Raw genomic sequence first — 57671 nt, 5'->3', positions numbered from 1 at the left:
CAATACCTTAGCTGCAGACCCTAAGTACCTGAACATGGTACGTAAAGACGTACTGAACCGTCTGATCGATGACGTGCTGCTTGATAAATATGCGAAAAAACTGAACCTGCGTGTCAGTGATGATCAAATCAAGCAAAGCATCGTCAACATGCCTGAATTCCAAAAAGACGGCCGTTTTGATAATGCCCAGTATCTGGAGCTGATCCAACGTGCTGGCTTTACGCCGGACTCTTTTAGCCAATACATGCGTCAGCAAATGGTGCGCCAGCAACTGCTGTCAGCCTTTACTGCGACTGACTTTGTGCTGCCAAAAGAGAGCGAGCAAACATTCGCCCTGCTGACACAAGAGCGTAAGGTGCGTCTGGCTACCTTGGCGGTTAAGCCACTGGAAGCCAAGCAAACTGTGACTGAGCAGGAAGAGAAAGCCTATTACGATGCGAATCCAACCAGCTTCATGTCACCGGAGCAGGTCAAAGTTCGTTATGTAGAGCTGAATGCGAAAGCGCTGCAAGACGCGGTGAAAATCGATGATGCCGCGATTGCTCAGTACTATCAGGACAACAAATCTCACTTCAGCCAGCCTGAGCGTCGTAAGCTGAGCCACATTCTGGTTAGCAACGAGAAAGCCGCGCAGGAAATCGAAACCGAGCTTAAGCAAGGTGCTGACTTTGCGACGTTGGCCAAAACCAAGTCCGAAGACAAGTTCTCTGGCCGTAACGGTGGCGATCTGGGCTGGATTGAAAAAGGCGTGATGGCGCCAGAGTTTGAGCAAACTGCTTTTGCCTTAGCGGCAAAAGGCGATATCTCTGGGATCGTGAAAACACAGTTTGGTTATCATGTCATTCGTTTGGATGATATCCAGCCAGCGCAGGTTCGCCCACTGTCTGAAGTGCGTGATGAAGTGGCTAAGCAGCTGCGTCAAACCAAAGCGACTGACGAGTTTTATGCTCTGCAGCAAAAAGCCAGCGACAAAGCATTCGAAAATCCGGACTCACTGGATGACGTCGCCAGCGCAACTGGCCTGAAGATTCAGGAAACCGGTTTGTTCAGCCAGCAGGATGTGCCTGCCGCACTGAACTTCCCTGCACTGACGAAAGCTATCTTCAGTGATGATCTGATTGCCGGTAACAGCAACTCTGACGTGATCTCTGTCGACGACAGCCACGCTTTTGTGGTGCGTGTGGTTGAGCACAAAGAGGAAGCGCGTAAGCCGTTTGAACAAGTTAGCGCTGAAATTGCTCAGCTGCTGAAGTTCCAGAAGGCGCAAGTGGCTGCTCGTAAGCAAGCTGAACAGCTGCTGACTGAACTGCGTGCGGGTAAAGGTGACGAAGCGCTGAAAGCCGCTGGTGTGACTTTCGCCGCTGAAGAGACTTTGCAGCGTAATTCACCAGACCAGCAACTGGTTAACACTGTGTTTGGCTTAGCAAAACCAGCCGAAGGCAAGCCGGCGTATGGCATCAGTGAAAACGGCGAAGGGGATGTAGTTCTGGTTGAACTGCTGGGTGTGCAGAGCACGCCAAATCCTGAGCTGGAGAAAATTTTCGCTCAGCAGCAGCTGAATGCCGATATGACTGTGACCTTCGAAGCGATGCTGGCTAGCCTGCGCGCTGATGCTGACATCAAATACGGTAACATGGCAGAAACCGAGTAATATTCCGCGTTGACTGCAACAGGATGTAACCACAAAGAGCCGCTTTTGCGGCTCTTTGCTTTTTCTGTGTGCGCGAATTGTTCGGGTGAATCTATTTGCATACCGTATGACGCACCAAGACAATTTCAAGTCACCGACATCTTCAGTACATAGAAAGGAATGGACTCACGTGTTCAATGCAAGGAAACCTGCCTTTGCCGTCGTAGCACTATTGCTGCTCACCGGTTTGCCACCATTCACGTTCAGTGCGCAAAGCGCGGAGCGCTATATTATTAACGGCGTGCCGATTGAAAATGTGGCCGCGGAGCCGGCTACGGCTGGCGTTGCATCTACGGTTGAAAATTCAGCGCATTCTGCTGCGAGCGCGAAGACAAAACCGGCGATGTCGTCAGTTAATATCAATACTGCCTCGGTGGATGAGTTAGATCAGGGGCTATCTGGTATTGGTCGGCGTAAGGCGGAGGCAATTGTTGAATATCGCACGCGCCATGGCGCGTTTTCTGATGTGCGACAGTTGTTGGAAGTGAAAGGTATCGGCGAAGGGATTTTGAAAAAGAACCGTGAGCGGATCAGCCTGTAAATCGCGCGGTGGCTGTCGCTTACTGTTTGCGTAGATGCTGCTTCGTTTTTGCTTAATTGCGCAGTGAGTTCGTTTGAGTCGGTAGTTGGCATAGCATGCCGTAAAGCACACCGCAAAGCGCCCCAGAAAAATGGGCTAGATGAGCGACGCGCGCTTGTATCAAGTGCGAGGTAAACGCATCGTGCTGGCTATCTGGCCATAATAGCAATGCCAGTAGTCCTCCGGCCAGCCAACTGGGCAGGATGGCAACACCAGGGCTGCGCCAACTGGCCACACTTAGCCACGCTACTATTCCGTACAGCACGCCAGATAATCCGCGATAACTCCCAAGGCCGCTAGCCGGTAATGTCAGCCCGATAGCCACACAGCACAGCAGATAAAGCGTAATGGCTTGCCGAGCGCGCAGTAAAGGATAGGCCGCCCAGACGAGCAGCCATAACCCCAGCAGATTCATCAGTAAGTGCGTTAGATTAGTGTGTACGAGGTGCGCAGTAAAAGGCCGCCACCAAGCTTGCAGATTTACTGCATCAGATGCTTGCCATTGCAAAACTTGCCCAATGGCAGGGGACACGGTTTGCAAAGCGATCAGTAGCACGCTACCGAGCAACAAATACCCGTATAGAGCACGATGGGATGACTTTAGCATCCTTCTGGATAAGAAGCGCATGAGCGTGCGTGCTGTTCCGGTCGTCGTGCTAACCGTGGGGGCTTGATGCGGACGGTGGTTATGTGCCAATCGATGCAATCCTTGCGACGAAGTTTATTTATTTGTCACTTTAAATTATTCACTGGCGTCTCGGTCTTTGAGATTAGCACGTATACTTGGAGAAGTCCGTGGCGGTTATGACGCTACGTTATAGCTTGCCAATAGTCGTACAAGCCTGACCATTCTATAGAATAATATGGCGAATGGTTTTGTAATAACGTGTTGTTTTTCAATTAAATTACTGAATTTACCGCTGGAAACAGAAAAGCAGGGTGCTTGTTACCAGATAGAGGTAGCGCCAATGGGGATACCTGTGGCACAGTTTCGATGTACGAGAATCTTGGTTATTTAAGCCGCTATCTAAGCGGTTACCTATGCCGTAAGCTGGCCGCACTAACCGAGATCACTCGAACCTGAATCGCCTCTGCATCGCCGTTATTCTGCGGTCACTAACAGCCAGAATGATTCAGCCACCTGTGCACCAAATTGAGTCAATTAATCTCACTGAGACTGAATGCGAGGAGTCTGCGTTATGGGAGCCGTGCAATTAGCCTTTAACCGGGTAAAAAATGCATTTGATATGAATCCGAATCCGGATTATTCGATGCGCAAGCACTGGCTGCAGCAGCTACGCAAGGCGTTGCGTCAACACGAGCAAGCCTTAATCAGTGCCATGTCGCAGGATTTCGGTGGGCGCTCGGAAATGGAGTGTCGGATGGCCGATCTGATGCCGAGCTACTCACTGCTGCGTTACAGTCAGCGTAATTTATCGCGCTGGATGCGACCTGAAAAACGCCACGTAGATTTGAGTTTTTGGCCGGCACGGGCGTGGGTGGAATATCAGCCGCTCGGTGTGGTAGGGATCATTGTGCCGTGGAACTATCCGGTCAATCTGGCTTTGCTACCGTTGATCACGGCATTGGCGGCGGGTAACCGCGTTTTGCTGAAACTTTCTGAGTTGACCCCGCAAACCAACCAAGCGCTACGACAGATGCTGAGTGATGCTTTTGCCGATGAAGAGGTGGGTGTTGTGGAAGGCGGGCCTGACATTGCCGCCGAATTTGCTGCGCTGCCGTTTAACCATCTGCTATTCACCGGCTCTACGGCGGTGGGGCGTAAAGTAATGCAAAGTGCCGCGGCCAATTTGACGCCAGTAACTTTAGAGTTGGGCGGTAAGAGTCCGGTGTTGATTGCTCCGGACATTGATATTGCGCGAATTGCCCCCTCCATTGTGTTTGGCAAGGCGCTAAATGCCGGCCAGACCTGTGTGGCGCCGGATTATGTGTTGTGCCCAGAAGAGCGGCAAGATACCTTGATTGCTGAGATGCAGGCTGCGTTTGCCCGCCAGTATCCTGATGCGCTAAAAAATGAGGCTTACACTTCGGTGATCAGTGACGCGCACTTTCAGCGTCTGATGCACTTGCTCAATGATGCCCAGTCGCTGGGCGCGCAAATCATTCCGTTGCAAACGCCAGCGATCGATCCTGTAACGCGGCGGATGGTGCCTCACCTGATCACCCATGTGACCGAAGACATGCAGGTCATGCAGGAGGAGATTTTTGGGCCGCTATTGCCCATTAAAACCTATGACGTGATAGGGATTGCCCTGCGCTATATCCATCATCGCCCACGTCCACTGGCGCTGTATCTCATGACCGATGAGCCATTTTTGACTGAGATGGTGATCAAGACGGCACATGCCGGAGGGATGTGTATCAATGAGACGGTATTCCATGCTGCCATTGATAGCTTGCCGTTTGGCGGCCTGGGTGCATCGGGAATGGGGCAATACCATGGACCTGAGGGTTTTCGCACCTTCTCGAAACCGAAATCGGTGCTGTCATACGGAAAGATGAATTTCAACTCATTGATTCATCCCCCGTATCGCTGGTGGCATCGGCTATTGCTGCGTTGGTTGTCACGCCGCTAACTGAGTGGATAAATAAGATAAAACGCGAAATTAACTGACTGGCGTTGAGTGCCGATAGGCCGCCAGTCAGTGATGTTCAGCGCGGTAATGTTGAGCTCAGTGGCGTTGCGCGTGATGCGAAGAAAAGTTTACGCGCGCAGACCGGTTTTTTGCAGCATGCTACGGGTGATCGCGTCTTTATCAGCCAAATAGGTGTGTAAACCACGTGCGCGCAGGTGACAAGCCGGACATTCACCACAGCCATCGCCCTGTACGGCGTTGTAGCAGGTCAATGTTTCATGGCGTACTGTCTCCAGCGCACCGTAATAATCGGCCAACGCCCACGTCTCGGCTTTATCCAGCCACATGAGTGGCGTATCGAAACGAATATCGCGCGCCATGCCAAGGTTTACCGCATGATGCAGCGCTTTGACAAACTCATCACGACAATCTGGATAGCCAGAAAAGTCTGTCTCACACACGCCAGTGATAATGCTTTCGGCGCCAATTTGATAGGCATAGATTGCAGCCAGTGTCAGGAACAGAATATTGCGCCCTGGCACAAAGGTGTTAGGCACGCCGTCACTGCATTCGGTGGGAACCGGAATGTTGTCGCGGGTTAGGCTACTGATCGCCAGTTCGTTCAGTAAGGTGACATCCATGACTTTGTGGGCGGCGACGCCCAGCTTTTGCGCTAACTTACGCGCGACATCGATTTCAGCGCGGTGGCGCTGGCCGTAATCGAAGGTAATGCAGTGCACATGCTCATATTGAGTCAGCGCCTGAACCAGACAGGTGGTAGAATCCTGTCCGCCACTGAAAATGACGACGGTTGTGGACATAGTATCGGTTTCTCAATTGCAACAAGTTAATGTAAGGATAGAGAATTTCCACCGGCTGTGCACCGCTTAAATCGTGTCATGGTTTTTAATACCGTATTATGCTTGTTAGTGTTAACTGATAACTCTGAGTAAGGTTTCTTATGTTGAACAAACCTGTCGGGCCGGACATTACGCGTACCGTGTTCAGTGTGCTGTTTATCGGCATTCTGCTGATTGCGGCATTCTGGGTCGTGAATCCGTTTTTACCGGCATTGGTGTGGGCCACGATGATCGTGATTTCCACCTGGCCTATTTTGCTGTTATTACAGCGGATTTTGTGGGGTAAACGCTCGCTGGCGACCTTTGTGATGGTAGCCGCGCTGTTGCTGCTGTTTGTGATCCCGATTTTGTTCACCATCAGTACCGTCATTGATAACGTGCCGGCGCTGATTGACTGGAGTCGCAAGCTGCCGACCATGGATATTCCGGTGCTGGCGCACCTGGATTCGATCCCGTGGATTGGCCCGAAACTGGCCGATTTCTGGACGCAAATTCAAAATAGTGGTGGTCGGACGCTGGCCAGCAAACTCACTCCATATGTCGGTAAATCGCTGGGCTGGCTGGCTTCGCAAGCCGGTAATCTCGGAATGCTGATCGTGCATTTCATTGTCACCGTGGTGATCTGTGGTTTGCTGTATAGCTCTGGGGAGATGGCGGCGCAGGGTATTCGTCGCTTTACCCGTCGTTTAGCCGGTGAGCGTGGTGATACTGCGGTGATTCTGGCTTCACAAGCGATCCGTGCGGTAGCGCTGGGCGTGGTGGTGACTGCGCTGGTGCAATCCGGTTTGGCTGGTGTAGGGCTGTTTATCGCTGGTGTGCCTTATGCCATGGTGTTCACGGTGTTGATGTTCTTGCTGGGGATTGCTCAGTTAGGGCCTGCACTGGTGCTATTTCCTGCGGTGGCGTGGATTTATTGGACCGGTGATAACACCTGGGGCACCTTCTTGCTGGTGTGGTCATTGCTAGTGGGCAGCATGGATAACTTCATGCGCCCGATGCTGATTAAGCGTGGCGCAGATTTACCGCTGATGCTGATCTTGACCGGTGTGATCGGTGGTTTGTTGGCGTTTGGCATCATTGGTCTGTTTATCGGTCCGGTGGTACTGGCGGTAGCTTACACTCTGCTGGTGGCATGGATTCGAGAAGCGGATAGTGAACCGGCAGCGCCGATCACCGATAACAGCGCGGATAGTCAAAGCTCGCCAAATGCTGAGCCCAAATGATCGCTGATTTTAAGACGGCTGGTCTGTGGTGGTTTTGTTTGATGGCGGGTTGGTTTAACTCGGTTAAATAAAAAGCAATATCCAGATAAAAGGCCAAAATAAAACAGGCTCCGATGACAACGATACAGACTAACTGTACGTGCTATCGGAGCCTGTTTTTTTATGTGCCGATTTACTGGCTAGGCAAGAAACGCGACAAGAACGGAAGTACGCATAACGTATGCTACTGCTCTAATACCTCTCTTAGCTGGCCTGTTATCGGTTTTAAGCCTGCGGCTGCGTACCGGTAATGCTGTGCAGCGTGTGTAAATCTGCGCTCAAATCACCGATGTGTTCAGACAGCCACTGCGGGTTGTAGTAGGTATCTAGATAACGTTCGCCACTGTCACACAGCAGGGTCACGATCGATCCTTGTTCACCGCGCTGGTGCATACGCTGCGCCAGTTGCAGTGCGCCCCACAAGTTGGTGCCGGTTGAAGCGCCCGCTTTGCGGCCTAAAATGGTTTCAAGCCAGTGAATGGTGGCGATACTGGCTGAGTCGGGCACTTGCATCATTTCATCAATCACATCACAAATGAACGATGGCTCAGCGCGTGGGCGACCAATCCCTTCAATCTTACTGCCGCAGGTGCACGTCAGGCTGCGGTCATTTTGCATATAGCAATCGAAGAACACCGAGTTTTGTGGGTCTACCACCAGTAACTCGGTGGGATGGCATTTGTAACGCAGATAGCGGCCAATGGTGGCAGAGGTGCCGCCGGTACCTGCACTCATCACCACATAACGCGGCACTGGATGCGGCTCTAGCGCCATCTGATTGAAAATGCTGTTGGCGATGTTGTTATTACCGCGCCAGTCGGTAGCACGCTCGGCATAGGTGAACTGATCCATGTAATGGCCGTTCAGCTCACAGGCCAGACGTTCCGACTCGGCATAGATTTGCGATGAATTATCCACGAAATGGCAGCGGCCACCGTAAAACTCAATTTGGGCAATCTTGCGCTTGGCGGTGCTGCGCGGCATCACCGCAATAAAGGGTAAGCCCAACAGGCGAGCAAAATAGGCTTCTGAAACCGCGGTGCTGCCGGAAGAGGCTTCGATAATGGTGGTGCCTTCTTGGATCCAGCCATTACACAGTCCATACAGGAACAACGAACGTGCCAGACGGTGTTTCAGGCTACCTGTTGGATGGGTACTCTCATCTTTAAGGTAAATATCTATGCCCGGTAATCCCGGCAGCGGCAGCTTAATCAGGTGGGTGTCAGCAGAGCGCTGGAAATCGGCTTCGATGGCCTGAATGGCCCGGTTAGTCCATGTACGGCGTGGCATGCTCATCATCCTGTCAGTGGTGATCTTATGACTTAATCCTAGCTTGAGTGTTGGGGAAAAACCTTGCCATAATTACCGCACAAAACCGAATTGGGAGAATAATTTTCTATATGAAGCGGGAATTGGATAAAACTGACCGCGCGCTGCTGGCAATGCTGCAGCAGGATTGCACCTTGTCTCTACAAGTCTTGGCCGAAGCGGTGAACCTCAGCACCACGCCCTGTTGGAAGCGGTTGAAGCGCTTAGAAGAAGAGGGGGTGATCCGCGCCAGTGTCGCGTTGCTGGATGCGGAAAAAATCGGCGTCGGTATGAGCGCATTTGTGCTGTTAAAGACCCAAGATCACTCTCGTGAGTGGTATCAAGCATTTGTTGCCCACGTTACCGAATTTCCCGAAGTCATGGAGTTTTACCGCATGGCCGGGGAGTACGATTATCTGCTGCGAGTACAGGTTTCTGGCATGAAAGCGTTCGATGAGTTTTATAAAAAACTGGTCAACAATGTGCGCGGTTTGAGCGAAGTCACCTCTAGTTTTGCCATGGAGCAGATCAAATACAGCACCGCGCTGCCGTTATAATGTCGGCCTCTCTTGCCGCCGACTCGCGAATAATCGAGAAAACTGTGCACGCGTGGACATCAGGCCGTGAGTTAAGCCCCATCTGTTTAGAACGTAGTCTTGTAACGAGTCGTGTATGGCCGGTGCTTTGTGGTCAAAATGGCAACTTGTCGTTTACATCTGCTGTCACAGCGCGGCAAATTTTTATTAAAACCAGCAACCAGACAATCATTTTGGAATGTAGGTAACTTTTTTTTGGATGTGCGAGTTTTTGTCAATTATAAGTCATAACTTGCTGATAAAAAATAAACAACAAGTCAGCCATGGCGCTGATACATCCAGAGAAGAGTGTTTAACCAAGGAAGAGGTTACTATGTCGAAAGAGATTGTGGTGTTGTCTGCTGTGCGTACTCCGATGGGTGGTTTTCAGGGCAGTCTGTCCGGATTTACTGCACCACAATTGGGGGCGGAAGTGGTGAAAGCGGCCATTGAGCGTGCAGGCATTCAACCGGCGCAGGTGGATGAAGTGTTGTTAGGTTGCGTTTTGCCTGCGGGATTGGGCCAAGCACCTGCGCGTCAGGCGGCATTAGCGGCCGGAGTACCGGATAGCGTGCCTTGCACCACGGTGAACAAAGTGTGTGGCTCCGGCATGAAAACCTTGATGCAAGGGGCTGCCGCGCTCAAACTCGGGGAGGCCGATGTTGTGGTGGCTGGTGGAATGGAGAGCATGTCACAAGCCCCGTACCTGATGCCAGCGGCCCGTACCGGTTTGCGAATGGGGCATGGCGCGGTGAAAGATCACATGTTTACCGATGGGCTGGAAGATGCCTACAGCGGCAAGCTGATGGGCGTTCTGGCGCAGCAAATGGCCGATAAGCGTGGCGTGACGCGCGAGGCGATGGATAACTTTGCTATCAACTCACTGGCTAAAGCCAATGCGGCCATTGCGCAGGGGGCATTTGAAGCAGAGATTGTGCCGGTCACCGTGGTAACCCGTAGCGGTAATACGCAAGTGTGTATCGATGAGCAGCCAGGCAATGCCAAACCGGAGAAAATTCCGGGTCTGCGTCCGGCCTTTGCTAAAGACGGCACCATTACCGCGGCTAACTCCAGTTCAATTTCTGATGGTGCGGCAGCTTTAGTGCTGAGTACCGCTGATTATGCCGCGCAAAATGGCTGTAAGCCGCTGGCGCGCATTGTCTCTTATGCTTCCCATGCGCAGGCGCCAGAAGAGTTTACCGTGGCACCGGTGGGCGCGATCCGTAAAGCCATTGATCTGGCTGGCTGGACGCCAGACGATATCGACTTGTTCGAGGTCAACGAAGCCTTTGCGATGGTGACCTTGCTGGCGATTGAAGATGTCGGTTTAGACAGCAATAAAGTCAACGTACATGGCGGAGCGTGTGCTCTTGGTCATCCCTTGGGCGCCAGTGGGGCGCGGGTGGTGGTGAGCTTGATCCATGCCCTGCGTCGCTACGGGAAAAAGCGTGGATTGGCCGCACTGTGCATCGGTGGCGGTGAAGGTGTGGCTATGACCGTCGAGCTGATTGATTAAACCATTTTATCTCTGTAATTTGAGATAGTTGGCAGAAATAAAAAAGGTCTCCGTTGGAGGCCTTTTCTGTTTATCTGACGATGGCGTCGGGCGCGGTGGTACGCTATCCTACGGTTTTATTCCGTTAATTTTCCCATCCCATGAAACTGTTATTTGCCTCTGATCTGCATGGCTCACTCAGCGCGACTGAGCAGGTTTTGCAGCGTTTTGACCAACATCAGGCGGACTGGCTCATTTTGCTGGGCGATCTGATGTATCACGGACCTCGTAATCCGTTACCGGATAATTATGCGCCGGCGCAGGTCGCTGAGCGGCTGAACGCCTACAAGGATAGAATTATTGCGGTACGCGGGAATTGTGAAAGCGAAGTGGATCAGATGCTGTTGCAGTTTCCGGTGTTGGCGGACTATCAACAGATTTTGCTACCGGAGCGCCGCTTTTTCCTGACGCATGGCCACAAGTATAACCGCAGCACGTTGCCACCGTTAGCTGGTGGTGATGTGTTGGCCTATGGTCATACCCATATTCCGTTGGCGGAACAGCAAGACGCAAATTGGATCTTTAACCCAGGTTCAGCCAGCTTGCCTAAAGGCGGCTTCCCGGCCAGTTATGGTCTGTATGCCGACCACACGTTGCAGGTTCTCGAATTGGAAACACAAGCCCCGCTGTTGTCAGTGACTCTGGGCGATTGAGCAGCATCATTCAAGGATTAAGCCTGATGGATACACATGTTCAAGAATGGGTAGACGTGGTTGACGCGGATAACAAAGTGATCGATACCGTTTCGCGTCAACAGGTTAGAGAGGAAAACCTCTGTCACCGCGCGACCTATATTATTGTGCACGACGGCATGGGGCATATTCTGGTGCAGCGCCGTACTGACAGCAAAGACTTCTATCCGGGATGGTTGGATGTGGCCGCTGGTGGGGTGGTCTCCGCCGGTGAAAGCCTGACCGAGGGGGCGAAGCGCGAAGCGGAAGAAGAGCTGGGTATTGCCGGCATTCCATTCCTTGATCACGGCAGCTTCTACTATGAGTCAGAGGATTGCAAAGTGTGGGGTGGGTTGTTCAGCTGTATCAGCCGTGGGCCATTTGCGTTGCAAGAGTCAGAGATCACCGAAGTGATGTGGATGTCGCTGGATGAGATTAATCAGCGTCGCCGCGAAATCACCCCAGATACCCGTGTGGCGCTGGATCTGTGGTTAAACCGCAATGGAACAGACGATATTTGAGTTTGGGCTGCGATATCGGCATAGGTACAGACAGTAAGAAATAAAAAAACCGGCGCAGAGGCCGGTTTTTTTGTGCTCTTAGCTAACAGTAAAAGTTAATGCTAACTGGTTAACAGTAAACATCTCTTAACGTCAGTCTATTGAGCGAGCGAAAGCAGTCAACACACGCGGCACCGAGCGATGCCGCGTTATCGAATTACTGCTGAGTCGCTTGAATAGCAGTCAGAGCGATGGTGTAGACAATATCGTCAACCAGAGCACCACGAGACAGGTCGTTAACCGGCTTACGCATGCCTTGCAGCATTGGGCCGATAGAAACCAGATCCGCAGAACGCTGTACCGCTTTGTATGTGGTGTTACCGGTGTTCAGATCTGGGAACACGAATACAGTCGCTTTACCCGCTACTTTAGAGTTTGGCGCTTTAGACTTCGCAACGTCAGCCATGATCGCGGCATCGTACTGCAGAGGACCGTCGATCATCAGATCAGGACGTTTTTCCTGTGCGATACGGGTCGCTTCACGAACTTTCTCTACATCGCTACCTGCACCTGAAGTACCGGTAGAGTAAGAGATCATTGCAACGCGTGGCTCGATACCGAAAGCGATAGCCGATTCAGCGGACTGAATTGCGATCTCAGCCAGTTGCTCAGCAGTTGGATCCGGGTTGATCGCACAGTCACCGTAAACCAGAACCTGATCCGGCAGCAGCATGAAGAACACGGAAGATACCAGAGAGGCATTCGGTGCAGTTTTGATCAGCTGCAACGGTGGACGAATGGTGTTGGCGGTAGTGTGAACTGCGCCAGATACCAGACCGTCAACTTCGTTTGCTTCCAGCATCATGGTGCCCAGAACAACGGTGTCTTGCAGTTGCTCACGCGCAACCACTTCAGTCATGCCCTTGTTCTTACGCAGCTCAACCAGACGTGGAACGTAAGTTTCAATCACGTCAGCTGGGTTGATGATCTGGATACCTTTGCCCAGAACAACGCCCTGAGAAGCTGCAACGCGTTGAATGTCTTCTGGGTTACCCAGCAGGATACATTCCGCGATACCGCGCTCAGCACACAGTGCTGCTGCTTTGATAGTACGTGGCTCATCACCTTCTGGCAGCACGATGCGCTTGCCGGCTTTACGTGCCAGCTCGGTCAGCTGGTAACGGAATGCTGGTGGAGACAGACGACGTGAGCGAGTCGACGCGGCAGTCATGGATTCGATCCACTGGCTGTCGATGTGAGAGGCAACGAAGTCCTGTACTTTTTCGATACGAGCTTTGTCGTCTACTGGTACTTCCAGGCTGAAGCTTTGCAGGTTCAGGGAAGTCTGCCAGGTGTTGGTGTTCACGCCGAATACTGGCATACCAGTTTCGAAAGCGCGGGCACACAGTTCGCGAACTTGTGGTTCGATAGCGTAGCCGCCAGTCAGCAGCAGGGCACCGATTTCCACACCGTTCATGGCAGCCAGAGAGGCAGCAACCATAACGTCTGGACGGTCAGCAGAGGTCACCAGCAGAGAGCCTGGACGGAAGTGCTCAACCATGTGCGGGATGCTACGCGCACAGAAAGTCACATTCTTGATGCGACGAGTGTTGATGTCACCTTCGTTGATGATTTCTGCATTCAGGTGCTTCGCCATGTCGATAGCACGTGTTGCGATCAGATCAAAGTTCCAAGGCACGCAACCCAGAATGCGCAGTGGGCTGTTGGAGAACAGCTGCAGCACTTCTACGTTAACAGACTTCGCTTTGTTGCTGTCATCAAAGATTTCAGACAGATCCGGACGGGTACGGCCCATCTCGTCAACCGGTGCATTCAGCTTGTTAACAATCACGCCGGCGATGGATTTGTTCTTCAGACCACCAAAGTTGGAGCAGGCTACTTCCAGACGCTCTTTCAGCTCTTCTGGGGTATCAGTGCCTGGTGCTACAACGAAGACGATTTCTGCGTCCAGCGCTTTAGCAATGTCAAAGTTCACATTGTTAGCGAAAGACTGCTTGCGGGTTGGTACCAGACCTTCGATCAGAACGGTGTCTGCATCTTTGGTTTCTTCCGCGAAACGAGCAACGATTTGCTCCAGCAGAACATCAGTCTGGCCGCTACCGATCAGGTTCTCAGCAAAGCTCAGGGTGAACGGCTCCAGCGTTTTCACAGAGCTGTTAGCACGGATGCTGCTGGTAGTCAGATCAGGACCGTTGCCGCCGTGGCGTGGCTGGCAGATTGGTTTGAAGAAGTTGACGTTAACGCCTTTGCGCTCCATCGCACGTACAACACCCAGACTGACGCTTGTCAGGCCGACACCGGTGCCGATTGGAACTAACATGATGGTACGGGACACGGGCTAAACCTCTTTCGGTTATGCTTGAATACAAAAAAGCACCGCCAGCGAGGCTGACGGTGCGGGAGTTGTTGATTAGGCAGTCAGACGTGCAGCGTCTTGTGCAATCACCAGCTCTTCGTTGGTTGGGATAACCAGCGCAGGACGGCTGTTGGCAGTCGCGATGTTACCGGACTTACCGAAGCGTGCTTTCAGGTTACCTTCTGCATCCATTTCGAAGCCCAGAACAGCCAGCTTCTTCATGGTCAGTTCACGAACCAGTGCAGAGTTCTCACCGATACCACCGGTGAATACGATAGCGTCCAGACGGCCATCCATCGCTGCAGCGTAAGAAGAAACATACTTCGCCAGACGGTAGCAGAATACGTCCATTGCACGCTTCGCGTTTTCAGCGGTCGCGTAGTTGTCTTCAACGTAACGGCAGTCGTTGGTCACTTCGGTCAGACCCAGCAGGCCAGACTTCTTGGTCAGCAGTTCGTTGATTTCAGCAACAGACATGCCCATTGCGTCGTGCAGGTGGAAGATCACCGCTGGATCCAGGTCACCGGAACGGGTACCCATTACCAGACCTTCCAGTGGAGTCAGACCCATAGAGGTGTCTACGCACTCACCGTTACGAATAGCTGCAACAGAAGCACCGTTACCCAGGTGGCAAGTGATCACGTTCAGCTCTTCTACTGGCTTGTTCAGCATCTTCGCTGCTTCACGGCTTACGTAGAAGTGGCTGGTACCGTGGGCACCGTAACGACGGATGTGCTGCTCTTTATACAGGTTATATGGCAGCGCATACAGGTATGCTTCTTGTGGCATAGTCTGGTGGAACGCAGTGTCGAATACCGCTACGTTTTTGTCCGCCAGTTGAGGGAATTCTTTCAGCGCTTCTTCGATACCGATCAGGTGCGCAGGGTTGTGCAGAGGTGCGAATGGGATCGCAGCCTTGATACCTTCGATAACTTCTGGAGTGATAACTGCAGAAGAGGTGAAGCTTTCGCCACCGTGAACGATACGGTGACCGATGGCGGTCAGGTTCGCAGACAGCTCCGGCTTTTGCGGCAGAATGGTGTTTACGATGTAGCTCAGAGCTTCAGCGTGTGCAGCACCGGCGCCCAATTCGGCTTCGTGCTTAGCACCATCCATTTTCCACTTGATACGGGCTTCCGGCAGGTTAAAACACTCGGCCAGACCGGACAGATATTCGTCACCTGTTGCTGCATCAATGATGGCGAACTTCAGTGAGGAACTACCGCAGTTTAAAACCAGAACCAGCTTGCTCGACATGAGAAAGTACCTATACGTCTAAACGGATTATCATTACATAAACAGATCAGGCATATGTGCGTAATCGTCGTGTAATATCGGAAGGAATGTGTATGCTTAAACAAACAACATTTTTACCGATAAATTCAGCAACAGAAAGTAGATGACACTTTCTTTATATACGACTATGGTTGAGTTGATCTGTTCCTGCTTGTGTGAGCGCATAGGATACCGAGTGTTGGCTCAGATCACAAAATAAATTGAATAAAGAAGCTTAATTTTAATCAATTTTTATTTAAAAATTTTAATGCTTGTGACTTTTGTTGAATCGGAGGGCTTATGAACGAGGTGAATCCAGGTTGGATGCAGCTGCTCCGGGACGGGCAAACGTACATGAAGTTGTGGCCAGCTGAGAAGCGATTGGGGCTGATTTTCCCTGAGCCACGCATCATCAAAACCACGCGCTTTGCTCAGCGTGCTATGCCGGCGCTGGCAGTATTCAGTGTGGCATGGCAGATGTCGTTAGGCGGCGGGAACAACATGGCGATGGCCGTGATTGTGGGGCTTTTTGCACTGAGCCTGCCGATTCAAGGGCTATGGTGGCTGGGAAAACGTGCGCATACGCCGTTGCCGCCAGCGTTAACCAGCTGGTATCGCGACATCTATGACAAGATGCGCTCGGGCGGTATGGCCTTGATGCCAGCAGTGGCTAAGCCGCGCTACCAAGAGCTGGCCGATCTCTTAAACCGCGCTTTTAAAAAGCCGGAGTGGCAAATTCTGCTCGATGAGCTGTAACCTTGCCGGATGTGAGCCAGATATGAGCCAAACATGAGCAAGCGGCGTGCTGAATAGCTGTGCTAAGTCATTGATAAGCAGTAAATAAGTACGTACTAATCCGTAGGGGGAGTACGTGCGAGTATTGGGCTGCTGGATTGATGACTTAGCTGCTGGCTTAGCTGATTACTTAAATGCGGATTATGTAGATGTCGTGGCGTTCAGCACGGCAACTTTGCCGCGCTATGCCGTTTTGTTCTGTTTTCTGCTTATTTTATGTCTATTTTATGTGCACTGATATGACGTTTTGCATAGTTATGCGCTTCGCGCTGCATGTTCCTTGTCTCTTCGCTTCCCTGTAGGTCTTTTTACGGCGTGAATACATATTGGTGTTTTCTGTTGTGTTGCTTATGATTAATAGCTGTAACGTGTCAGCTGTTATTTATTGCATCGAAATGCCCGATAAATGACCTTACGTTCAAGAATTGCGTTGCGAAAATAAACGAGTTGTTTCTATTTTCATCATTATTTTTATTGCGACTTTGTCAGAACAGAATGACTTATCTGACATATTGATCTGCGCGAGGGAATGTTATTTTCGCGCAGAGAATGAAAAGATGGTTTAAATCAAAAAAATATTTTCGCTAGCGTGTTACTTTTTATTTCAAAGATATTTCTTCACTGCTGTTTTGTTGAATCGATACAGCTATTAGGAAATCTCTTTTAATCGCGAAATAAATTGCGGAACGTGCGGAGAATCACACGATGGAAATGACCAACGCGCAGCGTCTTATTATCTCCAACCAATATCACTTGATGGCGATGCTGGATCCGGCACAGGCCGATCGTTATCGTCGTCTACAAACCATTGTTGAATGTGGCTACGGTTTACAGTTGCGAGAGCTGGACCGTCACTTCGGTGAGATCAGTGAAGATGATTGCCGTACCATCATCGATGTGATGGAGATGTACCATGCGCTGCAGGTGTCGTTTAACAATCTGGCGGATGCCAGTACCATCGACCGCCGTCGCCTCAATTTCTTAGGGTTTGACGCAGCATCCGAGTCACATCTGCTGGGCTATGTGCGTTTCCTGACCGAGACCGAAGGGCGCTATCCGCAGTTTGATGCCTGCGAGCATTGCTTTAATGCCCAGATGCCAATGTGGGCGAAGTACCAGCGCATGTTGCAAGTTTGGCATGCGTGCCCACGTCAGTATCACTTAAGTGCGGCGGAGATTACGCAGATTGTGAATGCGTAAGTGATGCTTAGTAAGTAATCGATGTGTCTAAAAAAGCCGGTATCGTTTGATACCGGCTTTTTTGTCGCCGTTACACGCTCGCGCCGTGGTGTAGCAGGGCAGCGCTCGTGTGTTTGATTCGGTTAACGCAGCGGGTTAGTAGGCAACCTTGTGACCGTAGCTTTCCAGAATGCCTTTGATGCGCTCCATCACTTCTTTCTTCGGTGGTTTTACGCCATCGAGCTTGTATTCTTCGCCCATGGCTTCCCACTTGTGTTTGCCCAGCTCGTGGTATGGCAGCAGCTCAATCTTCTCGATATTGTGCATATCTTTAGTGAACTCGCCTAACTGGTGGGCGGAGGCGTCATCATCGGTGTAACCCGGCACAATCACATAACGGATCCACGTTGGTTGATTGCGCTTGGCCAGATAGCGGGCAAAGTCCAACACGCGCTTGTTGGAGACACCAACCAGATTCTGGTGTACATCGTCATTCATCTGCTTGAGATCCAGCATCACCAGATTGCTGGCATCCAGCAGTTCATCGATCACCGGCTCCATCTTGCGCACAAAACCATTGGTATCGAGGCAGGTGTGGATCCCTTCTGCCTGACAGGCACGGAACAGATCGCGCACGAACTCAGCCTGCAAAATGGCTTCACCGCCGGACGCCGTGATACCACCGCCGGAAGCTTTCATGAAATGCCGGTAGGAGCGTAAATCATTCATGATTTCTTCTACGGTCACTTCCTTGCCGCCGTGGGTATCCCAGGTATCGCGGTTGTGGCAATACAGGCAGCGCATCAGGCAGCCTTGCATGAACACGATAAAACGGATACCCGGACCGTCAACGGTGCCGCAGGATTCGAAAGAGTGGATACGTCCTTTAACTGACATAGACAGGATATACTCCGTGTTAGGCTGATCAATAGCAGCCTGTACTGTAAAAAAGGTTTGCGCCGCCGTGACACAAAGCGCGCGGGTCTAATCCGTTGCAACACAAACTTAGATAAAACAATTCGTTGTATTGCTTCGCGTTGTCTCACACTGCGAAACCTAATAGGGAACCGCAAAGTGTCTGGCTGGGGTAACCGGTGCTGATGCGACTGTTACTGTGACAGGCTGCAACAGCGTTACCATTTCCGGTGGATGCTGGCCGGATTCAGCTCATCATTAGATTTTCTCATTATCCCATTTCGGCAGCGAAATTGAACCGCCTAATCGTGGATAATCTGGTACAAAATGTGCGGATTTTATGCGTTTGTTTCTGTTTCGTACTGTCGACAGGCTCAGTATAGCGGTTTGCTTCTCGGTAGTGTCTTTTTGCTGCTGTAGTAAGTTGCTGCCGCAGTCAGTTGCTACAAAAGTAAGCCAGCTACATATTGCACCAGAAACAAAAAAAGGCCCCTTACGGGGCCTTTAATTTATTCGCTTAACGCGTTACTCGTTTTCGTCAGTGTCTGGATTACAGAGACTGAGTGAAAGTACGGGTGATAACGTCTTGCTGTTGTTCTTTGGTCAGTGAGTTGAAACGCACTGCGTAACCAGATACACGGATGGTCAGCTGAGGATATTTCTCAGGATTTTCCATCGCGTCCAGCAGCATTTCGCGGTTCATTACGTTCACGTTCAGGTGCTGACCACCTTCGATGGACGCTTCGTGGTGGAAGTAACCATCCATCAGACCAACCAGGTTACGCTTCTGCGCTTCCATGTCTTTACCCAGTGCATTTGGCACGATAGAGAAGGTATAAGAGATACCGTCTTTCGCGTGAGCAAATGGCAGTTTGGCAACAGAGGTCAGGGATGCAACAGCACCTTTCTCGTCACGGCCGTGCATTGGGTTAGCACCTGGACCGAACGGAGCGCCAGCACGACGGCCGTCTGGAGTGTTACCAGTCTTCTTACCGTAAACTACGTTAGAAGTGATGGTCAGAACGGACTGAGTTGGGATCGCGTTGCGGTAAGTACGCAGTGCGCGGATCTTGTTCATGAAACGTTCAACCAGGTCACAAGCGATGTCATCTACACGCGCATCGTTGTTACCGAACTTCGGATAGTCGCCTTCGATTTCGAAGTCGATAGCGATACCGTCTTCATCACGTACTGGCTTAACTTTAGCGTACTTGATAGCAGACAGGGAGTCAGCCGCTACAGACAGACCTGCGATACCACACGCCATGGTGCGTACTACGTCACGGTCGTGCAGCGCCATCAGAGAGGCTTCGTAGCTGTACTTGTCGTGCATGTAGTGGATCACGTTCAGCGCGGTCACGTACTGCTTAGCCAGCCAGTCCATGAAGTGGTCCAGACGATCCATAACTTTGTCGTAATCCAGAACGGCGTCAGTCATTGGCGCTTCTTTTGGACCCACTTGCATCTTCAGTTTTTCGTCCACACCGCCGTTGATTGCGTACAGCATGGTCTTAGCCAGGTTCGCACGGGCACCGAAGAACTGCATTTGCTTACCAACGATCATTGGAGATACGCAGCATGCGATCGCGTAGTCGTCGGAGTTGAAGTCTGGACGCATCAGGTCGTCGTTTTCGTACTGCAGGGAAGAAGTATCGATAGATACTTTCGCCGCATAACGCTTGAAGCCTTCTGGCAGAGCTTCAGACCACAGGATGGTCATGTTTGGCTCTGGAGATGGACCCATGGTGTACAGGGTGTTCAGGAAACGGAAGCTGTTCTTGGTAACCAGAGTACGACCGTCCAGACCCATACCGGCCAGAGATTCGGTTGCCCAGATTGGGTCGCCAGAGAACAGGGTATCGTATTCTGGAGTACGCAGGAAACGTACCATACGCAGTTTCATAACGAAATGGTCAACCATTTCTTGCGCTTCTTGTTCAGTGATCAGACCGGCTTTCAGGTCACGCTCAATGAAGATGTCCAGGAAAGTAGAGGTACGACCCAGAGACATTGCCGCGCCGTTCTGAGACTTAACTGCAGCCAGGTAGCCGAAGTAAGTCCACTGAATCGCTTCTTTAGCGTTCTTAGCAGGACCGGAGATGTCGAAACCGTACTTAGCAGCCATCTCTTTGATCTGGCCCAGAGCGCGGTGTTGTTCTGCGATTTCTTCACGCAGCTGGATGGTCATTTCCAGATCTTCGCCGTTTTCCAGACGAGATTGCAGGGAACCGAACTGTGCGAACTTGTCCGCCATCAGGAAGTCGATACCGTACAGCGCGATACGACGGTAGTCACCGATGATACGGCCACGGCCGTAGGCATCAGGCAGACCAGTCAGAACGCCAGACTTACGGCAACGCAGGATGTCCGGAGTATAAACGTCGAACACGCCTTGGTTGTGAGTCTTACGGTATTCGGTGAAGATCTTCTTAACCATTGGGTCCAGTTCACGACCGTAAACTTTGCAGGAACCCTCAACCATCTTGATGCCGCCGAATGGGATCAGCGCACGCTTCAGAGGCGCGTCAGTCTGCAGACCAACGATAGTTTCCAGAGACTGGTCGATATAACCGGCATCGTGAGAAGTAATGGTAGACGGCAGGTCAGTATCAAAGTCAACCGGCGCGTGAGTGCGGTTTTCTTCTTTGATGCCTTCCATGACGGAATCCCACAGCTTGGTGGTAGCTTCAGTTGCACCAGCCAGGAACGCTTCGTCACCTTCATACGGAGTGTAGTTCTTCTGGATGAAGTCACGAACGTCGACAGCGTGTTGCCATTCGCCGGAGGCAAAGCCTTCCCAAGCGTTAGCGAAGTTTGGATTTAATTCGGCCATTATGCACCTACCTTAATTCTGTGGTGTTTCTTGCGAAAGCGCAGTACGCAGCGATGCCGGTAAAACCTTCTCACCGCGCAGAAAAATAACCCAGTTCATCATTCCGACCAGCAGGGCACCACCGATGATGTTACCGATAGTGACAGGGATCAGATTATTGAAGACAAAGTGAGATACGGTCAGATCCGCAAACTGAGCAGGATCCACGTTCATTGCTGTCCAGAATTCTGGGCTGGCAAAAGAGTGAATCACGATACCCATTGGGATCATAAACATGTTAGCGATGCTGTGTTCAAAACCGCTAGCCACGAACATGGCAACCGGCAACAGCATAGCCAGAATCTTATCGGTAACCGAGCGACCTGCATAGGTCATCCATACGGCCAGACAAACCATCAGGTTCGCCAGCACACCCAGCGCAACGGCCTGAGTGAAGGAGTGATGCAGCTTATGCTGGGCTGTTTTGAGTACGGTCAGACCCCACTGGCCGTCAGCCGCCATGTGCTGACCCGCCAGCCAAATCAGGCCGACAAAGAAGATAGCGCCAACGAAGTTGCCGACATACACCACGACCCAGTTACGGAACATCTGTTTCCAGGTAATGCGGTTACTGGCTTTGGCGACAAGGGTCAGCACCGTTGAGGTGAACAACTCACCGCCACACAGTACGACCAGAATCAGCCCCAGAGCAAAGGCTAAACCACCCACCATTTTGGCCAGACCCCAAGCAACTGAGCCGGTGCCGGTCATGACGGTAGTGTAGAAGACAAATGCGATGGAGATGAAAACGCCTGCCATGATTGCGAGCAGGAAAGATTGGTTTTGATTTTTCGTCGCTTTATAGACACCAACGTTTTCGGCTGTTTTAGCCATCGTTGCAGGTGGCAAAGCATCAACATGAGATGAGTTTTCTGTTTTCACACACGGTTACTCAGTGACATGAAATTGGCGAAAGCATACTAGCAAATTAAGCGATAGCTAAACTTGATCTAGATCATAATGGTGAAATTATATAACACAATTTACAGGGTTATTAACATGGGTTTTTGTTTATCTATATGAAAAACATAAAGAAAATATTTTTGAAAGTTTATTCTAAAAATTGAATGTAACTAAATTACGAAATTAAACAACAATGCGCTTAATAACTGAGCGTCATAAAAAGTGTTTTCCAATCAGACTGTTGCCGCATTTATGAGACATAATCCGCGCCATTATTTGCTGATTGGCAAGGAAAGCATACTGGCAGTGCAGCATAGCTTATTTTAGCACTTTGGTAACATTCCTGCATGGCATTGCGGCAAATATAGGCATAAATACAGTCGAAATAGTGCGAACGGGCAGTGGCAGGCTCATTGTGGGTGGATAGAAAACGGAAAAACAGGGAAAGCCGAAAAATAGCAAGTTCAAAAAAGCAGGAAAGACAGATGGCGCTGAGAGGGCCGAGAACTAAATCGTTAGCCAATACTGTAAGTGGTAACGAAAATCGGCACCGCAGGCTGGCCTTGAGGCGTTCCACGGTGCCGATGTGGCATGATTGCTTTATTTGCGTTGCGCTACATGTTTACAGAAGCGGCAGTTAACTCAATTAGCTCCAGAAGGTGCGCTTAGCCGTTTGCAGCTTCTGATACGCTTCCAGCAGCGCTTGGTGCGCCGGGAAGGCTTCCAGAGTGCTGTCGGCGGCATTCAGACCGTAGAAACGCTGTTCACCACGCACGCCTTGCCACGCGGCTTCAACGGTTTCGGCGCCGTACATGCGTTCGAAGGCGGGACGATACTGCTCAGGGTGGCGCTCTTCATCCAAGAACAGCTCTAACGAGGCTTTCAGGCAGCGATAGTAGTTAGCGCGCTCAGATGGGAACACCGACGCGTTGAACTCCATCGTCCAATCTACCCACTCCAGAGCCACATCCAGTTCACCAGCGGCCATCGCCAGCATCGACTTCAGCTCGCCCACACGCAGGGTATGCCACGGGCTGTTAGAGCCCGGCACAAAGCCCAGCAGTTCACGTACGCGGGTGAAATCATCCATCCCTTCATCATCCAACTGGTTATAGAAGGCCATGTAGTCTTCTTTTTCCCACTCGGAATCTGGCAGGCTCAGGATAATGTCACGCAGGTGCATGCCCATGTTGTTGTTGGCCAGCAGCAGATCGTCAACCGGATAGATTTCAGACATGCCCGGTACCAGAATACGGCAGGCGTACACGCCTAAGTGCTCGTAATCGGCGATGTACACTTCCGCGCCTTCATCGGCAAAGATGCTCATCAAGCCGGCGAACTCTTGCTCGGTATCATCACCGAAGTTCCAGTCCGCAAACTCGTAGTCAGCTTCGGTCTTGAACAGATCCCACGAGATCAAACCGCTCGAATCAATGAAGTGAGTTTCTAAGTTGGCGTGCTCGGCCACTTCGTCGTTGTCGAATGACGGTGGTAAGAACACATCCAAATCTTTCAGGCTGCGGCCTTGCAGCAGCTCGGTTACAGTACGCTCCAGCGCCACACCAAACATTGGGTGGGCACCGAAAGAGGCGAAGCAAGAGCCATTTTCTGGGTTAAACAGCACCACGCAGATTACCGGATACTGACCGCCCAGTGAGGCATCGTAAGCGAAAATTGGGTAGCCGGCGGTTTCCAGCGTAGCAATCGCTTCTTGTACGTGCGGGTAGCGCGCCATCACTTCTTCTGGGATCAGCGGCAGGCTGATGGCTTCAGAGATGATGCGGTTTTTGATGTAGCGCTCGAACACTTCAGACAAGCCTTGTACACGCGCTTCATAGCGGGTGTTACCGGCGGACATACCGTTCGACACGTACAGGTTGGCGATGATGTTCATAGGGATGTACACCACTTCGCCATCAGACTGACGGGTAAACGGCAGGGCGCAGATCCCACGCTCTTCATTGCCCGATTGCAGATCAATCAGGCCAGATGCGCACAGGTCGCCTTCGGGATCATAGAAATCACGCAGGCCTTCATCCAGCATACCTTCCGGCAGGCTGTCGTCATCAGGCAGCGGGAACCATTTTTCATCAGGGTAATGCACAAAATCGCCGTCGGCGATGTCTTGGCCCAGATAGAAGTCGGCAAAGAAATAGTTGGTGGACAGACGTTCAAAATATTCACCCAGCGCGGAAGCCAGTGCCGCTTTTTTGGTGGCACCTTTACCGTTGGTGAAACATTGCGGACAGTCTTTGTCACGAATGTGAACGGACCAGACGTTAGGCACAGGGTTCAGCCATGAGGCTTCCTCGATATTAAATCCCAATGCTTTCAGTTTGGACTGGAAACGCTCGATAGAATCTTCTAGGGCTGCGTCTTTGCCCGGAATGAAAGTTTGCATGTGCACAGAGTCCGTTTAGTTTAGTCAGTACACCGGTCATCACAGCGCCGGTCGTTATTGTCATGCATTCGCTCTGCCAGCGACAGGTTGAACGCACGTCTTACTTGGTCAGCGTACCAACTGCTGGTAATAACTGCTATCGCAGTTGGCGGCACCTTCCACAGCATAGTTATAAAAATCACCGTTTACCGCTAGATAGTCATTCAGCGCTGAGTAGGCCAGTTGACGCTCTGGGGTGTTGGCAATCCATTGTTCCAGCTCTTTGAGCGAAAATCCCGGCGTCACATTCTGGAATGTGGCACACGCAGCAGCGCGTGAGATCTCTTCGCCGGTAACGCTAATATCTTTTTTATCCATCAGCTCCTGATGGTAGGTCAGCATGCTGGTGGTGATGGCATTTGTCAGTTGCAACAGCGCCGCTCGCTTGCTGGGCGCATTCGGATATCGGGCGGCAATTTTACGCTGAACGTCATCTCGAACGCCATCGCCATCGAGATCGACTCCAACTAAAGAAACCATGCCCGCCATCCCCGGATCTGGGGGTAAGCTCGGTTCGAGCGCAGCAAAGGCTTGCGCACGTTGTTTGGTGTTGACCGTGTCATCCGCAACTTGCTGCAGGCCGGTATTGGCTAGCGCCGTGCCCGTCCAACAGCTGACCAGTACTGCACAGGTCAGGATCGTTTTACGCATACACACATCTTCCTTCTGATAAGGCGCTAAGCTAACCACTGTTGACGGTTATTTTTATGTGCGGCAAGTAACACTCTCAGATTTTTATGCTGCATTCGTCCCTCTTTTTTCACGATTAATCACATTTTTATCGGCCGTGCTCGGCATAATGAGCGGCGGTCGATAACTAAATGGATGTAACACGATGACTATCAGTAAAACTTTTCAAAAAACACTGAGTGCTTCTGTTGTCGCTTTGTGGTTTTCCGGTGCTGCATTTGCTGCTGATTTACCTAATATCACGATTCTGGCTACAGGCGGAACCATTGCCGGTGCCAGTACCACCAATTCTGCGACTGACTCCAGCTATACCGCCGGTAAAGTCGGGGTGGATGCCCTGATTGCTGCGGTGCCAGAGATGAAATCAGTCGCTGATGTGTCCGGTGAGCAGGTAGTGAAAATCGGCTCTCAGGATATGAATGACGAAGTCTGGCTGAAGCTGGCCAAGCGTGTCAATGAGCTGCTGGCGAAGGACGACGTGGATGGCATCGTGATTACTCACGGTACGGATACCATGGAAGAGACCGCGTATTTCCTGGACTTGGTCGTGAAGAGCGACAAGCCTGTGGTACTGGTAGGCGCGATGCGTCCTTCTACTGCGATGAGCGCAGACGGTCCATTCAACCTGTATAACGCGGTGGTAACGGCAGCTGATGCCAACTCGAAAGGCCGTGGCGTGATGGTTGCCATGAACGACACCGTACTGGGTGCCCGTGACGTGGTGAAGATGAACACCACCGAAGTGAACACCTTCCAAGCGCCAAACTATGGCCCACTGGGTTACATCCATAACGGTAAGATTGATTACCAGCGTACCCCTACTCGTAAGCACACCAGCGAAAGCCAGTTCGATGTGAGCAAGCTGGATAAGCTGCCGAAAGTGGGTATCGTGTACGGTTACTCCAACATGGCGGTAGAGCCAGTGAAAGCGCTGGTGGATGCGAAGTATGACGGTATCGTGACTGCTGGTGTGGGTAACGGTAACCTGTACAACACCACCTTTGATGTGCTGGAAAAAGCGGCTAAAAACGGTACCGCAGTTGTGCGTTCATCCCGTGTGCCTACAGGCTCCACAACGCTGGATGCGGAAATCGATGATGCCAAGTACGGCTTTGTGGCAGCTGGCCCGTTGAACCCGCAAAAAGCGCGTGTTCTGCTGCAGCTGGCGCTGACGCAAACGCAAGACCCAGCTAAGATTCAGGAAATCTTCCTGACTTACTAATGGCCTTGATGCCTGAGACATAAAAAATCCGGCCACTGCGCCGGATTTTTTGTTGTTAGCGTGTGGTGATAAACACCGTTTACTGCTTGTAAATCCAGTATTGGTCGTTCAACCGCTCGACTTTCCCTTGCCACTGACACAGCTCAGTAAGTTGGGTCTCTTTATATAAAATGGCCGGCTGCTGACCGTAACCGAACATCAGGTTATAGGTCTGCTTGCGCGTGCCGTCTTCGGCTTGAAACAGAATATCGCCCACCCACTGGTATTGTTTGAACTGCGGGTACATCGCGCCCCAACCGGGCATGGTGGTTTCGTCTTCTAAGACGCCGGTAACATGCACAATGTCTTTACTGGCTAACGCGGGGCACATCTCTTTGAGTTTGCGCCACGCACTGACCACGTTTTGCATTTGTGTTTCGGTGAGGGTGGGTTGATCCAACGTCACTTTCAGCACTTTTTCTTTCTCTTTACAGCCGGTCAGGGCCAGTAACAGCATCAGGGCAGCGATTGGTTTCATGGTGATTCCTGTTCTTTTTTGTATTTTTTGCCTTCACTCGGCGTGATTACAGCGTGCCTTGTTCATCGTGACTGATTTCATCTAAAGAAAGATGAAAGCTCGGTACAAACACGTTCATGAAGTAATCCATCTCTTCACTGTGGCGGTCACGCAAGGTTTTCTTCAGCCGTTTTTTGGCCAGTTTAAATTCGTTATTCCCTGCCGAGAGCTCTTCGATGCACTTGAGATAGGCACACAGGGCGTCGGCTTGTTTGACGATGTGTTGCTCCTCAGGTTGCAGCGCATCGGAGTCAATCAGCATTCGGTAGTCGTCTTGAAACTCGGGAGGCAACATACCGACCAGTTTTTGCTCGGCGATTTTTTCAATTTTTTTGTATTCGCGGGCAATTTCTGGGTTGTAGTACTTGATAGGGGTGGGCAAATCACCGGTTAACACTTCGCCAGCATCGTGGAACATGGCAATCAGGGCGATGCGCTCAGGGTTAACATTCCCTGCGAATTTTTTGTTTTTAATCAGTGCCAATGCGTGAGCCACAAAGGCGACTTGCAAGCTGTGCTCGGAGATATTTTCCGTTTGCACATTGCGCATTAACGGCCAGCGGTTGATCAGTTTCATCCGCGACAGGTAGGCGAAAAAGTGGCTGTGGTTCATTCCATTACTCCTTAACCGATGCCAGAACAATATTGTGCGGCAAAGGGCGCGAAGAAGCAAAAGCGGCGCTGGTATCAGATTCAGCTGTAAAAAGGCCAAGAAAAAGCACTCCGGTGAGGGAGTGCTTGGGCAGGCATGTATGCCGGATGAGTGTGACAGGGGAAAATTAACGGTGCCGCTTATTAATGGTACTTATTGGTGGTACGTGGAGAAGAAACGCCCCAGTTTACCGATTGCCATCTCCAACTCATCCACACGTGGCAGCGTGACGATCCGGAAATGATCGGGATGCGGCCAATTAAAGCCGGTTCCCTGAACCAGCAGCACTTTTTCTTGTAGCAGCAGGTCGAGCACCATTTTTTGATCGTTACGGATATTGAATTTCTTCTGATCCAGTTTCGGGAACATATACAGCGCGCCCATCGGCTTGACGCAGGAGATCCCTGGGATCTCGTTGATCAGCTCCCACGCGCGGTTACGTTGCTCGTACAGGCGACCACCCGGATGGATAAATTCGTTGATGCTCTGATAACCACCAATAGCGGTTTGAATAGCGTGTTGCATCGGCACGTTCGCACACAAGCGCATCGAGGCCAGCATCTCTAAGCCTTCGATATAGCTCTTAGCGTGCTTTTTCGGGCCGTGCAGTACCATCCAACCTTGGCGAAAACCGGCCACGCGGTAGGTTTTGGACAATCCGTTAAAGGTAACGGTCAGCAGATCCGGCGCTAAGGCTGCGATCGAGTGGTGCACCGCGTGGTCGTACAGGATCTTGTCGTAAATTTCATCGGCAAAGATCACGAGGTTATGTTGGCGCGCAATTTCCACGACCTCGAGCAGCAATTCTTTGCTGTAAACCGCACCGGTAGGGTTATTGGGGTTGATGATCACAATCCCCTTGGTGCGCGGGGTGATTTTACGTTTGATATCGTCTAAATCAGGGAACCAGCCGGCTTCTTCATCGCACATGTAGTGCACGGCAGAGCCGCCGGACAGGGAAACTGCCGCTGTCCACAGCGGATAATCAGGCGCTGGCACCAGAATTTCGTCGCCATTATTCAGCAAGGCCTGCATCGCCATCACAATCAGCTCGGAAACCCCGTTACCGATATAGATGTCTTCCACGGTGGCGTCCATCATGTTGCGCTTTTGATAGTGCTGCATAATGGCTTTACGAGCGGAATATAATCCTTTGGAGTCTGAGTAGCCTTGCGCGGTAGGCAGATTGCGAATCACATCGACCAAAATTTCATCGGGCGCTTCAAAACCAAAAGGCGCGGGGTTGCCGATATTCAGCTTGAGAATTTTGTTGCCTTCTTCTTCTAAGCGTTTGGCTTCTTTTAATACCGGGCCGCGGATGTCATAGCAAACGTTATCGAGTTTTGTAGACTTATTGAGAGTATGCATAGTAAGGCGCGCCACTGTTTTAAATATAAAGAGAGATACTCCAGCACTTTACTCTGTGGGCGGCAGCGGCGAAAGCTAACTGGTTGATTTCAGAGCAACGCTCTGTATGTGGCTCCGCTAGCGGCGCATAGATAACTATTAAGTGTTACTAATTGGTATTTTATTGTGCTAAATGGCAATAAAATAGATTAAAATTATGACTTTGAATAAGTCTGTGTGACCACGGTCGTTGAAACTGGCCGTTTGGCGTTACAATATGGCTGTTTTGTGATGACTCTCCATGGATCAAAATGAAAATCAGGAGAGCGAAAATAACCAGAGTAAGTGGATTGCTTACGCGTGAGGTTACTTTGAACCTGCTTGATGAACTGATGCCCAGACTGCGTCAGCTGTTTTGTGGCCCGGCGGATAACGCCGTACCGGATGTCACCCATTCCGATTCTTCCTCTGCGGCGTTACCGGATTCTCCCGGTATCCGGCAATTTACGTTCTCCATGCTACGCCGAGATGCTGGCAAATTACTTGACTGGTTGTCAGCTCAGCCGCTGTTTCCCAAATTTTACTGGTTGCACCGTGATGGCTCTGAAGAGGTCGCCGCGCTGGGGCAAGTTCGCGTGTTTAATCGCCCTGATGCGGTCAGTGAGTTCTTACAGGCGCAGAACGAACCGCTGCGCGTGTGGGGCGGTACAGCATTTGATGGCTTGCAAGCGCGTAGCCACGGCTGTTTGAGCGGCTGGTTTTTCTTGCCGCGCTTTGAACTGCGCCAGACCACCAAAGGGGCGTGGTTAACCATTAACCTGCATAGCCACACTTCGCTGCGAGAAGATGGCCTGCAAGCGTGGCAACAGCTGTGTCAGCTGGTGGCGTCAAGTGCGCTGAATTTGCCGGATGTGACGGTGGAGCAAGCGCGCCATGCGCCCGATAAAGCGGGCTGGTTTGCGCTGATCCGCAAATCTCTGGCGGCTATTGAGGCGCGTGAATTTGATAAAGTGGTGTTAGCGCGTAAAACCACGCTGACGCTGGATAAGCCAGTGGCGCCGGCTGAATTGCTGGCCGCCAGTCGCCGTGTGAATCACCGCTGTTTCCATTTTATGTTGGCGCTGGATGATAGCCACGGTTTTGTTGGCTCCAGCCCCGAGCGTTTGTTCCGCCGCAGTGGTCAGACGCTGTACACCGAAGCGCTGGCTGGGACGGTGTCGCGTACTGGGGATGATATTCAGGATCATCAGCTGGCTCAGTGGCTGCTTTCTGATAAGAAAAATCAGCACGAAAATCTACTGGTAGTGGAAGATATCTGTTCACGTTTAAGCGGACATGTGGATAATCTAGATGTTTTGCCTGCAGAGGTGTTGGCACTGCGTAAAGTGCAGCATCTGCGGCGACGGATCACCGCCCAATTACGGCAAGCCGATGATGCCCAGTGTTTGACTTGGTTGCATCCAACCGCCGCGGTCGCGGGATTACCGCGTGAGCCGGCGCGGCGCTTTATTCACGAACATGAGCCTTTTGAGCGCGGCTGGTATGCCGGCTCTGTTGGGCACATTTCCCGTGAGCGCGCGGAGTTTACCGTGGCTATCCGTTCGGCGTTGATCCAACAAAACCAAGTTCATTTATTTGCCGGGGCTGGAATTGTCCCCGGCTCTGACCCAGAAGCTGAGTGGCAGGAGATTGAGCGCAAAGCCGCCGGCCTGCGCACTTTGCTGGAGCCCGACTATGTCAACAAGTGCCTTTAATCGTCGCTGGGCGGGGGTAGTGCTGGAAGCGATTACCCGTCACGGGGTTCGCCATGTCTGTATTGCCCCCGGTTCCCGCTCAACACCGCTGACGCTGGAAGCGGCCGCGCATGCCAAATTGACCTGCCACACCCATTTTGATGAGCGTGGTTTAGGACATATGGCGCTCGGTATGGCAAAGGCGTTAAATCAGCCGGTTGCGGTTATCGTGACCTCCGGAACGGCGGTGGCCAATTTGTATCCGGCTCTGATTGAAGCCGGTTTGACCAAAGAAAAACTGGTGTTGCTGACGGCAGACCGTCCGCCAGAGCTGGTGGATTGTGGCGCGAATCAAGCGATTCGTCAGCCGGGTATGTTTGCCGACCATCCGTGTGTCAGTCTGAATTTACCGCGCCCTACGCCGGATATTCCGGTGCGTTGGCTGCTATCCGAGTTGGATACCGCGATGCACCGTCAGGCGCAAGAGGGCGGCGCAGTGCATGTGAACTGCCCGTTTGCGGAGCCGCTGTACGGCAATGACACCAGCTTGTATCAAGAGTGGATGCAGCCGGTGGCCGATTGGCTGGGTGGTGATGCCCCATGGCTAACTTTCCGTCATCCGCAAGCGTCAGTCGAAACTGATCCGCATTGGGATACCCTGTGCAAGCGCAAAGGGGTGATTGTCGCCGGTCAAATGGCGCCCGAAGAAGGGGCCGCCGTCGCGGCGTGGGCACAGCGTTTGGGCTGGCCGTTGATCACTGACGTGCAATCCGGCGTATCGCCGATGCTGCCGTATGCCGATTTGTGGCTGAGTAACCCGCATGCGCTAGAGCGTTTGGCTGAGGCAGAGATTGTCATCCAACTGGGTGGCCGCTTTATCTCCAAACGGGTGTGCCAGTGGCTGGAAAGCCTGTGTGTACAAGAGTATTGGGTGGTAGCGCCGCATAGTGAGCGTTTAGACCCGTATCATCATCGTAGCCGCCGGATTTGCGCCGGTATTGCCGATTGGGTTCGTGCCCATCCCGCTGAAGGGCAACGTAAGCCGTGGGCGATTGAGTTGCCGGCGTTGGCGCGTTTTGCCCATACGCAAGTGCAAAAACACTTGGGTTCCAAGCTCTGTGAAGCCTCGATCGCGCACCACTTGAATAAAATTCTGCCGCCAGATGGCCAAGTTTTCTTAGGTAACAGCCTGATTGTGCGTTTGATTGATGCGCTGGGCACCTTGCCTGAAAATTACCCAACTTACAGCAATCGCGGTGCCAGTGGCATTGATGGCTTGATCTCAACCGCGGCAGGCGTTGCCAAGGCCGGTGGTAAGCCAACACTGGCGATCGTCGGTGATACCTCGGCGTTGTACGATCTGAACTCGATGGCGCTGCTGCGTAATCTCGGTGTGCCGTTTGTGCTGATCGTGATTAATAACAACGGTGGGGCTATCTTTGATCTATTACCTGCGCCGGAAGCAGAGCGTGAACGTTTCTACCGCATGCCGCATGGGCTAGATTTTTCCCATGCTGCCGCCATGTTTGGGATGGCGTATGCCCGCCCGTACACCTGGGCTGATGTGGGAACCGCGCTGCGTCAGGCGTATGTGAAAAATGGTGCCATGCTGATGGAGCTGAAAGTTGCCGACAGCGAGGGCGCTGAAACCCTGCGGACATTACTGCAACAGGTGCGAGATGCCGTTATCAGTTAAAACTCAATCAGTTGAAGCGCAAGTGTCACCTCAGAATTCATCAACCTTGCACTGTGTCCGCCGTGGTGACACGGCGCTGAGTGAACAAGGCAAACCGTGGCTGGTTTGGCTGCATGGTTTTCTCGGCAATGGTGATGATTGGCAAGCGGTGACAGGTCAATTGGCCGACTATCCGCTGCTGACTGTTGACCTGCCGGGACACGGCGGTTCAACTGGATTTAGCGTGCGTTCGATGGCCGAAGTGAATCGCCTGCTGACGGCGACACTGGCAGCGCAAGGCATTCACGATTATTGGCTGATAGGCTACTCCATGGGCGGGCGCATTGCGGCCTACCATGCGACGCAAACGGCCAATGGCCAGCCGCCGCAAGGTCTGCGTGGGTTGATTTTGGAAGGCGCGCATCCGGGCCTGCCGCAAGAAGAGCAGTGTCTGGGCCGTTGGTACCACGACCGGCGTTGGGCAGAGCGTTTTCGTCGTGAGGCGCTGGCCGATGTGCTGCGCGACTGGTATCGCCAACCGGTGTTTGCCGATTTGAATCCAACGCAACGCAGTGAGTTGCAACAACGCCGTGCGGCCAACGATGGCCGAGCGTTAGCCATGATGCTGGAAGGCTCTTCCTTAGGGCGTCAGCCACAAATGGGCCAGCCGCTGCGCGATCTGCCGTTGCCATTCCACTATCTGTGTGGTGAGACTGATTTGAAGTTCGTCACCTTGGCGCGTCAGCACGGTTATCCGCTCGCGCTGATCCCACAGGCTGGACACAATGCTCATTACGGCAATCCAACCGCTTATGCGGCGCAGATCCGCGCGATTTTAGCGCAAGCGTCTGCGACAGAACGTGCATCAACGCCGCCGTCAGCAGAAACTGCTGACGCCCGTTGAACTGAAATTTCACGCACCGTTTTAGCTGTTCGTTTCTGAACGCTGACGGTGCGGTTTTTTATGCTTTTATCCACTTATTTTTTCATTACTTACAGGACATAGCCCGATGCTTTATCCGAGCGAAGAAGAACTGTACGCCCCGATTGAATGGCAGGACTGCAGCGCAGACTACACTGACATCCTGTACCAAAAATCTGCTGACGGGATCGCTAAGATCACTATCAACCGCCCAGAAGTGCGTAACGCGTTCCGTCCACAGACTGTGAAAGAGATGCTGCAAGCACTGGCTGATGCGCGTTATGACGACAACGTCGGTGTGATTGTGCTGACCGGTCAGGGCGACAAAGCGTTCTGCGCTGGCGGCGACCAGAAGATCCGTGGCGACTACGGTGGCTACCGTGATGATTCCGGCGTGCATCACCTGAACGTGCTGGATTTCCAGCGTCAGATCCGTACCTGTCCAAAGCCGGTGGTGGCGATGGTAGCCGGTTACGCAGTGGGTGGCGGTCACGTGCTGCATATGATGTGTGACCTGACGATTGCGGCTGAAAATGCCCAATTTGGTCAAACTGGCCCGAAAGTCGGCTCCTTCGACGGCGGCTGGGGTGCGTCTTACATGGCTCGCATCGTCGGCCAGAAAAAAGCGCGCGAAATTTGGTTCCTGTGCCGCATGTACGATGCGCAGCAAGCGCTAGACATGGGTCTGGTGAACACCGTTGTTCCACTGGAGCAGCTGGAGCGCGAAACCGTGCGCTGGTGTCGTGAAATGCTGCGCAACAGCCCGATGGCTCTGCGTTGCCTGAAAGCGGCGCTGAACGCTGACTGTGATGGCCAAGCGGGTCTGCAAGAGCTGGCAGGTAATGCCACTATGCTGTTCTACATGACCGAAGAAGGTCAGGAAGGACGCAACGCTTTCAATGAGAAGCGTCAGCCAGATTTCAGCAAATTCAAACGTAATCCGTAATTTAGAATAATTATTCCTATTATGAGAACCGCGACTCTGTACCGTTACAGCCTGCCGATGGAGGCAGGCATCGGCCTTCGCAACCGTCCACTTAAGACGCGCGAAGGCTTGATTTTGCATGTGCAGCAGGATGAGCGCGAAGGCTGGGGCGAAATCGCCCCGCTACCGTATTTCAGCACCGAAACGCTGGCACAAGCGCAAGAAGAGACTCAAGCGTGGCTGAGCGCGTGGTTAGCGGGTGAAACACCGGCTGAGCCACAGTGGCCATCGGTCGCCTTTGGTACCAGCTGTGCGCTGGCCGAGCTGGATGGCTCGCTGCCACAGGCCGGTGATTACCGCACCGTGCCATTGTGCTCGGGCGATCCAGACGATCTGTTTGCCGCATTAAACGCGATGCCGGGTGAGAAGATCGCGAAGGTCAAGGTCGGACTGTATGAATCGGTGCGCGACGGCATGATTGTGAATATGCTGCTCGAAGCGCTGCCAGATCTGAAACTGCGCTTAGATGCCAATCGTGCGTGGACTCGTGCTAAAGCCGAAGGCTTTGCTAAGTATGTGAATCCGGATTACCGTCCGCGCATTCAGTTCTTGGAAGAGCCATGCAAAACCCCGCAAGAAAGTCTCGATTATGCGCAGTACACCGGCATCAATATCGCGTGGGATGAAACCGTGCGTGATGAAGGCTTTGAGGTGCAAGCACAAGACGGCGTGTCGGCGATAGTGATCAAGCCTACGCTGGTGGGTAGCCTGCAACGTTGCCAGATGTTGGTTGAACAAGCGCATGCGGCCGGTCTGATTGCTGTCATCAGCTCATCGATTGAGTCGAGCTTAGGCTTAACGCAGTTGGCGCGGGTGGCCGCTTGGCTGACGCCGGACACCATGCCGGGCTTGGATACGCTGTCGATGATGCAAGCACAAGTGCTGCGTCCGTGGCCAGACAGCGCGCTACCGCTGTGGTCAGTGAGTCAGCTGGAAAAAGTCTGGCCGTGTTAAGCGATCTGCCGGTGATGGACGTGTGTCCGTGGCGCTACTGGGCAACACATTCGCCACAGGCGGTGGCACTGCGCACAGAGTCTGACACCTTAAGCTGGCAACAGCTGGCGCAGCGTGTGTCGCAGCGTGCGGCCTATTTGGCTGAATGCGGCGTGTCAGAAGGTTGTGCAGTGGCGCTGATTGGGCGTAATAGTCCGGCGCTGCTGCTCAACTATCTGGCCGTGTTGGAATGCGGTGCGCGCGTGGTGCCGGTTAATCCACAGCTGCCGCGTGAGCGACAAGTGGCGCTGTGCGCGGCGTTGGATGTCCGATTTGGCATTGCAATGCCCGCTACTGATGGTGAGATGAACGCTGAGCCGGCGGTCGTCGATGCTTTTGACTCTGCCGGCGTGGAGATGTTGACGGCTCCGCTGCTCTTTAGCGTGCAGCTGTTTAGCGTTGATGCGGCGCACAGCGCTTCGTCAGCGGCTAATAACGCGTTGGAAGTCAGCCCTGTTGTCGCTGCTGCTCCTGTGGCGTGGGACGCGACGCGTCCGGCGACCGTGACCTTGACCTCTGGCTCTGGCGGCCTACCGAAAGGCGTGGTGCATTCGGCGGAGTGCCATTTGGCCAGTGCCGATGGGCTGTTGCAAATGTTGCCGTTCACTGCGCACGACAGCTGGTTGCTCAGTTTGCCGCTGTTCCATGTCTCCGGGCAGGGGATTGTCTGGCGCTGGCTGCTGCGTGGCGCGACCTTAGTGTGTCGTCCACTGCGTGATTTAGCGCAGGCGCTACAAGGTTGTAGTCATGCCTCTTTAGTGCCGACCCAACTGTACCGATTGTTGCAGCAACCGCAGTCGCTGCCATCACTGCGGCAAGTGTTGCTGGGCGGCGCGGTGATCCCCGTGGCGTTGACGCAGCAAGCGCAAGCGGCGGGGATCCACTGCTGGTGCGGCTACGGCATGACCGAAATGGCCTCGACGGTGACGGCGAAAGCGGCAGACAGTCGCTCTGGCGTAGGGTTATGTTTGCCACGCCGTGAACTGTGTTTGCGCGACGAAGAAGTGTGGGTGCGTGGCGCGCCACTGGCGCTGGGGTACTGGCGCGATGGGGCTTTGCAGCCACTGACGAACGACCAAGGTTGGTTTGCCACTCGCGATCGTGGCTGCATGCGCGACGGCGAGTTGGTGATTTTAGGTCGCCTTGATAACTTGTTTATCAGTGGCGGCGAAAATATCCAGCCAGAGCAAATCGAACGTGGGCTGGCGCTGCATCCGCAGGTGTTGCAGGCGTTTGTTCTGCCGGTTGCAGATGCGGAGTTTGGGCAGCGACCGGTGGCGGTGTTGCAATTCAACTCTTCGGCGGATACGGCGTTTGATGCCAGCGCGGTGGCAGAGGAGCTACGGTCGTGGGCGAAAACGCATCTGGCGGGATTTCAGCGTCCGCTGCACTATTTTTGCTTACCCGACGGCTTTGGCGGCGGCGGCATTAAAATTGCGCGTAAAGCGGTTGCCGATTGGCTAGCAAGTGGCCCACCGCCGCTGTAATGCGTGGTGTATCCGGCCAGACCGGCCAGAACAGTGAGCTGAGTATGGCGGCAACTGTAGCGAACAATACCGAAAAAAACGGCAGGAATTCCTGCCGTTTTTTATTATTCGTCATCTGCCCGTTTATAGATATTCGGGTCATGAATTTCCATAAAACTTTGTGGCCGCGCCAGTGGCTCAAAGCCGTACTTGTTGTACAGCGCGTGCGCATCGCTGGTGGTCAGCACAAACCGACGTAATCCTTGCAAATCAGGATGCTCCATCACCGCCTCTAGCATCGAACCGGCAATACCTTGTCCGCGGCAACTCTCTACCACAAACACATCACACAGATATGCAAAGGTGGCGTAGTCAGAGATGACGCGGCAAAAACCAACCTGCTCGTCACCTTTTAGCGCCGTAAAACATAGCGAGTGATCCAATCCGCGCAGCAGGGTTTCCCGTGGAATACGGCGCGCCCAACCACTTTGGCCAGACAAAAATTGATAGACCAGCTCATCATCCACATCTTTACGCTGATCGGAAATGTGTATCTCTTGCATGCTCATACTCCGTGGGCTGGTTCGCCTATAGAGTGAGCATATCTTAATTACCGCAGATATACAGGGGGATAGGGGGTAAATTTGTTTATCTGTATCGCAAAATATTACAGGGAATTCAGCTGATTATATGAACATCACTGCATGACGGAGCGTGATGTTTTTCCGGTTGCGGCGCACGATTTATGCGCTATTATGCATTTTCCTTGCATGAAAATTTTAATATTCAGAGGGAAAAGTTACATTTCTCCGCTCGTCTACGGCAGAGAAAACCGTTAAAAACAGGAAAAACTGTATGGTTGATCAGAACATAAGGAAACGTGGAATGTCGTCGTGTTCACCTTCGCTGCAATGGAAAGCCTGTACCTTTGCCGAGCTCTCCTCCACTGAACTCTACCAGTTGTTACAGTTACGAGCGGAAGTCTTCGTGGTGGAGCAAGCCTGTGCTTATCAAGATATTGATGGGTTGGATTTGCTGCCGCAGACTTACCATGTGCTGGGTTATGACGGTGAAACACTGGCCGCTTACTTGCGCATTATGGCGCCGGGTACGGTAGGCCATGGTGAGTTGGATTCATCTATGCCGGTGATTGGTCGTGTGATTACCCGCGCGCCATACCGTGGTCAAGGCATTGGTCATGATTTGATCCAGCAAGGCATCATGTTGTGTGAACAGCACTGGCCGAGCGCGTCTATCCACCTGAGTGCGCAAGCTCACCTGCAAGGCTATTACGGTCAGCACGGGTTTGAGGCATGCGGGGAAGGGTATCTGGAAGACGGTATTCCACATATCGGCATGAACCGATTAGGGCACTAAGCTAGACAATCGCTTCGTTTTTTATCACCGGCATCAGTAGAACTCAGCTTATCCGGCGTTGCGCTCTAAGGTGATGACGCGTTTGTCGGTGATGAAAATTAAACCAACTGCTATTTTGTGAGCAACTTCACTGTTGAAAGTTTACGCATCCCGTGCGCAGGGAAAATAAATTTATGTGATCGATCTCTCTTTATTGCGTTATAAATCTCCCTATCCCCTATAAAAAGTGTGATTTAGGACTCGACCAATGGCTGCCAGTCGCTATAATGGCGCCCTCTTATTGGTAGGGCAACTTATTGCACATCTCGTTGTTTGTATTCCTTCGGGTGCATGCAGATAACCAGCCGCAACGCTGCGCTACCAGACAGAGTGAACAAAAGTAATTCCAGCGTCTGACAGCCCATATCAAAAATCAATCAGACAGTCAGCGCTGAAACCAAGAACCTTTTTCGCAGAGGTTGAAACACGGCGATAACAGCTGCTGGAACAGCGGTTGCAGACAATATCAGGCTCATCTCTGAGCAATTTTCCAATGGATGGTTATTTTGCTGCCCCTTGCTTTGGCAGGGCACAACTGTATGTGTTTTTTATCGCACTCTGGCTCACGTTGTAGCTTGAATCGTTTCAACCTACTGATAACGTTTTTTTATAAATACTTTGAAGATAAACCTATGGATCACACAGTAGCGAAACAAGCAACGACTCAAGGCGCCAATGCGGCGACCATGAAGTGGAATAAAAGTGACATCACTTGGATGCTGGGCCTGTACGGTACGGCGGTAGGTGCGGGTACGCTGTTCCTGCCTATCGAAGCCGGTATCGGTGGTATCTGGCCTCTGCTGGTGATGGCGATTCTGGCTCTGCCAATGACCTTCTTTGCACACCGTGCACTGTGCCGCTTCGTACTGTCTGGCTCTGGCCGTCAGGGCGACGACATCACTGAAGTGGTAGAAGAGCACTTTGGCTCAACCGCCGGTTATCTGATCACCTTCCTGTATTTCTTCGCGATCTACCCGATCCTGTTGGTATACAGCGTGGCGATCACTAACACCGTTGAAAGCTTCATGCTGAACCAGCTGCACATGACCCCACCTCCGCGTGCGATCCTGTCTCTGGTGCTGATCGTGGGCCTGATGGCGATTGTGGCCTGTGGTGAAAAGCTGATCGTTAAAGCCATGAGCGTACTGGTATTCCCATTTGTGGCCGTACTGGTGCTGATGTCTCTGTTCCTGATCCCTGAGTGGAACACTGCCATTTTCCATTATGTGCCAGCGGGCGGTAACGGTATCGGCAACGTGCTGAAAACTCTGTGGCTGGTGATCCCAGTAATGGTGTTCTCTTTCAACCACTCACCAATCATCTCTTCTTTTGCCGTAGAGCAAAAGCAGCAGTACGGTGACATGGCTGATGCCAAGAGCTCACGCATTCTGATGATGAGCCACATCATGATGGTGATCACTGTTATGTTCTTCGTATTCAGCTGTGTGCTGAGCCTGTCTCCAGCTGAGCTGGCACAAGCGAAGGCGGATAACATCTCAATCCTGTCTTACTTGGCGAACAAGTTCCAGAACCCGCTGATCGCGTATCTGGCACCAATGATTGCCTTTGTTGCTATCACCAAATCTTTCCTGGGTCACTACTTGGGCACCCGTGAAGGTCTGAACGGTCTGATCCTGAAAGCGGCGCGTCGTAAGGGTAAAACCGTAGGTATCAATACCCTGAACCGCATCACCGCAGTGTTCATTCTGCTGACCACTTGGGCTGTTGCAACGTGGAACCCAAGCATCCTGCACATCATTGAAATGCTGGGTGGCCCGGTAATCGCTCTGCTGCTGTTCATCATGCCAATGTATGCAGTACGCAAAGTACCAGCCATGAAGAAATATGCTGGCGCGCCAAGCAACATCTTCGTGACCTTTATCGGTTGTGTGGCTATCTCCGCAATCTTCTACACCCTGTTCCATTAATGCATTTTGGCTGCCGCCACTGCACTGAAAGTGGCTCGGCAGTCAGCAAGTTGAACAGTGTGAACAACGGCATCCTACGGGGTGCCGTTTTTTTTTGCTTATGATCTCGTCTCGGCACTCTGCGGCTATTTAGCAAGTAAGAGAGAGCAGTGCCAAGTTCACTAAAAACAAGGCAGCCAAGAACATGAGAAACAAAGATCAAAGAGTAAGAGAACAAACAGCCAGAGCACACAGCAACAGAATACTGGTAGGGATAGGGAAAGTTTCGTAGGCACCCACATCGCTAGTGGTCGCGGCATGTTGATTGCAAAGAATAGGGAAAGGGAAAGACCAAAGCGTAAGATAAGAGAGGGATGAGATGCCATACAGCAAAAGAAAATCCGGCCATCGACCACTGTGCAATATTATGCAGCATGGCGCTGATGACCGGATTCAGTGCTTATAGAGATAGCTTCTAGGAGCGCAATGTTAACAATACCGCGTGATGCGAGTTCACGCTATCCGCTGAATTAGCCCGCGACCGGAGGCAACCAACCGAAGGTAGATGCCAGCTGAACGGCAATAATCACGATACCGGTAGTAAACACCACCACCAGACCCGCAACGCCACCCACTACACGGTAACCATGCGCATACTGACTACGAGTCTTCCATGCCATCGCCGCCGGTAACAACAGTGCCAGTACCGCCAGTGCAATTGCCGCGTAACCCAGCGCCATGACAAAGCCTTGTGGATAGAACAGGGCAAAAATCAGTGGCGGAGTAAAGGTCAGTACACCCGTTTGTAAACGGCCACCGACGGAATCAGTACGACGGAACGCATCGGCCAGAAAATCAAACATCCCCAGCGTCACGCCCAAGAATGAGGTCGCCAGCGCCATGTCGGCAAAAACGCGTACCGCGACATCCACTTTTGGATTCGCCACCACTCGATCGACGGCTTGCATCAGACCGGTCAGGTTTGGATTTTCAGCCAAAATGCTGCCCATCGCGGATTGGCTGATGGAGCCGTGAGTCGCCAGTTGCCACAGAATATAGGCAAACAGCGGGATCGCACTGCCGATAATCAGCACCACACGCAGTTTGCGTGTATCACCATCTAAGTAACGCACCAGACTCGGAATGCTACCGTGGAAACCAAACGAGGTGAAAATCACTGGAATGGCGGAGAGCACCAGCCCTTGTTGCAATGGCATGGCTAGCAGGTTTGGCCCTTCCACATGTGGCAGCATCAGTGCCAGCATCAGGATCAGCGCCAGCACTTTAATCGAGAACAGCACGCGGTTCAGTGCATCGACTGCGCGTGTGCTGATGCAGACTGCGCCACCGAGCAGCAGCGTAAACAGCAAAGTACCTTGCAGTGGGCTGATCTCAAGGCTCGCCCAACGTTGCAGGTTGTGTGACAGCTGACCGCCGCCACCGGTGATATAAGCCGCAATCAACGCATACATCAGAAAGGCCATACTGCCACTGGCAATCCAGCGACCGGCAGCGCCAAAGCACTGCTCCGCCAGCGATCCCAGACCGGCATTGGCTGCGGAATATTGATGCACTTCCAGCAACATTAACGCGCTGTAACACATCAATGCCCACAGGGCCACCATCATAATAAAGGTGGCACCAAATCCAATCCCCGCGGACGCCAGCGGCATAGCCAACATACCGGCACCGATGGTTGTTCCGGCAACAATCAAAATGCTGCCCAACAAGCGACTTTTCACTGTAAAACTCCGTTAGTTATTCTCGTTTTCATATTTAACCGGCGACTGCCGGTAGCCATCCGCTGGCGGTAGCAAGCTGTACCACAATCACAAAGACACCCAGCGTAGCGACTAAAATCAGACCGGCGGTACCTCCCATCACACGGTAGGTACTGTTGCCCGCGCGACGCGCTTTCCAAACCATCGCTGCCGGCAGCAGCAGCGCCAGAATGGCTAGCGGAATTGCCGCGTAACCCAGCGCCATAATGAAGCCTTGCGGATAAAACAGGGCAAACAGCACCGGTGGAATAAAGGTCAGCAAACCAGTTTGCATCCGACCGGAAGGACGGTTGTTGCGGCGGGTGGCATCGGCCAGAAAATCAAACAGTGCCAGTGACACGCCAAGGAATGAGGTCGCCAGTGCCATATCGGCAAAAATGCGTACCGCCATATCCACACTGCGGTTTTGCACCACCGAGTCGACGGTTTGCATCAAACCGCTCAGCGTCGGATTAACCTCAAGGATGTGGGTGAACGCTTCTTGGCTGATGGCGCCGTGTGTAGCCAGTTGCCACAGAATATAAATCACCAGCGGAATGGCGCTACCAGTAATAAACACAAACCGCAGTTTCGCAGCATCACCATCTAAATAGCGTACTAAGGTGGTGGTGCAGATATGAAAACCGAACGAGGTGAAAAAGACCGGTAAAGCAGACAGTAGAAGCAGATTTTGTACCGGCATCGCCGTCAGGTTTTGGCCTTCCACGTGCGGGATCAGCAGCAGCAGCACCAGCGCCAGCGCCACCAACTTGATGCTGAACAAGATGCGGTTAAACGAGTCGACCAAACGGGTGCTGATACACACCGCGCCACCTAACAGTAGCGTAAACAGCAGCGCACCTTGCACCGGTGTTAATTGCAGGCCAAACCAGCGCTCTAAGTTGTGCATCAACTGGCCACCACCGCCAGTCACATAGGCTGCGGTCAGGGCATACATTAAAAACAACATGCTGAAACTGATTAACCAGCGTCCTGGCTTACCCAGATAACGCTCGGCTAACACACTCAGCGCAGGAATGTCCGGCGCTGACAAATGCACTTCCACCAACATCAAGGCGCTATAGCACATCAATGCCCACAGAGCGAACATCATAAACAGAGTAGGGATAAAGCCGATCCCGGCGGAAGCTAACGGCATGGCCAGCATGCCAGCCCCAATCGTAATCCCTGCGACAATAAGAACGCTACCTAAAACCCGGCTTTTCACTGGCAACTCCGTATGGATGTCAATTGAACGGTAGGTTAAAAAACAGACAAAATGTTTTTGTATATGTGTTTTAACTGCTATTTAACATTAAGGCTAAATTTAATCTGCCTGTCTGGATTAATGGCAAACTAATGTTCTGCAGATTAAATAAGAAGCGTGCCGCTGTCAAATCCGGTTTGCAGTGTAATTATATGTTTACATGTTGGTGTTTTCAGGCTGGATTTGAGGAAAATTTTCGCGCAGTAAAAAATTTCAGTGTAAATAAAACAATACAAATTTGGCTATTGCTAATGAAAAGCCATAAAGCCATGCTTAGTTAGATAAATACGCTATTATTTAGCCGAGTTAACAGAACTAAAGTGAATTTTTTGTTTTTTATTAGGCGGTTAAGATAGAACTCTGACAAAAATGGGCTGAAACATGTCAGGATGCCTAGTCTAAGGGAAGCGAGCAAAGCATGAGCACGCCGTTGAGAGTTGAAATGATCAGTACCGGCAACGAAGTGTTGCACGGCGAAATTATAGACAGTAACGCGGCGTGGCTGGCGCAAACGCTGTACCAAGCCGGTTTGCCTTTGGCTTACCGCAGTACAGTGGGTGATGATATCAATGCGCTGGTAAGTTGTTTTTTAGCGCGTAGCCATGAAGCCGATATTGTGATTGTCAACGGCGGTTTAGGGCCGACGTGCGACGATCTCAGTGCTGAAGCGGCAGCACGTGCCTTTAATCAACCCTTGGTGCTCAATCACCCTTGGCTGGAGCGTTTGCGTCAACGCTACGAAAAATCGGGCCGTCCGATGCCTGACTCCAACCGCAAGCAGGCATTGTTACCGCAACATGCGCTGTTGGTGGATAATCCGGTGGGCACGGCCTGTGGCTTTATGCTGACGTTGCCGCAATGCGTCATGTTCTTTACTCCCGGTGTCCCGCAAGAATTTAAAGTGATGGTCGAGCAGCAAATTCTGCCGATTATTCAGCAACGCTTTAATCTGCCGCCTGCGCCGATCTGCCTGCGTGTCACCTCATTTGGTCTCAGTGAAAGTGGGATTGCCGATCGTCTGCAACACTTGGATGTTCCGCCTGATGTGATGCTCGGTTATCGCTCGGCGATGCCGTTTATCGAAATCAAAGTCTCCGGTCCCGCCACGCGGCATAACCATATGCTGCGTTTGATGAACCAAATTTCCGACATTCTGGATGACAACATTGTCTTTTCTGGTGAAGGCTCGTTACCCGAGCAATTAGGGGATTTCCTCGCTTTAAGCAAAATCACCCTATCGTTGTCGGAAACCTTTACCGGTGGCGTGGTCGCAGCCACGTTGCAAGATGATAAACGCACGGCACTGGCTTTACGGCAGGGCTGGGTAATTGGGCAAACCGATCAACGTCTGCCGGATAACCAGAAACTGCTGGGGCATGCGATTGCGATGGCCGAAGCGTGCCGTGAACGCACTGGCGCGGATGTCGGGCTGGCAACCTCACGCATTTTGGTGGTGGATAACCATATCGAAGTGGCGGTCGCGCTAGCCGATAAACGCAACGAGTACGGACAGCGTGTCCGGCTGCGGGTGCGTCATGCGTCAGAGCAGCGTGTGGTGGTGACTACTTTGTTGCTGGATATGCTGCGTCGCTATTTGGAAGCGCGCGAAATTTTCGGCACCTATGAATGGATTGAACCGCAAGAAGTGCTGACGATCCCTAAAGGGGATGTGCCGGCTTAACATCCAATGGCTAGATGCTAGCCGTGATAACTGTATACAGATCTAGCGATGAACGGCTCTAACCGTGCACGGATAATGTGCTGAGCTCAGTGGCTGGCAGTTCGCTGTCTGCGGTGCTCCCGGCATCCGCGTAAAGGCCGATGTGAAGGTCGGTTTGTGGTACGCAGCAGCAAGGCAGAATTTCATCTTCGCCGATGAACGCCAGCGGCGTTGTGAGATAGCGCACTTGGCCTTGATATAACCGAGTCCGACACGCGCCGCAAAACCCTGCGCGGCACTGCGATTCCACCGGCTGACGGTGCAATTCTAAGGTTTCCAGCAAGGTCATATTACCTTGATGTGGGATCGCGAATAGGGCATGACCTGCCGGATGTGCAGACTGGTTTGCTGAGCGTTCAGATGGGTGATAGTCCTGCGCCCGTGGACGCAGGACAATGTGCAGTTTCAGCATGCGATCACAGCTCGAAGCCACCTAAGTCTTCATCGCTGACTTCGGAGTCAATCTGACCAACTAAGTACGAGCTGACTTCCACTTCTTGTGGCGCTACTTGCACGTTGTCGGATACTAACCAGCTATTGATCCACGGGATCGGGTTTGAACGCGCTGGGAATGGCATGATCAAACCAACCGCTTGCATACGGATGTTGGTGATGTACTCAACGTACTGGCACAGGATGTCTTTGTTCAGGCCAATCATCGAGCCATCTTTGAACAGGTACTCGGCCCAACGTTTTTCTTGCTCCGCGGCTTCCAAGAACAGGTTAAAGCACTCCGCTTCACATTCGGCAGCAATCTCCGCCATCTCAGGATCATCACGGCCACTGCGCATCAGGTTAATGATGTGCTGGGTGCCGGTTAGGTGCAGGGCTTCATCGCGGGCAATCATCTTGATGATCTTAGCATTACCTTCCATCAGCTCGCGCTCCGCGAACGCAAACGAGCAGGCAAAGCTGACATAGAAGCGGATCGCTTCCAGCGCATTCACGCTCATCAGGCACAAATACAGGGTCTTTTTCAGCGCGCGCAGGCTGACGGTATGCGTTACACCATTAATGGTGTGCGTACCTTCACCCAGCAGATGGTACAAGTTGCTGTCATGGATCAGCTTATCGTAGAACGATGAAATATCGGTGGCGCGCTTCAAAATCTCTTCGTTAACCACGATATCGTCGAACACCACTGACGGGTCATTCACGATATTACGGATGATATGGGTGTAGGAGCGAGAGTGAATGGTCTCAGAGAATGACCATGTCTCGATCCAGGTTTCCAGCTCAGGGATAGAAACCAGCGGCAACAGCGCCACGTTCGGGCTGCGGCCTTGAATGGAGTCCAGCAGCGTCTGATATTTCAGGTTGCTGATGAAGATATGTTTTTCGTGATCGGGCAGAGCCTGATAATCGATGCGGTCACGGGACACATCCACTTCTTCCGGACGCCAGAAGAACGACAGCTGCTTTTCAATCAGACGCTCGAAAATTTCGTGCTTTTGCTGATCGTAGCGAGCCACGTTAACCGGCTGACCGAAAAACATCGGTTCCAGCAGCTGATTGTTTTTGTGTTGACTGAAAGTGGTGTAAGCCATGAGAAAAATACCTTTGTACGGAAACAACCGCCGATGCTTATTACTCGCACCGGCGGCATAGAGCGCAATTAAATCTTGCAGGCGCCGCTTTCGCAGCCATCATCAGCGGCGGCTACGGACAGATCATCCTGTAAATCGTCGGCACCGTCACGGGTGTTCTGATAATACAGGGTTTTGACACCGTATTTATAGGCAGTCAGCAGATCTTTGAGCAATTGCTTCATTGGCACCTTCTGGCCTGGGAAGCGCGCCGGATCGTAGTTGGTATTGGCCGAAATCGACTGATCGATAAACTTCTGGATGATCCCCACGATATGCAGGTAACCGTCGTTATTCGGAATATCCCACAGCAGCTCGTAAGCATCTTTCAGTTGTTCATACTCCGGCACTACCTGCTTGAGGATCCCGTCTTTCGACGCTTTCACGCTGATATGGCCGCGCGGTGGCTCAATACCGTTGGTGGCGTTAGAGATCTGGGATGAAGTCTCCGATGGCATCAGTGCCGAAACGGTTGAGTTACGCAGACCGTGCAGCTGGATATCACGACGCAGAGTTTCCCAATCGTAATGCAGCGGCTCTTGGGTCAGCTGATCCAGATCCTTTTTATAGGTATCAATTGGCAGAATACCTTGCGCATAGGTGGTTTCATTGAACCACGGGCAAGCACCTTGCTCTTGTGCCAGCTTGTTAGACGCTTTCAGCAGATAATACTGCATCGCTTCAAACGTGCGGTGCGTCAGGTTGTTTGCGCTGCCATCGGAGTAACGCACACCGTGCTTCGCCAGATAGTAGGCAAAGTTGATCACACCAATCCCCAGAGTACGACGTCCCATTGCGCCACGCTGCGCGGCGGGGATTGGATAATCCTGATAATCGAGCAGGGAATCCAGTGCGCGGATGGCCAGTTCAGCCAGCTCTTCCAGCTCATCTAAGTGTTCGATTGCACCTAAGTTGAAGGCTGACAGGGTACAGAGCGCAATCTCACCGTTGGCATCGTTCACTTCATCCAGCGGACGAGTTGGCAGCGCGATTTCCAAGCACAGGTTTGACTGGCGCACCGGTGCTACCATTGGGTCAAACGGGCTGTGAGTGTTGCAGTGATCCACGTTCTGAATGTAGATACGGCCCGTTGAAGCGCGCTCTTGCATCATCAGCGAGAACAGCTCCAGCGCTTTAATCGATTTTTTACGGATAGACGGATCTTGTTCGTACTTAACGTACAGCTCTTCAAACTTGGCCTGATCCATGAAAAACGCATCGTACAGACCCGGTACATCGGATGGGCTGAACAGCGTGATGTTCTCGCCTTTGATCAGGCGCTGATACATCAGCTTGTTGATCTGCACGCCGTAATCCATATGACGCACGCGGTTTTCTTCCACGCCGCGGTTGTTTTTCAGCACCAGCAGATCTTCGACTTCCAGATGCCACAGCGGATAGAACAGCGTAGCCGCACCACCGCGCACGCCGCCTTGTGAGCAGGACTTCACTGCCGTCTGGAAATGCTTGTAGAACGGAATACAGCCGGTGTGGAACGCTTCGCCGCCACGGATTTCGCTACCCAGCGCACGGATACGACCGGCGTTGATGCCGATACCGGCGCGCTGAGAGACGTATTTCACAATCGCACTGGAGGTGGCGTTGATGGAATCTAAGCTGTCACCACATTCGATCAGTACACAAGAGCTGAACTGACGAGTAGGGGTGCGCACACCCGACATAATCGGGGTTGGCAGCGAAATCTTGAAAGTTGAAATCGCATCATAAAAACGGCGCACGTAATCCAAACGTGTCTCGCGCGGATAACCGGCAAACAGGCAGGCAGCCACCAGAATGTACAGGAACTGGGCGCTTTCGTAGATCTCACCGGTCACGCGGTTTTGAACCAGATATTTGCCTTCCAGCTGCTTCACGGCCGCGTAGGAGAAGTTCATATCACGCCAGTGATCGAGGAACTCGTCCATCTGCGCAAATTCTTCTTCGCTGTAGTCTTGCAGCAGATGAGCATCGTATTTGCCGAGTTCAACCATCTTGCGCACATGATCCAGCAGCTTTGGTGGCTCAAACTGGCCATAGGCTTTTTTGCGCAGGTGGAAAATAGCCAGGCGCGCGGCCAGATACTGATAATCCGGTGATTCACGGGAGATCAGGTCAGCGGCGGCCTTGATGATGGTTTCGTGGATATCAGAGGTGCGGATCCCGTCATAAAACTGAATGTGGGAACGTAATTCAACCTGCGATACTGACACATTGTGAAGACCTTCCGCAGCCCATGTGATGACCCGGTGGATTTTATCCAGATCGATGCGCTCTTTACGTCCGTCGCGTTTCGTTACCAGCAGAGATTGATTCATAGTTCTTCAGTTCAGCCAATGTAGTAGAAAAGGTAATAGTCGAACACCAACGTCTGTCTGCGCGTCCTGCGTCAGAGCAGCGCGCCTGTTTACCATCGAACCGTTAACCATCAGGGCGTTGGAAACAGGAGGCCGGACAGGCAAATATGGATAAATGGCACTCGTTATCGCTCATTACACTGTAGTGTGTGAGTCTGACATGTGCCACAACATATTGGGTGTTCGCTTGGAATGGATAACAAGATAGTGAGGTATGGCCGCAGATGCAAGTGCACAAAATGCCTCTGAATTGTGGATAACCCAGTGCGGAAAGAGGTAATGTTAGTATTTACTAACTTGCGTGCAATACACCTATTGCGCCTCTCGAAAATGCAAGCATTTTTGCCGGTGAAAAAAGCAACAGAGAAAAAATTTTTTGATCTGGTGCTGTTCGCACAGGAATTATGCAAACGGGCGAAACATGAGCCAGATCAAATTTTATCGGTTTGTTATAAGGTGTTGGTTTTGTTAGATGCGATGCGTTGCCAACCAGTGCATAAACTCGGTAACGGAGGCAAAAACGCCATCGGCGCCCCAATCGCGGGTATCAATATCTGGGCTGATGTAACCCCATCCCGCCACGGCACTCGGCATACCAGCGGCTTGCGCCGCTTGAATATCGGTACGAGCATCACCCAGATACAGAGTGCGTGATTCCGATAACCCTAACTGCGCGCAGGCATGATGCATTGGCGCGGGGTGTGGTTTACGCTGCGCTAAGGTATCTGCGCACACTAATACGGCAGGCTGCGCCAATACAGGGAAGTAGGGCAGCAGCGCTTGCGTCAGTGCCGTAGGCTTATTGGTGACAATTCCCCACGGGCAACCGCTTTGCGCGATCTGCTGTAACAGCGCCGTGACGCCAGGATATAAGCGGGTATCACGGCAGACATTGGCGTGGTAGTACGCCAAAAAGCGCGCGCGCAATACCGTCATATCATCGGGCAATGCCCCAGCAAAGCCAGCGTGCAGCAATCCGTGCACGCCTTGGCTAGTATTAGCTTGAATTTGCGCTGCGTTCAGCGGGTTATAGCCATAGTGTTGCAAGACATGATTGGCTGCGGCCGCCATGTCCGCGGCGGTATCTAATAAGGTGCCGTCGAGATCAAAGAGTACCGCATCCCAATGCATCACAGATCCTCGCGAATGGTGTGTACCATGTAGTTCACATCGATATCTGGGCGTAACGAAAACTGATTCAGCAGCGGGTTGAAGGTGATCCCCATCAGGTCTTGTTCGCGCAGGCCGGTATTATCAATCCAGCCCAGCAGTTCAGACGGGCGAATGAACTTATTAAAGTCATGCGTCCCTTTTGGCACCATGCGCAGCAGATATTCTGCGCCGACAATCGCCAGCAAGAAGGATTTCGGGTTCCGGTTTAAGGTCGAGAAAAAGACATGGCCGCCGGGTTTGACCAAGCGCGCACAGGCTTGAATGATAGATTCTGGATCGGGCACATGCTCCAGCATTTCCATGCAGGTGACCACATCATACTGGCCACTGTGCGCTTCGGCATGCTCTTCCACGGTTTGCTGCAGATAGTTGACTTGCACGCCACTTTCCAGTGCATGCAGACGTGCCACTTGCAGCGGCTCACTGCCCATGTCTAAACCGGTGACGTTAGCGCCTTCGCGGGCCAAGCTTTCCGACAAAATACCGCCGCCACAGCCGACATCCAGCACTTGCTTGCCAAATACACCACCGGCGCGGTCGAGAATGTACTCCAGGCGCAACGGATTAATACGGTGTAAGGGTTTGAATTCCCCTTCCAGATCCCACCAGGTTGAGGCAACCGCTTCAAATTTAGCAATTTCCTGATGATCGACGTTCAGCGTTTTTTGCATGGCTACACAGCATCCATTCATACGACAATAATTGCGCTGATTATACCTAATTCAGACGACAAGCTGTATCTTTGCTGACCTTCGTTCGTTGCAGGCTGTGTTGAAGGTTGGATAGGCGTTTTTTATCGGCGCTGAAAATGCGTTGTGCGATCCGGTTCGGCGTCTTGTTTTTGATACGCTGGGCGTAAACTTTGCTTTTATGGTATAGTCTTACACCTTTTTCATCCGGTCAGACGACAATTAGCTGAGGGAATGTGGCGCCATGAGCGACCTAGCCAAAGAAATCACGCCGGTCAATATCGAAGAAGAGCTGAAAAGCTCCTATCTGGACTATGCAATGTCCGTGATTGTCGGACGCGCCTTACCAGATGTGCGTGACGGCCTTAAGCCGGTTCACCGCCGTGTCTTGTACGCCATGAGCGTACTCGGTAATGACTGGAACAAACCATATAAGAAATCGGCCCGTGTGGTCGGTGACGTAATCGGTAAATATCACCCACACGGTGATAGCGCGGTTTACGACACCATCGTACGTATGGCGCAGCCTTTCTCACTGCGTTATATGCTGGTCGACGGACAGGGGAACTTCGGTTCCATCGACGGCGACTCCGCCGCAGCGATGCGTTACACCGAAGTGCGCATGGCCAAGATCGCCCACGAACTGCTGGCCGATCTGGACAAAGAAACCGTTGATTATGTGCCTAACTACGACGGCAGCGAGCAGATCCCGGCAGTATTGCCGACCAAGATCCCGAACCTGCTGGTAAACGGCTCCTCCGGTATCGCCGTAGGTATGGCAACCAACATCCCACCGCACAACTTGGGCGAAGTGATCGACGGCTGTTTGGCCTACATCGAAAACCCAGAGATCACCATTGATGAGCTGATGACCCATATTCCGGGTCCGGATTTCCCGACGGCAGCAATCATCAATGGCCGTCGTGGGATTGAAGATGCTTATCGTACCGGTCGCGGTAAAGTGTACCTGCGCGCTCGCGCTGAAGTGGAAGTGGACGAGAAAAACGGCCGCGAATCCATCATCGTGCACGAGATCCCGTATCAGGTGAACAAAGCGCGCCTGATCGAAAAGATCGCCGAGCTGGTAAAAGACAAGAAAGTTGAAGGGATCAGCGCCCTGCGTGATGAGTCTGACAAAGACGGCATGCGCATTGTGATTGAGATCAAACGTGATGCGGTCGGTGAAGTGGTACTGAACAATCTGTACTCGCAAACCCAGCTGCAAACCACGTTTGGTATCAACATGGTAGCCTTGAGCCAAGGCCAACCGAAGCTGCTGAACCTCAAAGACATGCTGGAAGCGTTCGTGCTGCACCGCCGTGAAGTGGTGACACGTCGTACCGTGTATGAACTGCGTAAAGCCCGTGACCGCGCTCATATCTTGGAAGGTTTGGCCGTAGCGCTGGCGAACATCGATGAAATCATCGAGCTGATCCGCCGTGCACCGACTCCATCTGAAGCGAAAGCCGGTTTGGTTGCGCGTGGTTGGGATCTGGGCCATGTGTCCGTCATGTTGGAAGCGGCCGGTGTTGATGCTGCCCGTCCTGACTGGCTGGAGGCTGAGTTTGGTATCCGTGAAAACCAGTACTTCCTGACTGAGCAACAAGCGCAGGCTATTTTGGATTTGCGTCTGCACAAGCTGACAGGTCTGGAGCACGAGAAGCTGCTGGACGAGTACAAAGAGCTGCTGGCACAAATCGCTGAGCTGTTGCATATCCTGCAAAGCCCAGAGCGTCTGATGGAAGTGATCTGCGAAGAGCTGACCAGCATTCGCGCGCAGTTTGGCGATCAGCGCCGTACTGAAATCACTGCCAACAGTGCTGACATCAACATCGAAGACCTGATCAATCAGGAAGATGTAGTGGTCACACTGTCGCACGAAGGTTATGTGAAGTATCAGCCGCTGACTGAGTACGAAGCACAGCGCCGTGGTGGTAAAGGCAAGTCTGCGACTAAGATGAAGGAAGAAGACTTCATTGAACGTCTGCTGGTGGCTAACACCCACGACACCATTTTGTGCTTCTCGTCTCGTGGTCGCTTGTACTGGCTGAAGGTATATCAGCTGCCATTGGCCAGCCGCGGTGCTCGTGGCCGTCCGATTGTGAACTTGCTGCCGCTGGAAGAAAACGAGCGTATTACCGCGATCCTGCCGGTTCGTGAGTATGCGAATGATCAGTACATCTTCATGGCCACAGCCAACGGTACAGTGAAGAAGACGCCACTGACTGACTTTAGCCGTCCGCGTAGCGCCGGTATCATCGCTGTTAACCTGAATGATGACGACACCCTGATTGGTGTGGATCTGACTCACGGTAATGACGAAGTGATGCTGTTCTCCGCCGAAGGTAAAGTGGTGCGTTTCGCCGAAGATCAAGTGCGTCCAATGGGCCGTACCGCGACCGGTGTGCGCGGCATCAAGCTGAGCGAGCAAGACAAAGTCGTTTCTCTGATCGTGCCAAAAGGCGAGGGTGAGATCCTGACTGTCACCGCCAACGGTTACGGTAAGCGTACGGCATCTGCGGAGTACCCGACGAAGTCCCGTGCGACCCAAGGGGTTATCTCCATCAAGGTCAGCGAGCGTAACGGTCTGGTTGTGGGCGCGGTGCAGGTTGAGGAAAATGATCAGATCATGATCATCACCAATGCCGGTACGCTGGTTCGCACACGAGTGAAAGAAGTGAGCGTGGTGGGTCGTAACACCCAAGGCGTGACCTTGATTCGCACCAGCGAAGAAGAGCAAGTGGTTGGTTTGCAGCGTATCTTGGATGCCGATGATGATGAGGAAAGCACCGAAGAGGGTGTTGAACTGTCAGAACAGGGTGACGAGCAAGCTGCTAGCGAGTCTGCACAAGACGAGCCAGGCGAAGAGTAATCAATACTCGTAATGGGTGTGGCGGTAACCTGTTGCCGCTCGCCCAGTACTATCGCTGTTTCGAGTGAAAAAAGGCATCCTTTACGGATGCCTTTTGTTTTTCTGGATTTGCAGTTTTCTACTTTCGGTTTTGAGGCATAGCATGCTGGGATCGTTAATGGCCAGCGGCAGCGTGCGCGGCGCGGGTTTTCTCGGCTTGTTTCAGCAATTTTTCTTGCGGATTTTTGCTGCAATCTTCAATCAGGAAGGGAATGGCTTTTTCTACCCCAGCGATATCAATCATCGCTCCTTCTGGCTTATCTTTTTGATTAAAGCCTTCGGCAAAATACACCGCGCTCGGACGGAACGATTCATCGACAGCTAAAAATTCTGCGCAGGTCCATTCGGCGATAGGTTTAGCAGGCATTGATGGCGACAGTTTCGCTTTCATGGATTTGGCTGCATCAGCCACAGAGTTGGCCGCATTTTCCACCGTGCCGGCGGCGCTGCTGGCCGCATCAGACAAGGTATCAGACGCAGATGCACCGGCGGAAAGAGTCAGAGCCAGCAGGGTGAATAACACAGTACGTTTCATATTGTATCCTCAAAGCAAGCGGTAATGACGATAACCACCTCGCTGGACAACATTCTCAGTGACGAGGCCTGTGTAACCTCTAACACTATAGTAGAAATCTCTACATCGGCGATGCGCGAAAGTAGAACTGACCTATCGTCATAGTTAGCATGCTCGTGCGTTATCTGCGCAGTCATGCGGCTAAGCCCAGCTCTGCGCACCTTTAAACCATTTGCATGAAGATTGGCTGAGTGATACAACCGCTCAATCGTATAGGGAACGTTGAAACTAACACGGGGAATGCGCGTAATATGCAACAGGTGTTTAATTTCAGTGCCGGCCCGGCCATGCTGCCCGCCGACGTATTGCAGATTGCTCAGAAAGAGCTGCTGAATTGGCATGATCTGGGAACCTCGGTGATGGAAATCAGTCACCGCAGTAAGCAGTTTATGGCGGTTGCGGCGCAGGCGGAGCAAGATCTGCGTGATTTGTTGGCAATTCCAGATAACTACAAGGTGCTGTTCTGCCAAGGTGGCGCGCGCGCTCAGTTTGCGGCGGTGCCATTGAATCTGCTGGGGGATAAGACCCGCGCCGATTATCTGGATGGTGGTTACTGGGCGCACAGTGCCATCAAAGAAGCCGGTAAATATTGCCAACCGAATGTGATTGATATCACCGAGCGTCGTGACGGTTTACGCGCGGTGAAGCCGATGCGTGAATGGACACTGTCGGATGATGCCGCGTTTGTGCATTACTGTCCGAACGAAACCATCGATGGTCTGGAAATTCATGAAGAGCCGGATTTTGGCGACAAAATTGTGGTGGCCGACATGTCATCTACGATTTTATCACGTCCGATTGATGTGAGCCGTTACGGCGTGATTTACGCTGGCGCGCAGAAGAACATCGGGCCATCCGGTTTGACCTTGGTGATTGTGCGTGATGATTTACTGGATCGCGCGCGCGACATGCTGCCATCAGTGCTGGGCTACAAAGTGCTGGCCGATAACGATTCGATGTACAACACACCGCCAACATTCGCATGGTATCTGTCTGGTTTGGTGTTCCGCTGGCTCAAAGAGCAGGGCGGTTTGTCTGCGATGGCTAAACGCAATCAGGCCAAAGCTGAATTGCTGTACGGCTATATCGACCAGTCCGACTTTTACCACAATGACGTACACCCTGATAACCGCTCATGGATGAACGTGCCGTTCACGTTGCCATCTGCCGAGCTGGATAAAGTGTTCTTGGAAGAGTCATTTGCTGCTGGTCTGCATGCGCTGAAAGGTCACCGCATCGTTGGTGGTATGCGGGCTTCTATCTACAATGCCATGCCTGTTGAAGGTGTACAGGCATTAGTCGCCTTTATGGATGACTTTGCTAAGCGCCATCGTGGTTAATAGCTCGCCGTTACTTGCTAGCGAGTATAACCGATAATAAAAAAGCGCTGTTTAACAGCGCTTTTTTTGTTTTCAAACTCAAGAAAGTTCACGAGCTTAGTTGTGACCTTTACTCTGCGTCGGCCACGTTCCAATCGGAAGTGTGGTAAATCCCTTCACGATCTAAACGCTTATAAGTGTGCGCGCCAAAGTAATCACGCTGGGCCTGAATCAGGTTGGCCGGTAACACCGCGCTGCGGTAGCTATCATAGTACGCAATCGCCGCCGAGAAAGTGGGAACCGGTACGCCGTGCAAAATCGCCTGCGCAGTGATATTGCGCAATGACGCTTGATAGCGTTCAGCTGCTTGCTGGAAGTATGGCGCTAACAGCAGGTTTTCCGGCTTCAGGTTGCCCTCATAGGCTTCGCTGATTTTTTGTAGGAACTGTGCGCGGATAATACAGCCCGCGCGGAAGATTTTGGCGATCTCACCCAGTTGCAGATCCCAGCCATATTCACGGGAAGCAGCATCCAACTGCGCAAAGCCTTGTGCGTAGGAGATGATCTTACTCAGATACAAACCTTGACGGATTTGCTCAATCAGATCGTCAGTTTTCCCGCTTAACTGTGGCGCGACAGGACCGGTCAGAATGCGGCTGGCTTTCACGCGCTCTTCTTTCAGCGCAGAAATATAACGGGCAAAAACCGATTCGGTGATCAGGCTCAGCGGCGTACCTAAATCCAGCGCACTTTGGCTGGTCCACTTACCGGTGCCTTTGTTGCCTGCCGCATCCAAAATGACATCAATCAGATACTCGCCGGTCAGGCTGTCTTTCTTGCGTAGAATATCCGCCGTGATCTCAATCAGATAGCTGTTAAGCTCACCCTTATTCCACTCAGTGAAAATATCGGCCATCTGCTCATTATTAAGCCCCACGCCGTATTTGAGCAGCGCGTAAGCTTCGGCGATCAGCTGCATGTCGCCGTATTCGATGCCATTATGCACCATCTTCACATAGTGCCCTGAGCCACCGGTGCCGATGTATGTCACGCATGGCTCGTCTTCATATTGGGCGGCAATTTTGCCTAAGATTGGCGCAACGTGCTGGTAGGCCTCTTTATCGCCACTTGGCATGATAGATGGGCCGCGCAGCGCGCCTTCTTCACCGCCGGAAATGCCGGTACCAATGAAATTGATCCCGTGCTCAGCGAGCTCCGCCGCACGGCGTTCGGTATCTTTAAAATAGGTATTACCGCCGTCAATCAGGATATCGCCAGCGGTCAGTAAAGGCAGCAAACCGGCGATGGTGTCATCGGTCGCTTCGCCTGCTTTTACCATCAAAATGATTTTGCGTGGGCGCTCTAGCGCCGCGACAAAGTCGGCCAGTGAAGCATAAGGCACCAGCCCCGCTTCCGGATGTGAGGTGACGACTTCTTGGGTTTTCTGATAAGAGCGATTGAACACGGCGACGGAAAAGCCGCGGCTGGCCAGATTACGTGCCAGATTACTGCCCATGACGGCCATGCCGATCACGCCTACTTGTTGTTGATTCATTTTATCGTTTGCCTCGTATTCCGTACCTATCCTGTACCTAACAGGTCTGCATGCCTATGCACACGCAACCGTCGATAATTGATCAATATCACAAAATGTAATTGCTATCTATTCTCAATAAGTTAATAAATGAGACAAATCGGTTTTGCCTATAACAATCATATAGATAACCTATCAATCCTCTTGTATGACCAGTCACAAGCAACTAAGACGCAGCGTCAGCAACCGCAGGCAGTGGCCGGATGTGTAACCGGATAGACACAATTATGCTCGCCAGCTTGCGGAGAACCCGATATAACAAAGTGATAAGCACTGGCATGATTGAGAGTTCGGACACAAGGAGAGACGTAATGGGATGTGATTTTACCGCACTGGCAAATCTTGGGATTCGCGCATTGTCGCCGTATCAGGCGGGCAAGCCGGTGGAAGAGCTGGAGCGGGAGCTTGGGATCAGTAACATCGTGAAGCTGGCCTCGAATGAAAACCCGCTCGGGTTAGCCGCCAGCGTGCAGCAGGCATTAACCGCCGAATTGTCCGGACTGACCCGTTATCCCGATGCTAACGGTTTTTATCTCAAGCAAGCACTGGCTGAGCGTTTTGACGTGGATGAAGCGCAGCTGACACTGGGTAATGGCTCCAATGATTTGCTGGAGTTGATTGCGCGTGTGTTTGTCAGTGAGCAAGACGAAGTCATTTATGCCGAGCATGCCTTTATCGTTTATCCTCTCCTGGTGCAGGCACTGAATGCCAAAGCCGTGGTGGTTCCAGCCTCCGAGTGGGGACACGATTTAACCGCGATGGCCGCGGCGATCACTGAGCGTACTAAGCTTATTTTTATTGCCAAC

Annotated in this window: 46 protein-coding genes (2 of these 46 only partly in view); 23 read left to right on the top strand and 23 right to left on the bottom strand. The window is 52.2% G+C overall.

What is annotated here, in order from left to right; translation table 11 throughout:
- Nucleotides 1–1651: the 3' portion of a peptidylprolyl isomerase gene (gene ppiD, locus NCTC9997_RS09955; RefSeq protein WP_010864080.1), read on the top strand. The gene continues 218 nt to the left of window position 1, outside the view; 1651 of the gene's 1869 nt are visible here — the last part of the coding sequence; its start codon lies beyond the left edge, outside the window; its stop codon occupies nucleotides 1649–1651.
- Between the two features lie 169 nt (nucleotides 1652–1820).
- Entirely contained in the window at nucleotides 1821–2231 is a 411-nt protein-coding gene (locus NCTC9997_RS15335) for a ComEA family DNA-binding protein (protein WP_230405837.1), read from the top strand.
- 52 nt (nucleotides 2232–2283) lie between these two features.
- On the opposite strand, the gene rrtA is transcribed toward NCTC9997_RS15335, so the two are convergent.
- Nucleotides 2284–2877 carry a rhombosortase gene (gene rrtA, locus NCTC9997_RS09945; RefSeq protein WP_167550138.1) on the bottom strand — a complete coding sequence of 198 codons (594 nt, stop codon included), beginning with the start codon at nucleotides 2875–2877 and terminating at the stop codon, nucleotides 2284–2286.
- 592 nt (nucleotides 2878–3469) lie between these two features.
- Between rrtA and NCTC9997_RS09940 the strand changes: the two genes are divergently transcribed.
- Nucleotides 3470–4867 (top strand): coniferyl aldehyde dehydrogenase, encoded by a 1398-nt coding sequence (locus NCTC9997_RS09940; RefSeq protein WP_082935541.1) that lies wholly within the window; start codon nucleotides 3470–3472, stop codon nucleotides 4865–4867.
- Nucleotides 4868–4995: 128 nt separating this feature from the next.
- Here NCTC9997_RS09940 and queC read toward each other — a convergent pair whose 3' ends face one another.
- Nucleotides 4996–5688, bottom strand: a complete 693-nt coding sequence (gene queC / locus NCTC9997_RS09935; protein ID WP_064977991.1) for a 7-cyano-7-deazaguanine synthase QueC — start codon at nucleotides 5686–5688, stop codon at nucleotides 4996–4998.
- 140 nt (nucleotides 5689–5828) lie between these two features.
- On the opposite strand from queC, the gene ydiK reads away from it, so the two are divergent.
- Nucleotides 5829–6950 (top strand): AI-2E family transporter YdiK, encoded by a 1122-nt coding sequence (ydiK, locus tag NCTC9997_RS09930; RefSeq protein WP_064977990.1) that lies wholly within the window; start codon nucleotides 5829–5831, stop codon nucleotides 6948–6950.
- A 264-nt stretch (nucleotides 6951–7214) separates the two neighbouring features.
- On the opposite strand, the gene NCTC9997_RS09925 is transcribed toward ydiK, so the two are convergent.
- Entirely contained in the window at nucleotides 7215–8279 is a 1065-nt protein-coding gene (locus tag NCTC9997_RS09925) for a PLP-dependent cysteine synthase family protein (protein ID WP_039045649.1), read from the bottom strand.
- A gap of 110 nt (nucleotides 8280–8389) precedes the next feature.
- On the opposite strand from NCTC9997_RS09925, the gene NCTC9997_RS09920 reads away from it, so the two are divergent.
- The 4 genes from NCTC9997_RS09920 (at nucleotide 8390) to yfcD (ending at nucleotide 11619) form a co-directional block, all read left to right on the top strand.
- Entirely contained in the window at nucleotides 8390–8854 is a 465-nt protein-coding gene (locus tag NCTC9997_RS09920; protein ID WP_039045650.1) for an Lrp/AsnC family transcriptional regulator, read from the top strand.
- 352 nt (nucleotides 8855–9206) lie between these two features.
- Nucleotides 9207–10388, top strand: a complete 1182-nt coding sequence (locus NCTC9997_RS09915; RefSeq protein ID WP_064977989.1) for a thiolase family protein — start codon at nucleotides 9207–9209, stop codon at nucleotides 10386–10388.
- 140 nt (nucleotides 10389–10528) lie between these two features.
- Entirely contained in the window at nucleotides 10529–11080 is a 552-nt protein-coding gene (yfcE, locus tag NCTC9997_RS09910) for a phosphodiesterase (protein ID WP_039045652.1), read from the top strand.
- A 26-nt stretch (nucleotides 11081–11106) separates the two neighbouring features.
- Nucleotides 11107–11619 carry an NUDIX hydrolase YfcD gene (gene yfcD, locus NCTC9997_RS09905; RefSeq protein WP_010864070.1) on the top strand — a complete coding sequence of 171 codons (513 nt, stop codon included), beginning with the start codon at nucleotides 11107–11109 and terminating at the stop codon, nucleotides 11617–11619.
- Between the two features lie 196 nt (nucleotides 11620–11815).
- Here yfcD and pta read toward each other — a convergent pair whose 3' ends face one another.
- Both pta and ackA read right to left on the bottom strand, forming a co-directional pair.
- Nucleotides 11816–13939: a phosphate acetyltransferase gene (gene pta / locus NCTC9997_RS09900; protein ID WP_177331144.1), complete on the bottom strand. Its 2124-nt coding sequence runs from the start codon at nucleotides 13937–13939 to the stop codon at nucleotides 11816–11818.
- 90 nt (nucleotides 13940–14029) lie between these two features.
- Nucleotides 14030–15232, bottom strand: coding sequence for an acetate kinase (gene ackA, locus NCTC9997_RS09895; protein ID WP_010864068.1), 1203 nt, complete (start codon nucleotides 15230–15232; stop codon nucleotides 14030–14032).
- 318 nt (nucleotides 15233–15550) lie between these two features.
- Here ackA and yfbV point away from each other — a divergent pair, with 318 nt between their 5' ends.
- Together yfbV and NCTC9997_RS09885 are read left to right on the top strand one after the other, a co-directional pair.
- Entirely contained in the window at nucleotides 15551–16006 is a 456-nt protein-coding gene (gene yfbV / locus NCTC9997_RS09890) for a terminus macrodomain insulation protein YfbV (protein WP_010864067.1), read from the top strand.
- A 744-nt stretch (nucleotides 16007–16750) separates the two neighbouring features.
- Nucleotides 16751–17245 carry a YfbU family protein gene (locus NCTC9997_RS09885; RefSeq protein ID WP_010864066.1) on the top strand — a complete coding sequence of 165 codons (495 nt, stop codon included), beginning with the start codon at nucleotides 16751–16753 and terminating at the stop codon, nucleotides 17243–17245.
- Nucleotides 17246–17380: 135 nt separating this feature from the next.
- On the opposite strand, the gene pflA is transcribed toward NCTC9997_RS09885, so the two are convergent.
- The 5 genes from pflA to NCTC9997_RS09860 form a co-directional block, all read right to left on the bottom strand.
- Nucleotides 17381–18121 (bottom strand): pyruvate formate lyase 1-activating protein, encoded by a 741-nt coding sequence (gene pflA / locus NCTC9997_RS09880; RefSeq protein ID WP_010864065.1) that lies wholly within the window; start codon nucleotides 18119–18121, stop codon nucleotides 17381–17383.
- Between the two features lie 568 nt (nucleotides 18122–18689).
- Nucleotides 18690–20972 carry a formate C-acetyltransferase gene (gene pflB / locus NCTC9997_RS09875; RefSeq protein WP_010864064.1) on the bottom strand — a complete coding sequence of 761 codons (2283 nt, stop codon included), beginning with the start codon at nucleotides 20970–20972 and terminating at the stop codon, nucleotides 18690–18692.
- 12 nt (nucleotides 20973–20984) lie between these two features.
- Complete coding sequence (gene focA, locus NCTC9997_RS09870; protein ID WP_106912023.1) at nucleotides 20985–21845, bottom strand: formate transporter FocA; 861 nt, start codon at nucleotides 21843–21845, stop codon at nucleotides 20985–20987.
- A gap of 715 nt (nucleotides 21846–22560) precedes the next feature.
- On the bottom strand, nucleotides 22561–24315 hold the full coding sequence (ycaO, locus tag NCTC9997_RS09865; protein ID WP_064977987.1) for a 30S ribosomal protein S12 methylthiotransferase accessory factor YcaO: 1755 nt from the start codon (nucleotides 24313–24315) through the stop codon (nucleotides 22561–22563).
- Nucleotides 24316–24423: 108 nt separating this feature from the next.
- Entirely contained in the window at nucleotides 24424–25005 is a 582-nt protein-coding gene (locus tag NCTC9997_RS09860) for a hypothetical protein (RefSeq protein WP_064977986.1), read from the bottom strand.
- A 184-nt stretch (nucleotides 25006–25189) separates the two neighbouring features.
- On the opposite strand from NCTC9997_RS09860, the gene ansB reads away from it, so the two are divergent.
- Complete coding sequence (gene ansB, locus NCTC9997_RS09855) at nucleotides 25190–26266, top strand: L-asparaginase 2 (RefSeq protein WP_197665196.1); 1077 nt, start codon at nucleotides 25190–25192, stop codon at nucleotides 26264–26266.
- A gap of 79 nt (nucleotides 26267–26345) precedes the next feature.
- Here ansB and NCTC9997_RS09850 read toward each other — a convergent pair whose 3' ends face one another.
- The 3 genes from NCTC9997_RS09850 to NCTC9997_RS09840 all read right to left on the bottom strand — a co-directional run bounded on the left by NCTC9997_RS09850 (nucleotide 26346) and on the right by NCTC9997_RS09840 (nucleotide 28842).
- Nucleotides 26346–26783: a hypothetical protein gene (locus NCTC9997_RS09850; protein WP_039045654.1), complete on the bottom strand. Its 438-nt coding sequence runs from the start codon at nucleotides 26781–26783 to the stop codon at nucleotides 26346–26348.
- Nucleotides 26784–26829: 46 nt separating this feature from the next.
- Nucleotides 26830–27435: a 5'-deoxynucleotidase gene (yfbR, locus tag NCTC9997_RS09845; protein WP_010864058.1), complete on the bottom strand. Its 606-nt coding sequence runs from the start codon at nucleotides 27433–27435 to the stop codon at nucleotides 26830–26832.
- A gap of 192 nt (nucleotides 27436–27627) precedes the next feature.
- Nucleotides 27628–28842 (bottom strand): pyridoxal phosphate-dependent aminotransferase, encoded by a 1215-nt coding sequence (locus tag NCTC9997_RS09840; protein WP_010864057.1) that lies wholly within the window; start codon nucleotides 28840–28842, stop codon nucleotides 27628–27630.
- Nucleotides 28843–29213: 371 nt separating this feature from the next.
- Between NCTC9997_RS09840 and menF the strand changes: the two genes are divergently transcribed.
- The 6 genes from menF (at nucleotide 29214) to menE (ending at nucleotide 36616) form a co-directional block, all read left to right on the top strand.
- A complete protein-coding gene (gene menF, locus NCTC9997_RS09835; protein ID WP_082935594.1) occupies nucleotides 29214–30575 on the top strand; it encodes an isochorismate synthase MenF in 1362 nt (453 codons plus the stop codon).
- Nucleotides 30556–32250 carry a 2-succinyl-5-enolpyruvyl-6-hydroxy-3-cyclohexene-1-carboxylic-acid synthase gene (menD, locus tag NCTC9997_RS09830; RefSeq protein WP_064977985.1) on the top strand — a complete coding sequence of 565 codons (1695 nt, stop codon included), beginning with the start codon at nucleotides 30556–30558 and terminating at the stop codon, nucleotides 32248–32250. The genes menF and menD overlap by 20 nt, the downstream gene beginning before the upstream one ends.
- Complete coding sequence (gene menH / locus NCTC9997_RS09825) at nucleotides 32234–33133, top strand: 2-succinyl-6-hydroxy-2,4-cyclohexadiene-1-carboxylate synthase (protein WP_064977984.1); 900 nt, start codon at nucleotides 32234–32236, stop codon at nucleotides 33131–33133. Before menD ends, menH begins: the two co-directional genes overlap by 17 nt.
- A gap of 106 nt (nucleotides 33134–33239) precedes the next feature.
- A complete protein-coding gene (menB, locus tag NCTC9997_RS09820) occupies nucleotides 33240–34097 on the top strand; it encodes a 1,4-dihydroxy-2-naphthoyl-CoA synthase (RefSeq protein WP_010864053.1) in 858 nt (285 codons plus the stop codon).
- 21 nt (nucleotides 34098–34118) lie between these two features.
- Nucleotides 34119–35090, top strand: a complete 972-nt coding sequence (gene menC, locus NCTC9997_RS09815) for an o-succinylbenzoate synthase (RefSeq protein ID WP_064977983.1) — start codon at nucleotides 34119–34121, stop codon at nucleotides 35088–35090.
- A gap of 14 nt (nucleotides 35091–35104) precedes the next feature.
- Nucleotides 35105–36616 carry an o-succinylbenzoate--CoA ligase gene (menE, locus tag NCTC9997_RS09810; protein WP_064978492.1) on the top strand — a complete coding sequence of 504 codons (1512 nt, stop codon included), beginning with the start codon at nucleotides 35105–35107 and terminating at the stop codon, nucleotides 36614–36616.
- A gap of 104 nt (nucleotides 36617–36720) precedes the next feature.
- Here the strand turns inward: menE and NCTC9997_RS09805 are convergent, their stop codons facing one another.
- Nucleotides 36721–37158 carry a GNAT family N-acetyltransferase gene (locus NCTC9997_RS09805; RefSeq protein ID WP_010864049.1) on the bottom strand — a complete coding sequence of 146 codons (438 nt, stop codon included), beginning with the start codon at nucleotides 37156–37158 and terminating at the stop codon, nucleotides 36721–36723.
- Nucleotides 37159–37480: 322 nt separating this feature from the next.
- Between NCTC9997_RS09805 and NCTC9997_RS09800 the strand changes: the two genes are divergently transcribed.
- Together NCTC9997_RS09800 and NCTC9997_RS09795 are read left to right on the top strand one after the other, a co-directional pair.
- Nucleotides 37481–37972 carry a GNAT family N-acetyltransferase gene (locus tag NCTC9997_RS09800; RefSeq protein WP_064977982.1) on the top strand — a complete coding sequence of 164 codons (492 nt, stop codon included), beginning with the start codon at nucleotides 37481–37483 and terminating at the stop codon, nucleotides 37970–37972.
- Nucleotides 37973–38643: 671 nt separating this feature from the next.
- Nucleotides 38644–39939: a serine/threonine transporter gene (locus NCTC9997_RS09795; RefSeq protein ID WP_010864047.1), complete on the top strand. Its 1296-nt coding sequence runs from the start codon at nucleotides 38644–38646 to the stop codon at nucleotides 39937–39939.
- 509 nt (nucleotides 39940–40448) lie between these two features.
- On the opposite strand, the gene tyrP (NCTC9997_RS09790) is transcribed toward NCTC9997_RS09795, so the two are convergent.
- Both tyrP (NCTC9997_RS09790) and tyrP (NCTC9997_RS09785) read right to left on the bottom strand, forming a co-directional pair.
- Entirely contained in the window at nucleotides 40449–41660 is a 1212-nt protein-coding gene (gene tyrP, locus NCTC9997_RS09790) for a tyrosine transporter TyrP (RefSeq protein ID WP_064977981.1), read from the bottom strand.
- Nucleotides 41661–41694: 34 nt separating this feature from the next.
- Entirely contained in the window at nucleotides 41695–42906 is a 1212-nt protein-coding gene (gene tyrP / locus NCTC9997_RS09785) for a tyrosine transporter TyrP (protein ID WP_039045657.1), read from the bottom strand.
- A gap of 457 nt (nucleotides 42907–43363) precedes the next feature.
- On the opposite strand from tyrP (NCTC9997_RS09785), the gene NCTC9997_RS09780 reads away from it, so the two are divergent.
- Nucleotides 43364–44626 carry a CinA family nicotinamide mononucleotide deamidase-related protein gene (locus NCTC9997_RS09780; RefSeq protein WP_082935540.1) on the top strand — a complete coding sequence of 421 codons (1263 nt, stop codon included), beginning with the start codon at nucleotides 43364–43366 and terminating at the stop codon, nucleotides 44624–44626.
- Nucleotides 44627–44684: 58 nt separating this feature from the next.
- Here NCTC9997_RS09780 and yfaE read toward each other — a convergent pair whose 3' ends face one another.
- The 5 genes from yfaE to ubiG form a co-directional block, all read right to left on the bottom strand.
- A complete protein-coding gene (yfaE, locus tag NCTC9997_RS15510) occupies nucleotides 44685–45077 on the bottom strand; it encodes a class I ribonucleotide reductase maintenance protein YfaE (RefSeq protein ID WP_064977979.1) in 393 nt (130 codons plus the stop codon).
- 4 nt (nucleotides 45078–45081) lie between these two features.
- A complete protein-coding gene (gene nrdB, locus NCTC9997_RS09770; RefSeq protein ID WP_010864042.1) occupies nucleotides 45082–46212 on the bottom strand; it encodes a class Ia ribonucleoside-diphosphate reductase subunit beta in 1131 nt (376 codons plus the stop codon).
- 68 nt (nucleotides 46213–46280) lie between these two features.
- Nucleotides 46281–48566, bottom strand: coding sequence for a class 1a ribonucleoside-diphosphate reductase subunit alpha (gene nrdA / locus NCTC9997_RS09765; protein ID WP_064977978.1), 2286 nt, complete (start codon nucleotides 48564–48566; stop codon nucleotides 46281–46283).
- A 507-nt stretch (nucleotides 48567–49073) separates the two neighbouring features.
- Nucleotides 49074–49736 (bottom strand): phosphoglycolate phosphatase, encoded by a 663-nt coding sequence (gene gph / locus NCTC9997_RS09760; RefSeq protein WP_064977977.1) that lies wholly within the window; start codon nucleotides 49734–49736, stop codon nucleotides 49074–49076.
- The gene (gene ubiG / locus NCTC9997_RS09755) at nucleotides 49736–50449 is read right to left on the bottom strand and encodes a bifunctional 2-polyprenyl-6-hydroxyphenol methylase/3-demethylubiquinol 3-O-methyltransferase UbiG (RefSeq protein ID WP_047707845.1); all 714 of its coding nucleotides are present in this window, start codon (nucleotides 50447–50449) and stop codon (nucleotides 49736–49738) included. The genes gph and ubiG overlap by 1 nt, the downstream gene beginning before the upstream one ends.
- 262 nt (nucleotides 50450–50711) lie before the next feature.
- On the opposite strand from ubiG, the gene gyrA reads away from it, so the two are divergent.
- Entirely contained in the window at nucleotides 50712–53339 is a 2628-nt protein-coding gene (gene gyrA, locus NCTC9997_RS09750; protein ID WP_064977975.1) for a DNA topoisomerase (ATP-hydrolyzing) subunit A, read from the top strand.
- A 154-nt stretch (nucleotides 53340–53493) separates the two neighbouring features.
- Here the strand turns inward: gyrA and hdeA are convergent, their stop codons facing one another.
- Nucleotides 53494–53913, bottom strand: coding sequence for an acid-activated periplasmic chaperone HdeA (gene hdeA / locus NCTC9997_RS09745; RefSeq protein ID WP_010864037.1), 420 nt, complete (start codon nucleotides 53911–53913; stop codon nucleotides 53494–53496).
- Nucleotides 53914–54203: 290 nt separating this feature from the next.
- On the opposite strand from hdeA, the gene serC reads away from it, so the two are divergent.
- A complete protein-coding gene (serC, locus tag NCTC9997_RS09740) occupies nucleotides 54204–55292 on the top strand; it encodes a 3-phosphoserine/phosphohydroxythreonine transaminase (protein WP_064977974.1) in 1089 nt (362 codons plus the stop codon).
- A 109-nt stretch (nucleotides 55293–55401) separates the two neighbouring features.
- Here the strand turns inward: serC and gndA are convergent, their stop codons facing one another.
- A complete protein-coding gene (gndA, locus tag NCTC9997_RS09735) occupies nucleotides 55402–56826 on the bottom strand; it encodes an NADP-dependent phosphogluconate dehydrogenase (RefSeq protein WP_064977973.1) in 1425 nt (474 codons plus the stop codon).
- Nucleotides 56827–57176: 350 nt separating this feature from the next.
- Here gndA and hisC point away from each other — a divergent pair, with 350 nt between their 5' ends.
- On the top strand, nucleotides 57177–57671 hold the 5' end (the start) of the coding sequence (gene hisC, locus NCTC9997_RS09730; RefSeq protein ID WP_064977972.1) for a histidinol-phosphate transaminase. Its footprint extends 609 nt past the window's final position; the window shows 495 of its 1104 coding nt (coding positions 1–495); the start codon lies at nucleotides 57177–57179; the stop codon falls past the right edge of the window.

Origin of the sequence: Plesiomonas shigelloides (assembly GCF_900087055.1) — a bacterium.
Classification (GTDB): Bacteria; Pseudomonadota; Gammaproteobacteria; order Enterobacterales; family CAMTGL01; genus Plesiomonas; species Plesiomonas shigelloides.
The sequence above is the reverse complement of the archived record's forward strand: the minus strand, read 5'-3'. Positions and strand labels throughout refer to the sequence as shown.

Bases quoted from the DNA above. Each gene is read 5' to 3' on its own strand.
- rrtA (WP_167550138.1), bottom strand. From the start codon at position 2,877: ATGCTAAAGTCATCCCATCGTGCTCTATACGGGTATTTGTTGCTCGGT.
- NCTC9997_RS09940 (WP_082935541.1), top strand. From the start codon at position 3,470: ATGGGAGCCGTGCAATTAGCCTTTAACCGGGTAAAAAATGCATTTGAT.
- queC (WP_064977991.1), bottom strand. From the start codon at position 5,688: ATGTCCACAACCGTCGTCATTTTCAGTGGCGGACAGGATTCTACCACC.
- ydiK (WP_064977990.1), top strand. From the start codon at position 5,829: ATGTTGAACAAACCTGTCGGGCCGGACATTACGCGTACCGTGTTCAGT.
- NCTC9997_RS09925 (WP_039045649.1), bottom strand. From the start codon at position 8,279: ATGCCACGCCGTACATGGACTAACCGGGCCATTCAGGCCATCGAAGCC.
- NCTC9997_RS09920 (WP_039045650.1), top strand. From the start codon at position 8,390: ATGAAGCGGGAATTGGATAAAACTGACCGCGCGCTGCTGGCAATGCTG.
- NCTC9997_RS09915 (WP_064977989.1), top strand. From the start codon at position 9,207: ATGTCGAAAGAGATTGTGGTGTTGTCTGCTGTGCGTACTCCGATGGGT.
- yfcE (WP_039045652.1), top strand. From the start codon at position 10,529: ATGAAACTGTTATTTGCCTCTGATCTGCATGGCTCACTCAGCGCGACT.
- yfcD (WP_010864070.1), top strand. From the start codon at position 11,107: ATGGATACACATGTTCAAGAATGGGTAGACGTGGTTGACGCGGATAAC.
- pta (WP_177331144.1), bottom strand. From the start codon at position 13,939: ATGTTAGTTCCAATCGGCACCGGTGTCGGCCTGACAAGCGTCAGTCTG.
- ackA (WP_010864068.1), bottom strand. From the start codon at position 15,232: ATGTCGAGCAAGCTGGTTCTGGTTTTAAACTGCGGTAGTTCCTCACTG.
- yfbV (WP_010864067.1), top strand. From the start codon at position 15,551: ATGAACGAGGTGAATCCAGGTTGGATGCAGCTGCTCCGGGACGGGCAA.
- NCTC9997_RS09885 (WP_010864066.1), top strand. From the start codon at position 16,751: ATGGAAATGACCAACGCGCAGCGTCTTATTATCTCCAACCAATATCAC.
- pflA (WP_010864065.1), bottom strand. From the start codon at position 18,121: ATGTCAGTTAAAGGACGTATCCACTCTTTCGAATCCTGCGGCACCGTT.
- pflB (WP_010864064.1), bottom strand. From the start codon at position 20,972: ATGGCCGAATTAAATCCAAACTTCGCTAACGCTTGGGAAGGCTTTGCC.
- focA (WP_106912023.1), bottom strand. From the start codon at position 21,845: ATGGCTAAAACAGCCGAAAACGTTGGTGTCTATAAAGCGACGAAAAAT.
- ycaO (WP_064977987.1), bottom strand. From the start codon at position 24,315: ATGCAAACTTTCATTCCGGGCAAAGACGCAGCCCTAGAAGATTCTATC.
- NCTC9997_RS09860 (WP_064977986.1), bottom strand. From the start codon at position 25,005: ATGCGTAAAACGATCCTGACCTGTGCAGTACTGGTCAGCTGTTGGACG.
- ansB (WP_197665196.1), top strand. From the start codon at position 25,190: ATGACTATCAGTAAAACTTTTCAAAAAACACTGAGTGCTTCTGTTGTC.
- NCTC9997_RS09850 (WP_039045654.1), bottom strand. From the start codon at position 26,783: ATGAAACCAATCGCTGCCCTGATGCTGTTACTGGCCCTGACCGGCTGT.
- yfbR (WP_010864058.1), bottom strand. From the start codon at position 27,435: ATGAACCACAGCCACTTTTTCGCCTACCTGTCGCGGATGAAACTGATC.
- NCTC9997_RS09840 (WP_010864057.1), bottom strand. From the start codon at position 28,842: ATGCATACTCTCAATAAGTCTACAAAACTCGATAACGTTTGCTATGAC.
- menF (WP_082935594.1), top strand. From the start codon at position 29,214: ATGCCCAGACTGCGTCAGCTGTTTTGTGGCCCGGCGGATAACGCCGTA.
- menD (WP_064977985.1), top strand. From the start codon at position 30,556: ATGTCAACAAGTGCCTTTAATCGTCGCTGGGCGGGGGTAGTGCTGGAA.
- menH (WP_064977984.1), top strand. From the start codon at position 32,234: ATGCCGTTATCAGTTAAAACTCAATCAGTTGAAGCGCAAGTGTCACCT.
- menB (WP_010864053.1), top strand. From the start codon at position 33,240: ATGCTTTATCCGAGCGAAGAAGAACTGTACGCCCCGATTGAATGGCAG.
- menC (WP_064977983.1), top strand. From the start codon at position 34,119: ATGAGAACCGCGACTCTGTACCGTTACAGCCTGCCGATGGAGGCAGGC.
- menE (WP_064978492.1), top strand. From the start codon at position 35,105: ATGGACGTGTGTCCGTGGCGCTACTGGGCAACACATTCGCCACAGGCG.
- NCTC9997_RS09805 (WP_010864049.1), bottom strand. From the start codon at position 37,158: ATGCAAGAGATACACATTTCCGATCAGCGTAAAGATGTGGATGATGAG.
- NCTC9997_RS09800 (WP_064977982.1), top strand. From the start codon at position 37,481: ATGTCGTCGTGTTCACCTTCGCTGCAATGGAAAGCCTGTACCTTTGCC.
- NCTC9997_RS09795 (WP_010864047.1), top strand. From the start codon at position 38,644: ATGGATCACACAGTAGCGAAACAAGCAACGACTCAAGGCGCCAATGCG.
- NCTC9997_RS09780 (WP_082935540.1), top strand. From the start codon at position 43,364: ATGAGCACGCCGTTGAGAGTTGAAATGATCAGTACCGGCAACGAAGTG.
- yfaE (WP_064977979.1), bottom strand. From the start codon at position 45,077: ATGCTGAAACTGCACATTGTCCTGCGTCCACGGGCGCAGGACTATCAC.
- nrdB (WP_010864042.1), bottom strand. From the start codon at position 46,212: ATGGCTTACACCACTTTCAGTCAACACAAAAACAATCAGCTGCTGGAA.
- nrdA (WP_064977978.1), bottom strand. From the start codon at position 48,566: ATGAATCAATCTCTGCTGGTAACGAAACGCGACGGACGTAAAGAGCGC.
- gph (WP_064977977.1), bottom strand. From the start codon at position 49,736: ATGCATTGGGATGCGGTACTCTTTGATCTCGACGGCACCTTATTAGAT.
- ubiG (WP_047707845.1), bottom strand. From the start codon at position 50,449: ATGCAAAAAACGCTGAACGTCGATCATCAGGAAATTGCTAAATTTGAA.
- gyrA (WP_064977975.1), top strand. From the start codon at position 50,712: ATGAGCGACCTAGCCAAAGAAATCACGCCGGTCAATATCGAAGAAGAG.
- hdeA (WP_010864037.1), bottom strand. From the start codon at position 53,913: ATGAAACGTACTGTGTTATTCACCCTGCTGGCTCTGACTCTTTCCGCC.
- serC (WP_064977974.1), top strand. From the start codon at position 54,204: ATGCAACAGGTGTTTAATTTCAGTGCCGGCCCGGCCATGCTGCCCGCC.
- gndA (WP_064977973.1), bottom strand. From the start codon at position 56,826: ATGAATCAACAACAAGTAGGCGTGATCGGCATGGCCGTCATGGGCAGT.